Genomic DNA, 56,140 nt, shown 5'->3' on the forward strand with positions numbered 1-56,140 from the left:
GCAAACCCCCCACCCCCCCGCGCACGCGGTTCCCGCCGGGGGGGGCGGCCCCCCGTGGGCCCCCGCCCCCTCCGTCGCCTGTACAACGCCGTCGGCGACTAGACCTCGGTGAGCTTGAAGGTGAACTCGTTGCGGCCGTCTCGCGAGTAGTCCAGATTTTCGGGGACGTTCGAGGCGTCGGCGACGTCGATCGACTTGGTGTCCGAGTTCCAGACGAAGTAGATGGCGCCCACGGCGACGTAGACGCCGGAGTGCTCGTCGCGGACGTAGATGGCGGTGGTGACCGGCGGGCCGTCCTCGGGCATGACGCCGACGAGCCCGTACTCCGGGTCGCCGGAGCGGACGATGGTGTCCCCGACGTCGTAGGAAGCGAGCTTCAGGCTGTACCGCCCGGCTGGGGGGGCCTTTCCGGCGCACCGCCTTCGCACCTCCACCCTCGCCCACGACGCCTGCGGTCAGTGGAACCGGCGACGGGGAAAATGGACACGCCGAGACGTGTACGTAGATGCCGGGACGCGGACAGTAGTGAGATCGCTCGGGTGGGGCGAGTCACCACGCCGACGCTTCCCGGCCACCCGCGGGTACCGGATAGCGCGCCAGCGGTACGCCGGATTTATCTCTAGCGCTGCTAAATTCGCGACCGAGGGAAAATCCCGTATTCCCTGACGGGCGCACGTCGCCAGGGAACTACGGGACATCCCTTACTGTCTGGCAAGGCATCAATGCTCTACCGGTTCTGTAATCGGACCGGCGGCCGGATCAGGAACCCCGGGCATCACCGACCGGTATCGAAGCGACGACGCAAGTGCGCGACGAAGGGACATGCTGTGACGACTGTCCGTGAAGCCACCATCGATCTGCTCAGAAAGCACGGGCTGAACACGTGGTTCGGCAATCCCGGCTCCTCCGAACTGACCCTGATGGAGGAATTTCCCAGGGACTTCCGCTACCTCCTGGGTCTGCAGGAAATGGTGCCGGTTGGCATGGCCGACGGTTTCTCGCAGGTCACCGGACGTCCCGCGCTGGTCATGCTGCACACCGCGCCCGGTCTCGGCAACGGCATGGGTGCCCTGTACAACGCCTACCTGAACAAGACGCCGCTCATCGTCATCGCGGGCAACCAGCGTCGGATCATGCAGAATCAGAAGACGCTCCTGACCAACGAGGACGCCACCATGGTCCCGCGTCCGTTCGTGAAATGGGCGGCCGAGCCGGCCATCGCGAGCGAGGTACCCGCGGTCCTCGCCCGTGCCATCCACGTCGCGATGTCCCCGCCCACCGGACCGGTCTTCGTCTCGGTGCCGATGGACGACGCGGCCTACGAGCTCAGCGACGCCCAGGTCGCGGAGATCGAGATGATCCGGGACCGCGAGGTCACCTACGCCGGAGGGTTCCGAAAGGACCTGGCGAAGAAGATCGCCGGCCGGCTGTCCGATGCGAAGTCGCCTGCCTTCGTGGTCCACGGCGACCTGGAACACGCCGGAGCCTGGGACCCGGTCGTGAAGCTGGCCGAGCGTACCAAGGCCGCCGTTTGGACGGCACCGCTGCCGGGCCTGTCCGGGTTCCCAGAGAACCACCCCCTCTACCAGGGCCTGCTCCCGCCCGGCGCCGGCTGGATCTCCGAAGAGCTGAAGGGCCACGACCTCGTCGTGGCACTGGGCGGCCCGGTCTTCCGCTACTACCCCTATATCCCCGGCCCGTATCTGCCCGAGGGCACATCCCTCATCCACATCACGAGCGACCCGGACGAGGCCGCCCGCGCACCCGTCGGCGACGCCTACGTGGCGGACATCCGAGCCGCGGTGGAGGCAGTGCTGGACGAGATCTCCGAATCGTCGCGCCCGGCCCCCCACGCCCGGCCCGAGGTACCGCGTCCGGAACGGGCCGAAGCCCCGATGCAGGCCGCGGACCTGTGGACGGCCGTCGGCCACGCCGCCCCGGCGGATGCCCTGTTCGTGACCGAAGCCGGTTCCAACGAAGTCCCGATCACGTCATACGTACGGCCCGGCGCCTCCCTCTCCCACATGTCCGCTGTCGGCGGGGGCCTCGGATTCGGGCTGCCCGCCGCTGTCGGCGCTCAACTCGGCGCCCCGGACCGCCCGGTGATCGCCCTCATGGGCGACGGGTCGATGCACTACGCGATCACGTCCCTGTGGACCGCTGCCCGCCACAAGATCCCGCTGACGATCGTCGTCTCCTCCAACGAGGAATACGCCGTCCTCAAGCAGTTCGCCGAGATCGAGAGCACCGCCGGAGTTCCCGGACTGGACCTGCCCGAGCTGAATATTGTGGCCACAGCCGCGAGTTACGGCATCGACGCTCACGAAGCCACGGACACCGATGAGGTCGCCAAGCTGCTCCGCGCCGGAGTCGAAGACCGGGAACGCCCGACCCTCATCAACGTCCGGACGAACAGGGTCAAGAAGCTCGCCCCACGCCTGACCTGAGCCCACCGGGCCTGGTGGGGATGCCGGTGAACGCGCCCTTCCTCGCCATCGACGATCGAGGCGGCTCAGCGGATCTCGGATTGCGTGACCGCGTCTACCTGGTGACCGGAGGGAACCGCGGACCGGTGCGGTCCGCCACACAGGTGCTGACCGGTGAAGGAACGAAAAGCCGTCATCACCCGGTGCAGCTCATGGCTCATCGCGTCTAGGGTCTGTTGGGGGAGTGCTGGTCAAAGCCATTCGTTGAGGACTGCGACCAGCACGGTCGCCTCGTAGCGCACGGCAAGCTTGTCGTATCTCGTGGCCACGGCCCGGTGGCGTTTGAGGCGATTCATTCGCGGTAGTCGGTCTTGTCGAACCTCGGCGGCCGCCCGCCTCGCGAGCCGAGCTTCTGACGGTTGCGGACCGGGTCCGCCAGGACCGGGATGGTCTCCTTGATCCCGCGTCTGCGCAGCTCGAACTGCGGGGAATCGCCTCGCTGCCTGGCAGTGATCACGACAGACAGCGGCTTCTGGCCTTGCTCACCGGCGAGCGTCGTCGAGCGCGCGGTCGCGTCCGCGCGTACCGGCCGCCGTCCACTGCGCGTCGACGTGATCGCCTCGCACACCGCGCCGTCAGGCCCGATGCGCGGCTTCCACCGCGCGCACCCCGAAATCGACCTGGACGGGCTGATGCTGTTCGAGATCGAGACGGCCGTCGCCGCTATCCGGTCCGGTGCGATCGACGCGTCCTTCCGCGCCGTCGCCATGCCCGGCCGGCTCCTTCCCGAGGACATCGAGTCCGTCCGCGTGCTCGACGAGCCGCTCCAGCTCTTCACCGGCCGTGCCCACGCGCCGGCGGGCGCCCGGTCGGTGACCGTCGCTCAGCTCGCCGGACACCGGATCTGTATGCCCGGCTTCGCCCCCCGGCACCGAGTGGGCCGCCTTCTGGTTCATCATTGGCCCACCCCGGCCACCACGGCGTGGACCGCTCCTGCCGTAACTACCCGCACGCCGGCATTGGGGGTGTGCCCCACCCGCGCCGTGCGCATGGCCACCCACCGGGGCGTCGAACGCGCCCCCCGGCCAGCCACATCGCGTCCATCACGTGCGCTCCCCTCACTGCATAGGCGTCTGGTCGCTGCTGCGACGCGTTGTGGCAGCCGTTCTCGTTGCGCACGACCCCCAGGGGTACGTCGTCAGCGGCACGAAGTACCGCCTCCTCGTGAACGCCATCGAGAAGCCCGGCACCGAGCCGACGTGGCCGCTCTCTGGCGGCCTGGGGACGCTTCGGCTCCCACAGCTTCTGATGACATGAGGAGAGGCCAGGCCTCCGGGACCGCGGCGGGCTCTACTATGCCGATGGAGCGGACGGTGGCGGGTCGATCGGCGAGGCCAGGCCAGGCCAGGCCCTTCGCCGCGATGAGGCGATCCCGGCGTGGGTGGGCGTCGTCGAGTTACTCGCGGACATGAGCGTTCACTGTGGGATGCGCGTCACCGCTGTCCGCGCCCATGCCCGCGAGCAACCGCAGCCCGTCCTCGGCGGGGCTGCCGGGGGCCGCGGACAGCACCAGCAGCTCCATGCTTGATTCGTCCGGTAGCGCGAAGTTCTCCTGGTGCAGTTCCAGCAGTCCGACCAGCGGGTGCCGGTACGCCTTGCGTCCATGTGTCCGGGCACGCACGTCCGCGCGGGCCCAGAGGCGGCGGAAGCGCTCGCTGCCCATCGCCAACTCGCCGATGAGCGAGGTCAGTCGGGGGTCCTCGGGGTATTTGCCGGCGGCCAGGCGCAGGTGCCCGACCACGTCGAGGGTGCATTTCTCCCAGTCCGCGTAAAGACCGCGCTCGGCCTCCTCGAGGAAGATGTGCCGGGCGGTGTTCAGGCCCGGCATCGCCCGGCCGTAGAGGAGCCCGGCGAGGCGGTTCCCGGCGAGCACGTCCAGGCGGTGGTCCATGATCAGCGCGGGTGCGTCGGCGACCAGGTCGAGGACGCGCAGCAGCTCCGGCCGGACCCGCCCGCCCGGCGCCTTCGCGCGGCGGCGGCGCTGCCGGGCGAGCCGGTAGAGGTGGCCGCGTTCGGTCTCGTCGAGGCCGAGGACCCGGGCGAGCGCGTCGAGAACCTGCTCGGAGGGCTGGGTCGCGCGGCCCTGCTCCAGGCGTACGTAGTAGTCGACGCTGACTCCGGACAGGTGCGCGACCTCTTCGCGGCGCAGTCCTTCGACCCGGCGGCGGCTGTCGGTGGGGATGCCGGCGACGGCCGGGTCGACCCGGGAACGCCGGGTCCGCAGAAAGCCCGCGAGATCGTCCATGTCCCCAGTATGGCCTCAACGGTGCCCGTGAAGGTGGTCCTGCCATTACCAGGAAGTCCCGTCCGATGGAAGAGGAGCCCCTGAACGCCGCGCGCCGCGGGGCCCAGGATCGAAGGCACCCGATCCGAAGGAGTTCCCGTGAAGACGCTGATCGTCTACGCCCACCCGGAGCCGAAGTCGCTCAACAGCTCGCTGAAGGACCTCGCGGTGTCCACATTGGAGACCGCCGGGCACGAGGTACGGGTGAGCGATCTGTACGCGATGAACTGGAAGGCGGTCGTGGACGCCGCGGACTACGGCACCAACGCCTCACGTCCGCTGAAGGTCGCCCTGGACTCGGGCCGGGCCTTCGACGCCGGGACGCTCACCCCGGACGTCGTCGCCGAGCAGGAGAAGCTGCTGTGGGCCGACACGGTCATCTTCCAGTTCCCGCTGTGGTGGTACACGATGCCCGCGATCCTCAAAGGCTGGGTGGACCGGGTGTTCACCTACCACTTCGCATACGGCGTCGGCGAGCACAGCGACACCAGGTACGGCGAGCGCTTCGGCGAAGGAACCCTCGCGGGCAGGAAGGCTCTGCTGTCGGTCACCGCCGGCGGCCCGGAATCGCATTACGCCGCTCGCGGGATCAACGGCCCCATCGACGATCTGCTGTTCCCGATCCACCACGGCATCCTCTACTACCCGGGCATCGAGGTGCTGCCGCCGTTCGTGCTGTACGGCGCCGACCGGATGACCGGTGAGGACTACCCGGACGTCGCCAAGGCGTGGGAGCAGCGCCTGCTCACCCTGGAGTCGACCGAGCCGATCGCGTTCCGGCGGCAGAACTTCGGCGACTACGAGATCCCCTCGCTGCACCTGAAGGAGGGACTGGAGCCTGCGGGCCGCACGGGTTTCGGGCTGCACGTGCGCGGCTGACCGCCGACGATGGACAGGACGAGTTGGGGCGCGGACCCGAGGACCAGCCCGAGGGCCGTGGCGGCGGTGCGGGTGAGCACCACCGGGCAGGGTGTAAGGGCGGTCTCTCGGGCGCGGGGCCTGCCGTCACGGAAGAGGACGCAACTCCGCGCCAAGGTGGGGACCATTCCCGCGTATGACTACTGGGGTGTGCCGCCTTCCGGCCTCTGGTGCCCGTCCCGTCACCTGGCCCTCGACCGTGTCCTGCGCGCGGCCATCTCGACGACCGCCTGCCCTACCTGAACCTGGATGCCCCCGCCGTGTCCACCAGCAAGGCGCGGAGCTGCTGCGGCCAGGTAGCGCCCTCGTCAACGGCGACCACCTCCCGCAGGACGACGCCATGCTCGCCGAGGACCTCGAACTGGCCGACCTCCTCGCCGAACGCAATTCAGCAGTCGGCGACCGGGGCTGACAGCCCCGACCGCCTCTCCTGGCTGCCCATCTGCGGCTGCTGCGGGCAGGCAGGACGCTGGCAGGCCGGCGCCGTCTTGCGGTGCGGCCACCGCTGTTGTGCTGTCGTCGCGATGCGCTGGCCCTCCCAGTGGCTCAGCAGTCGCGGAACTCCGGCGACTGGTTGAGGATCTGCGCGCGCAGGGACGTGAAGCGCGTGTGGGTCTCGCCGCCGCGTGCCTCGGGGTGGAAGGCGGCGACACGGTGGCAGTTCTGGAAGGCGAGGGCGATGCCGAAGTGGTGTTCCAGGCTGGAGCGGATCGCGTCGCTGGACAGGGCGCGCAGCAGCTGGCCGCGCTCCTTCTCGGAGGGCGGCGGGGTCTGGTTGTCGGCGAACTCTGCCATGCCGGAGCGCAGTTCGGTGGCCAGGCGGGCGATGAGGTCGTAGGCGTACGGCAGGGACGTACGCACCGTTTCCACGAAGTCCTGCTCCCGCACCTCACCCTTCTCGGCTTCGGCGAGCAGCTGCGGGGAGACATCGAGTGACATGATGGTCTGTCCTTTTCTGTTTCAGTGGTTCTGCGCACCGCAGAGCCGCCTGGAGAGCCCGCCGAACAGAGCGGGTAGAAAGGGGCGTTGTAGCCGTGGCAGCCCCTCACCGCCTCCTTCCTCCAGGAGGGTGCGGACACTGCCCGCCGCGTCTCCGGCGAGCAACTGGACCTGGACGAGCTGCCCGATGGCCACGCTGCTCCGCCAGCCTCGTCCGCGCGGCCGTGAGCCGCACGCCGTCGCGGGCGAGGGCGAGGGTGACCAGTTCGGCCGACGCCCGACGCGGCCGGATCCACACCAGCGCGGCAGCCCGCGTGGCCAGGGCCAGCCCCACGCCGTCGTCGACGTCGAGAGCCCGGGCCGGCAACTCGGCCTCGCGCGCCGTGCAGGACTGACGAACCCTGGACCGCCGGCTTCGAGAGCACAATGCCTGCTTGCCGACACCGTCGAACAACGTCGTGGCCCGCAGCAGCTGGCTCACCCGGCCGACGCGGATCGTCACACGTACCTGGCCGGACTGACCGCTGGCGCCGGCATCGACCACCGCGGCATCCCTGTTCACCGAAAGCCTGTTGGACAGGCTCCTCAGCGCCCTCCACGTCACCACCACCGGAAAACCCCGGACGATGTGGTTTTTTGGGCCCCCAGCGCCGCAACGAGGTCCAGGGGCCGGGTGAGGGGGCCATGTCCTCATCCGCACCGCCCGTCCCGCTCCAGCGGATCCGCGCCGACAGGGCCGTGCGTCGGCAGGGCCTCGCGGACGGCGTCGATGGTGGAGGCGATCAGGCGGGACTGATCCGGGGGCACCAGGTACGGGTGCCCCCGGCCCTCGACGGCCGCGTCCATCGCCTCGACCATCAGCCGGTACGGATCGACAGCCGAGTAGAAGCGGTCCCGCCCGTCGCCGTCAGCGAGAAGACGAACGGGGGTGGCACCGGCGCAGAAGGCCGGGGTCGACAGGCTCAGGGTGCCCGACGTGCCGCTGACGGCGAACTCCTCCGCCATTCTGCCGACGAGGGAACAGTGGATCTCCGCCGTGCCCTGGCCGGGGAATTCCAACAGGAACTCGGAGACGGAGTCCGCGGAGCCGCGCTGCCACAGCTCCTGCTTCGCCCACACCACCCGGGGCGCACGCCATCCGAAGGCCGCGAGGGCGGCGGAGATGGCGTAGTAGCCGACGTCGTACAGAGCACCGCCGCCGAGGCCGGTGTCCCGGCGGTAGTTGCCCACCGCGGGCTCGAGCCCGTCAAAGCGGGCGGTGACGGCCTCGACGGCACCGATGGCACCGCCGGCGAGCATCGTCTCCAGGTCGCGCGTGCGCGGGTGCCAGCGGTTCCAGGCGGCTTCGACGAGGAGCCGGCCAACGTCCCGGGCTGTACTGGTCATGGCGTCGACCTCGGCCGCGGACAGCCCGAGCGGCTTCTCGCACAGGACGTGCTTCCCGGCGCGCAGGGCACGCCGGGTCCACTCGAGGTGGACGCTGTTGTGCAGGGCGATGTAGACGATGTCGACGTTGGGGTCGCGCAGCAGGTCGTCGTACGAAGGGTACGCCCGCTCGGGGCGGAGAGCCTGGGCGCGGGTGTGACCGCTGGAGGCCACCGCGTACAGGACCGCCCCCTCGGCGGCGCGAACGGCAGGGGCAAGGGAGGACCGGGCGATCGAACCGGCGCCGAGGAAACCCCAGTTGGCCATGGTCAGCTCTCCCTGTCCGCTGCCGTCGGCACGCGTTCCGCCATGGATACCGTCCGCGCGGTCGACGGATCCCGTTCCGCCGGGGCTTCTCCCTGCGCCGCCCGATCCCCGTCCGCTGCTGGATCCGGCTCGGCGGCCGCCGCTGGGTCGCTCCCTGCCGCCGCGAGGTCGAGCACGAGCGTGCTCCAGCCGAAGGAGCGCGCACCGTGCCCGGCCGCGTCCTCGGGGCCGTAGCACTCCCGGGTGCCGGACGCGGCGACCAGGGCGCGGGTGCGCCGGGCGAGGTCTGCGGCTTCGCGGCGATAGCCGCGCTTTTGGAGTCCCCAGTACAGGTACCAGTTGAGGTTGACCCAACTCGATCCCCGGAAGATGGCTCTCGTAGTGAAGTCTGGGTCGTACGAGGGCTCGCTGGCGGCGACGCTGGGCACCGGGTAGGGCCGCCAGAACTCCTTCTCGTTCAGGAGGTGTTGCTCGATCACCCGTTCGGCGAGGTGCCGGGGGACAGAGTCGAGGAGGATCGGGAAGAGTGAACTGGCGGTGAGCACCTCGGAGCGGGTGCCGGACACGAGGTCCAGGTCGTGGAAGACGCCGACGTTGTCGTCCCAGCAGTGCTGCACGAGCGCGGCGCCGACGGCCGCGGACTCCCCTGCGAGCCGCGCGGCTGTCTGTTCGGACATCCGGGCGGCCCGGGCCAGCCGGGCCAGGCAGGCCAGACCATCGGCGTAGACGGCGTTGAACAGGACGTCGTTCCAGACGAACCGGCGGCGTCCCCGCAGTGGTGTCTCCGGGGCGCGGCCCGCCGAGGAGTAAGAGGTGATGAGGCTGCGCATGGCGGTGTGCCAGGCGTCGTGGACAGCGTTGTCGGGGAGGCCGTCGATGCCAAGTGCGGTGTCGTACTTGGGGCTGCAGTCGAGGCCCGACTCGTCCGGCTGGTAGATCTCCAGCAAACCGGTGGACTGGCTGGTGCGGTGCCTCCTCAGCCAGGTGAAGAACCGCAGCACAGGGGGCAGTACCCGGCTCAGCCACAGCTCGTCGCCGGTTGTCTGGTACACGCGTTCGACGGCTCGGGCGACGACGGGCGGGGCGACGGTGACGGAGCGCCAGCCCTGCCAGAGGTCGATCCGAAAGTCGGCGGTGGCCGTGGCGCGCAGGTCGTCCTGCCACAGGACCATGTGCGGCAGGAATCCCGTGGGCGTGCCGGCGCTCAGCAGGCAGCGGATCTCGTCGCGGGCACGGTGGGTGTCCACATGGGTGAGTGCAATGGCGTGGTAGCTGCTGTCCCAGGCCCACTGGAACGGGTAGGTGTCCGGGGAGGGGCAGGTGTAGTCGTAGGGACGCTGGGCGGCTCTTGAGTAACCGGTGCGGTGGTTCCTGCGTAAAGTTGCGCGGGCGATGTCCGTGCTGATGCCGGTGAACATCGTTACCTGGTTCCTTGGGGTTCGGGCGACACCGTGCGGTGTCCGAGGGCGAGGAGCAACGCGGCAAGCGGGATGAGCAGCCCTGCCGCGCCGAAGGCGGTCCGCACGCCGAGCAAGTCGGACAGCGAGCCGAGCAGCAGGGGTGCGAGCATGATGGCCGCACCGACGAGGAGTTGCACACGGGCGGTGGCCCGGTCGGTTTGTCCCGGTGCGCCACTGACCGCGAGGGAGAGGGTGAGCGGGAAGAGGTTGGCCATGCCGAGGCCGCTGAGGAACAGTCCCGCGAGGGCCAGCCAGGTGACACTGCTTTTCCACAGCACGAGGAATCCCACAGCGGTGACGGTCAGGGCGGCGGCCACCAGCCGTGGTGTCGCACGCTGCGGGGTGCCGGTGCCGGTGACGCTGCTTCCGGCCAGGCGGCCGAGCAGCTCGCCGGCGTAGAACGCGCTCATGGCCGTGGCGGCCTGACCGGTGGTCAGGCCGACGACGGTGGTGAGCTGTGGTGATCCATAGAAGACGAGGCAGAACTCCGCGCCGACGACGACGCCGCACAGCGCGGCGAGGATCCAGAACGTGGCGGAGAACCGGGGAGCCGCGTTCGGGTCCCCGGAGCCGGGTGCCGGACCGTCGGTGCCGGGCCGTAGCGGTTCGCGGCGGAAGACGGCATACATCACGCCTGCCGCGGCGAGTGGCAGGACCAAGCTCCAGTTCCAGGCGCCGCCCGCGGCCTTGAGGCTGCCGACGACGAGGGGCGCGGCGAGCGCGGTCGCGCTCGCGCCCGCGTTGGCCTCGACCAGGGCACGGTCCCGGAGGGGACCGTGGTGCTCGGAGAGCACCACGAGCACGGTGGTCTGGAGCAGGGAGCCGCCGATGCCTCCCATGGCAACGGCCGGGAGCGTGACGGCGACGGAGGCTCCGGTGGCCAGCAGCAGCCCGCCGGCGACGAGGCCGGCGGCCGACGCCCAGAAGAGCGTGCGGTAGCCGAGGCGCCGGCGGACCCGCTCGAAGAGGAGGTTGGTGAGCACCGCGCCCGCCGCGAAGGCCGTGGAGTGGAGGCTCATCATCGCGTAGCCGAAGTGCAGATCCTGCCGCAGAAGCGGCAGCAGCGGACCGAGGGCGTACAGCACATAGGCGTAAGTGGCGAGTCCTCCGTAGGCCATGCCGGTCAGCCGGTCCCGGACGAAGGCGGACTGCCGTACGGTGTCTCGGCTCAGGCCTGCCGCAGTCACCGGACGGTACCCGCCGGCTCCGCGAGGTCGGCGGTGTCCGTGGCGCGGGCCTCACGCTCCATGTACTCCAGCAGCACCTCGGGGGCGAGCATGGAAGTCTTCATCGAGGCGCCGTCGCCGTAGCTGGTGAACGCCTGGCGGACCCCGTTCTCGTCATCGAGGGCGACACGGGAGGTGACGAGGGGACGAGGGTCCACCAGTCCGGTCTCGACGAGGCGCAGGGCGATGCCCGTGATGTTCGCCGACCGGGCCATCGGGAAGGCTCTGACGTCGAAGGGCGTCGACAGCAGCCTCAGGCCCTTGGCCAGGATCACCCAGGTGTTGATGCGCTGGGGGACTGCGGTGGCGCCGTAGATGACGTACGCGCCTCCCGGCCGCAGCAGGCCCATGGCCTGTTCGCGGATGTCCTTGCCGGTTCCCGGGGCGGGAGCGCCGATGTGGGGCAGGGCGTCGAAGACGTAGTCGGCGAACTGGTCGTGGTGGTCGCGGACCAGGGCGTCCAGTTCGGAGCCCTGGGTCTCGGTGTTGAAGGCGAGCGAAGCGCCGTGGCGCAGGGCGGTGGCCAGCCGGGCATCGTTGCGGTCCAAGGCGATGATGGTGCCGGCGCCGAGGTAGCGGTCGAGGACCTGAACGGCCAGCAGCGCGCTGGGGCCGCAGCCCAGGACGACGCAGGTGTCGCCGGGCCGTGGCGGATTGAGCAGCAGGGAGCGCAGGACCGAGGTAAGGGGCTCGATCACCGAGGCGAGGTCCGAGGGGACGGCCTGCGGTAGCACGACCGCGGCGGCCTGGTCGGCGTCGTAGAAGTTCCTCTCGGTGTACCAGGAGGTCTCCAGGCCTAACCCCCCGGGAAAGAGCGGTCGTAACGCCCGGTATTCCGCCATGCCGCCGAAGTCGGTCTGTCCCCAGTAGGTGACCCGGTCGCCGATGCTCACGGAGTCACGGAGATTGCGGCCCACCTCGGCGACCCGGCCGACGTATTCGTGTCCCGGGATGATGGGCCAGGTCTCGGGGAAGAGGTGACCCCGGAAATAGGAAACGTCGGTGGAGCATATGGAGACCGCTTCGGTGCGAAGCAGGATCTCATCGGGGCCGCATTCCGGGTCGGGGACGATGGCGCGCTCCAGCTCTCCGGGGGCGTTCATGAGGTAGGCGTACACAGCACTCCTTCAGGTATTCACATGACACTGGCAGCGAGCAGGCCCCATTGCCGTCGCTGTGCTTCTCTGCCTATTCCGTGCTCCCATAGGGCGGATACCTGCCGAAATACCGCGCGAACCTGCCGCGTCCACCACGCCCACCGTGTGGACGCCCCTCAGGAACCGCGAGAATTCCGGGGCGGTGAATCCGGTGAGTCGACCTCGAAGGCGACGTCGAGCGCGTACCGGTCGCCGACGTATCGAGACTCGGCCCATTCCAGCGGCCGGCCGTCCTGGTCGAGGATCAACCGCGTCTCGACGAGCAGGGCGGCGCCCGGCGCGATGTCCAGGTGTCCGGCCTCGGTCTCGTCGGCGACGTCCGCCCTGACGGAGGAGTGGCCGCGGGTGGGGACCCGGCCCAGGGAGACGAGCGCCTCATGCATGGAGGCAACGGTGAAATCAACGCGCACCAGGTCGGACAGTTCACCCGGAAAGACGGCGCGCTCCAGTGCGGTGGGGACGTCGTCGGCCGACCGCACACGGTTGATTTCCACTACATGCGCCGGCTTCTTCAGAAGAAGCCGGTTGATTTCCTCGTCCGCGGCCACGCGAATGGTAGCGGAAATCAACCGGGACGACGCTTTCCGGCCCTTTCGGCGCATTTCCTCACTGAAGCGCACCAGACTCTCCGCGTTGCGGTGAGTCGGCGGTTCGGCCACGAATGTCCCGCGCCCGGAAACCCGGTACACCAGACCTTCGCCGACCAGTTTCTGCATGGCTGCTCGCGCAGTCATGCGACTTACCCCGAATTCGGCACACAGTTCTGTCTCCGACGGAAGCGGATCGTGAGGTTGTTGTTCGGCGATTCGCCTTCGAAGCGCCTGCTCGATTTGGTAGTACCTGGGCGCGAAATCCGCTCCCACTGGGGCCTCCAGGAAGAGAATATGCCAGCTAGCCGTATAGTCAACTGGCCTTGAGGGGGGAAAATCGGCTATATGCGGCGGAAGGGGGGCAAAGCTGCGACGCTACCCGCGTGACCCGCGTCACGGATCGTGACCCGGCCCTCGCTCACCGACATCCGAGGCGCGCGAACAGGCCGCAAAGACGAACGAAGGGCGGCGGGCAACCGGGATAGCCTTATAGACGTATAGACAGCTCCTTGCTACGGTGGATCACGCACGGTCCCCGCCAGGGGTTCGCGCACCCGGACTGCCATGGCCCTACCTCCACCGGCCGGTCGGGATGGTTTCACGCCAAGAGGACGATCAAATTTGCCACACTCACCATAGGGACGGGCTCATGGATCCCACCAGCATGGATGTGCAGGACGTCGCCAAGATGATCGACCACTCGTTGCTGCGCCCGGAGCTGACCGTCAATGACGTGCTCACAGGCTGTGCGCTCGCCGCTCAGTACGGCGTGGCTTCGGTGTGCGTGAAGCCGTCCGACGTGTCCCGAGCGGTGAAGGAACTTGCAGGCACCGGCGTCCTGGTGGGCACCGTCGTCGGCTTCCCACATGGTGCCTCCACCACCTCGACCAAGGTCGCCGAGGCGGCCGAGGCCCTGGCGAACGGCGCGGCCGAGCTCGACATGGTCCTCAACATCGGCCGCCTGCGCGGTCGAGACGACACCGCCGTGGCCGACGACATCCACGGCGTCGTGCGGACTGCCGACAGCAACGCCGTGGTCAAGGTGATCTTCGAGAACGCCTGCCTGACGGACGACGAGAAGATCCGAGCCTGCCGCCTGAGCACACAGGCGGGCGCCGACTACGTGAAGACCTCCACCGGATTCGCGCCCGGCGGAGCCACCCTCGAGGACGTGCGCCTGATGCGGGCTCATGTAGCGGCCCACGTGAAGGTGAAAGCGGCGGGCGGTGTGCGCACGCTCGACCGACTGCTGGAAATGGTCGAGGCGGGAGCCGAGCGGTTCGGGGCCACCGCCACGGCCACCATCCTCGATGACCTTGCGGCACGCCGTTCCGCGACCTGACCGGTCCGAGGTGGAGTGGCTTGACGGCCCGCCGTTCCTCGCTCGAACTCCCGTGGCCGCCGGGCTGAATACCTGACGCTTCGGTCCGGCGGTCACGGGCTCCGCCGCCTCCCCCGGATTCGCTGTTCCTCCCCGCGGCCGGCACCCGGGAGGAGGCGGTGTCTCCCGACATCGGGGCCGTTCCTGGCGAAAGGCGCTGGCAACCGGCGTCTGCGTACGAGGAGTTGGATGATCTGTACAGCGCCATCAGAGCTGCTCGTACTGGAGCAGTGAGGGGGCGCGTGGCCGTCGGCCAGGTGTCCGGGGGGAACGCCGTGGTCGCGGCCCGGGCCGTCATCTTCACTGGCGGCGCAGGACCTTCGACCCGTGCCAGCGGCAGATCGTGAGAGCGAAGTGGAGGTCGAAGGCGTTGGCGTCGAGGTCGAGGTGGTAGTGGTCGACGGCGCGCTGCACGCGGTAGTGGACGGTGTTGCGGTGCACCATCAGCTGGTCCGCGGTGGCGGCGTAGCTGCGATTGGCGGCGAGGAAGACACGGAGGGTCTCGCGGAGGAGTTCGCGGCGGCGGTCGTCCACGGCGAGCTCGCCGAGGGTGTCGAAGACGAAGTCGGCCAGTTCGCGGGGCTCGTCGGCCAGGAGAGCGACGGGGGCGACGCGAGTGAAGGCCACCACTTTGGGGGTGCCGGACCCCGCGGAGAGGGCGAGGGCTTTGGCGCGGGCCGCGGCGCGGGTGCTGCGGCGGAAGCCGTCGAGGCCCGGGCGGACTATGCCGAGGGCGACCCGTACCGGTAGCGCGGCGTCGGCGAGTTCGGCGGCGACGGTGTCGGGGTCCACCGGGCAACCAGGCCTGACGGCGAGCCAGATCCGGGCGGCTGCCTCGTCGGTGTGGACCAGCAGGGGGCGGCCCTGTGCATGCAGGACGGTGTGCAGCAGCGAGGCCAGCCGGTCGAAGACGGCGGTGGGGTCGGTGGTCTCCGTGGAGTCGTGGAGCCATCCCTCGACGGCCATGTGGTTGCCGGACAACCGGTGGTCGAGGGCGGCCTCGGCCTGCCGCAGATCGACGCGGGGGTTGTCGAGGAGCTGGTTGACCCAGTACTGGCGCAGCATGCCGCGGGTGCCGACCCAGCGTTCACGCTCCTCCTCGTAGACACGGCCGATCTGGTCGCAGACCCGGTCCACGTAGGCGGAGCTGAGGCTGACCAGGGTGATGACGGTGCCGGCCGGGTCCGGCAGCCCCAGTCGGGCCGCCTCGCCGAGGACCAGGTCCAGGCTCTGTGCATGGCCGAGCCGGTAGGCGCGCAGCAAGGCTGAGAGTGGAACGTCGCGCTGGGCGAGCCTGCGGGCGTAGGAGACGGCTGAGGCCGGCGCGTCCACGGTCTGCGGGTCGATGCGGTTGATGATGACGTGCAGGGCGGTGACGATGTTTTCGGTGATGCTGGCTTCCAGGAGCCCGTGCAGCGGTTCGTCGTGTTCCAGTTGGGCGATCTCCGTCTCGGTGGTGGCGACCAGCCTGGCGATGACGTCGTCCCGGTTGGCCTGTATCACCTGGGCCGCGAGAACGACCGGATCAGGTGCCCCCTCCGGCCGCTGCACGGGACCGCTCACCGGTTCAGGTACCGCAGTGCGGAGCGGGCGGCGTTCGCACCGCACATGCCGTGCACCCCCGCACCGGGTGGCGTGGCCGCCGAGCACAGGTACACGCCGGGGATGCCGGTGCTGTAGGGGTCGAGGGACATCCGGGGGCGCAGGGCGACCTGCCGTGCGGTGTTGGCACCGCCCACGATGTCGCCACCGACGAAGTTCGCGTTGTACCGGTCCAGTTCGCCGGCCGAGCGCGCCGAGAGTCCCACGATCCGCTCCCGGGCTCCCGGCGCGAACCGCTCGATCTGGCGCAGCACCGCCTCGGTGGCGTCACCGGGGTGGCCGTGCGGGACGTGGGCGTACGCCCAGATGGGGTGGATGTCGCCGCGGGAGCGGCCGGGGTCGGCGAGGTACTGCTGGCCGACCAGGACGAACGGGCGCTCGGGCATCCGCCCCGCGGCGGTCTGAGCCTCCGTACGGACGACCTCCTCCAGGGTGCCGCCCAGGTGCACGGTGCCCGCGCGGCGGCATGCCTCATGGGTCCACGGGATGCCGTCCTGGACGGCGAGGTCGACCTTGAATGCCGCCGGTCCGTGCCGCCAGCCGCGGTAGGCCCGGCGGACCCGGCCGGGCAGCCGGTCGCCGCAGATGCGTGCCGCGGCTCCGGGCATGGTGTCGAGCATGACGATCCGCGCGGGGCCCAGTTCGGCCAGGGAGTCCACCCGCACCCCCGTCTCGATGGTCCCGCCGAGCCGGCCCAGCAGTGCGGCCAGAGCGTCGGTGATGGTCCGCGACCCGCCGCGGGCGACCGGCCAGCCGAAGCGGTGGGCGGCGCCGACGAGCATCAGCCCGACCGCGGAACCGGTCGGCCCGGTCAGCGCATACATCAGATGGGCCGCCGCCCCCGCGAACAGCGCCCTGGCCTCCTCGGTGCGCCAGCGCCGGGCCACCGTTGTGGCGGGCTGGAGCGCCCTGAACCCGAACCTGGCCAGCGCCACCGGGTGAGCGGGCAGATGCGGCACCGGGCGCAGCACATCCTCGGTGAGCGCATCGAAGTCGTCGGCCAGCGGGGCGAACAGCCGCTGCCAGGCCGGGCCGTCCGCGCCGAGCCCGCGCACGGTCGCCTCCATGGAGCGGAGCAGCACCCCGGCCCGCCCGCCGTCCAGCGGGTGGGCCAGATCGACCTCGGGCCACGCCCAGTCGACGCCGTAGCGCTCCAGGCCGAGGGTACGCAGGAACGGCGAGCCGACGCCCAGCGGGTGGACCGCGGAACAGTGATCGTGCAGCAGTCCGGGGAGGGTCAATTCGCCGCTCCGGGTGCCGCCGCCGATCTCGTCGGCGGCCTCCAGGACGGTCACCTTCAGCCCCCGCTGGGCCAGGGCGACGGCGGCGGCCAGCCCGTTCGGGCCGGCCCCCACCACGATCGCGTCACTCATGTGCGGCCGCCACCTCGGTCGCCGGTCGCGGGCGCGCGACGGGTTCGACGGGAATCGCGGGCATCTCGTCGTCGAGCCAGGGCTGCCGGGTCACCATCTCCCGTACGTTCACATATCCCTCCTCGATCAAGCCGCTCGCCGCGTCCACGATGCGGTAGTGCTGGCGCTGCCGGTGGGTCGGCTGGGACTCCAGCACGACGACGCGCAGGTCGCCCGGTGCGAAACCGCACCGCTGCTGTACGGCGGCCACCAGCTGCTCGTTGTGCAGATGGCCGTCGCCGAAGTTCCAGCCGAGGACCGCTCCCGCCACGGTCTCGCCGTCCCGCACATCGTAGGACTCCACGTCGTCCACGGCCCGCGGCAGCAGCCCGGCCAGCGCGCGGCCGTGGCTGTGCATCGCCCGCCAGGCCAGCCCTTGGTGCAGCACCAGCTCGGCGGCCTCGGCTCCGTACAGGCGGGTGAGCTGGTCCACGGGCAGACCGGACGCCTTCACGACGTGCTCGCCCAGCCGCTGCTCGGTGCCCTTGCGGAAGCACCACAGGCTGGTGGCCCAGTTGCCGGCGTAGTAGCGCATCGAGGGGAGGAACGACACCAGGTCGGGGCGGACGTGCCCGAGCAGAGGGACCACGGCCAGGCTCAACACCAGCACCACGGCCAGCAGCGGGGAGTGCAGGGTGAAGGCGCCGACCGCCGCGTCGTGGCCGAAGAGGACGAGCGCCGAGTAGATGAAGAAGACGTTCCACTCCAGCGGTACGCCCATCGGGAAGGTCGACATGATGTGCAGATGGAAGACGACCATCACGGCCAGCGCGATCGTGGTGACGGTCCCGCCGTGCGAGAGCATCAGGACCAGCGGCACCACGTACTCGATGACCGTGCCGCCGTGCGCGGCCACGGCGGCGAGAGCGGACGGCCTGAGATCGTCGGGATGGTGGCGGTACAGCCGGCGCTTGAACCAGGCCGGGCGCAGCGGGCTGTTGCTGATCATCACCGCCACCACAAACGGGAAGTGGCGGTTGAGCTTGGAGGAGGCGGCGCCCCACCACAGGGCGAGCATGACCAGTTTCAGCGCGGCGGTCATGTCGCTCACCGGGAAGAGGAAGACCACAAGTGTCAGGCCGTAGTGCTCCGCGCGGGCGGCGAGGAAGACGGTCTTGTCACGCAGCCCGAGCAGCGCGAGCAACGCGGCGAGGACGGCGACGCGCCACGGAGCCAGCACGCCGGACGCGCCCGGCGCGCCGCCCTCGCCCGGTGAGCACAGCAGCCACACCGCCGCCCCCAGCAGCGCCGCGTACAGGGCCACATCGGCCACCGTGCGCCGGGTTCCCGCGGTGAACGGAATCCGGCCGGGCCAGGGGGGCAGCCGTACCGTGCCGGGGCGCAGCCAGTGCAGAAAGGCGCCCACCGGCGGCAGGAAGTGTGAGCTGAGCGGGCCCGAGCCGCAGCCGAGGCCCAACACCTCCCACAGCAGCGTCCAGACGACGAGTTTCTGATAGACGATCGGCTGCGCCCACCAGGAACCGAAGTGCGCGATGCCGCCCGCGCCGGGGGCCGCGGAGACGACCGCGATGCCGCCGAGCGCGTACGCGGTGATCTTCATCAGGTACAGCAGGTACACGATGCCGGGGGTGCCGAAGCCGTGCATGGTCCAGTGCTCGGCCAGCGGCCTGATGCGTTGCTGGTAGGGGCGGCTGCGCCACTGCTGTACGTCGACGTCCGCCGTGTTCGGTGCGAGAAATCCCATGACTGCTCTCCCGTCCCCTGCTCAGCCGGCCACGGTGACGGCGGTGGTCCTGGCCCGCAGCGCGGGCTTGTCCGTCTTGCCGACGGGATTCCTGGGCAGCCGGTCGACGAAGGTGATCTCGGTGGGCACCTTGAACCTGGCCAGCCGGGCCCGGCAGTGGTCGAGCAGTCCGCCCGCGTCGGCCACCGCGCCCGGACGCAGCGCCACGAACGCCACCGGTACTTCGCCGAGCCGCGGGTCGGCGGCGCCCACCACGGCGGCTTCGAGCACATCGGGGTGGTCGCCGAGGACGGTCTCGACCTCCTTGGGGTAGATGTTCTCGCCACCTCGGATGATCATGTCCTTGATGCGGTCGACCAGCACCAGATAGCCGTCCTCGTCGAAGCGGCCGACATCACCCGTGTGCAGCCAGCCGTCGACCACGGCGCGGGCGGTCTCCTCCGGGCGGCCCAGGTAGCCGCGCATCACATTGGGTCCGCGGACGACCACTTCACCGGTCTGGCCCGCCGGGACGATCCGGCCCTGCGGATCCATCACGGCGACCTGCTGGCCGGGCAGCGGCCGTCCGACCGTGCCGGGCCTGCGCGGGCCGTCCAGCGGGTTGGTGGTGGAGGCGCAGGTGCCCTCGGAGAGGCCGTAGCCCTCCAGGATCGGGATGCCGTAGCGGCGCTCGAACCGCTCGATGAGTGCGGGCGGCATCGGGGCCGCCCCGCAGGCGGCGAACCGCACCGACGAGGTGTCCGGCCGTACGTGGTCCGGCAGTTCGGCGAGCATCGAGTAGATCGCCGGGACCGCGGAGAAGCAGGTCGGGCGCGCGGCTTCGACCAGGTCGAAGAAGGTCTCGGCCCGGAACCGCCCGGCCACCGTGACCCGCCCGCCGGCCAGCAGCGGGGAAAGCACACCGACCACGATCCCGTTGACGTGGAAGAGCGGCAGGATCAGCAGGCTGTGGTCGGCCTCGGAGAGCCGGGCGGCCTCGATCATCATGCCCGCCATGGCGGCGAGGTTGGCGTGGTCGAGCATGACGCCCTTGGGGCGCCCGGTGCTGCCGCTGGTGTAGATCAGCAGGGCGAGCGCGTCCGCATCCGTCTGCGGTGCGGCCGTGTCCTCGGCCGCGGCGCCCAGTTCGGCCACCGTGAGCGTCCCGGCGAGTGGCGACGGCTCGGCGGTGACGACCACCGCGGCACCCGCATCGCCGAGCTGGTACCGCACCTCCTCCTCGGTGAGGGCCGGGTTGACCGGTGTCACCGCCGCGCCGAGTCGCCAGGCGGCGAAGAGCGTGACGACGAAGTCCACCGTGTTGGGCAGCAGCAGTGCCACCACGTCCCCGCGCCCGATCCCCCGTGCCCGCAGGGCCGCCGCGGCCCGGCGGACCCGGCGGGCGAACTCCGCGTTGTCCATGCCTGACGATTCGTCGGCTGTGCAGGGGCCGTGCGCGTCCCGTCGGGCCCGCAGATCTGGCAGTTCCGCGATGTGCATGTCGGCTCCTCGTAGTACGTCGACGGACGTCGGGCGGACGGGGTGCCCGTCCAGGCGCGGGACGGATGTCCGGTACATGAGGAGAGACGGTACGAATCGGTGGTGCTCGCGGCCCATGGGCGCGGACGACGACGCTCGCGTCCGGACTTGTGCGCGGCGCACAACCCGGTGCGGCACGTCCGCACTGGTCCGCGCCGGCCCCGAGGCACGCTTCACTCGGGGCCGGCGCGGGGTCGTGGGGAGCCCGGGTCAGACGAAGGCGCTCTCGCCGGTGACCGCCTTGCCGACGATGAGAGTGTTCATCTCGCGGGTGCCTTCGAACGAGTAGATCGCCTCGGCGTCGGCGAAGAAGCGGGCGATGTCGTAGTCGAGCACGATGCCGTTGCCCCCGAAGATCTCCCGGCACCACGCCACCACCTCGCGCATCCGCGAGGTGACGTACGCCTTCGCCAGCGAGGAGTGCTCGTCGCGGAAGACGCCGGCGTCCTGCAACCGTGCGAGCCGGACCAGCATGCCCCAGCAGGCGGTGATGTTGCCGAGGCTCTTGACCAGCAGGTCCTGCACCATCTGGAACCGTGCGATCGGGCGGCCGAACTGCCTGCGTTCCTTGGCGTAGTCCAGCGCCAGCTCGTAGGCGCCGATCATCACGCCGAGGGCCTGCCAGGCGACCCCGCTGCGGGTGGCCCGGAGGATCTCCGCCACGTCACGGAAGGAGTTGATCCGCCGCAGCCGGTTGGCCTCGGGCACCTTGACGTCGGTCAGAGTGATCTCAGCGTTCTCCACGATCCTGAACGCGATCTTGTTCTCGATCTTCACCGGGGAGAAGCCCGGGGTGCCCTTCTCCACCACGAAGCCCTTGACCTTGTCGTCCGCCTCGTCGCGGGCCCAGACCACCACCAGGTCGGCGAAGGTGGCGTTGCCGATCCACCGCTTGGCGCCGTTGAGCACCCAGTTCTCGCCGTCCCAGCGGGCCGTGGTGCGCATGCCCCCGGCCACGTCGGAGCCGCCGAGCGGCTCGGTCATCGCGAAGGCGCCGATGGTGTCCAGTGCGGCCATCGAGGGCAGCCAGCGGTCGCGCTGTTCCTGGTCGCCGCCGCGGTAGATGCTGTACATCGCCAGGCCGCTGTGCACGCCGAAGAAGGTGGCGCTGGAGGCGTCGGTGCGGGTGTACTCCATCGAGAGCATGCCGACCAGCAGGTTGCTTCCGGCCGGCAGGGGGTCGCCGTACCCCTCGTAGGGGACGCCGGCGAGTCCCAGCTCGCGGAATTTGCCGATGAGCTCGCGGGGAAACTCCCCCTTCGCCCAGTACTCGTTGACCAGCGGCTTGACCTCGGTGCGCATGAACGACCGGGCGCGCAGCAGCAGTTCGCGCTCGTGCGGCGGGAGCAGCGACTCGAAGTCGTAGAAGTCCGCGGCCGGCCGCTCGTCGGCGGAAGCCTTCTCGGATGCCTTCTCGGATGCCTTCTCGGATGCCGTCTCGGGCAGCAGGGCGGTCATGACCGGGTCTCCTTCTCCAGGCTGGTGGCGCTGTCCCGGGCGGACAGCACGGCGATCTGCTTGGCGTCGCGTTCCTGGCTGAGGTCGGCGTAGGAACGGGAGCCGTAGGCGTCCTCGACGGCCGCGACGAGCCGTTCGGTCTGTTCGGCGCTCTGCTCCGGGCGGCCGAGCGAGTCCCACATCTTCTGCATCGACACGCCGATGTGCCGGGCCATGTGCCGGTATCCGCCGGGGCCGCCGCCGAGGTGAGCGCCGAGGAACGGTCCGACCGTCGCCCAGCGCAGGCCGAGCGAGTTCACCATCACGGTGTCCAGCTCCGCCGGGCTGACGACGCCCTGCTCGACGAGGTAGATGGCCTCCCGGCTGAGGGCGTTCTGCAGGCGGTTGCCGACGAAGCCGGGGATCTCCTTGCGTTCCACGACCGGGACCCGGCCGACGAAGCGGTAGAAGTCCACGGCCCGCGCCACGCTCTCCTCGGAGGTGCGCTCCCCCGGCACCACCTCCACCAGCGGCACCAGGTGCGGCGGGTTGAAGGGGTGGCCGATCAGGATCCGGTCGGCGTCCTCGATGGTGTCGGTGAACGCCGTGGCGGGGATCGCCGAGGAGGAGCTGAGCAGCAGCGCGTGTGCGGGGGCCGCGCCGACCAGGGTGGTGAACAACTCCCGCTTGAAATCGGCGTTCTCCGGCCCGTTCTCCTGGACGATGTCGGCTTCGCGCACCGCGTCGGCGAGGTCGTCGACGATGTGTACCCGTTCGGCGAGGCCGTGCGTGTCCAGGCCCTGCGCGGCCAGCTGCCCGGTCGCCTGGTCAAGCGCCTCGGCGACCGCCTCGGCCAGGTCCGGCCGCGGGTCGGTGACGCGTACCCGCATGCCGTGGCCCGCGAAGAGCGCGGCCCAGGACAGGCCGATCGTCCCGGCGCCGACCACCGCGGCGGTGGTGAATGGCTCGGTCATCACATGTCTTCCTTCTGCTCTTCCATCTGCTCTTCCTTTTGGCTGCGTGGCCGTGTTCACCGCACGAGGTGGGCGGGGTGGGCCAGGTAGTCGTGGACGGGCTTGACCGGCGCCAGGGTCAGGTCGGTCAGGATGTGACTGGCGGAGACGATCTCGCGCACCGGCAGATCGGCCAGGGGCGCCAGCACGTGCTCGAAGAGCTGTAGCCGGGCGGGGCCGGTCCAGGCGCCCTTCACCGTGATGTCGGTGATCTCGGTGCGCACCAACTGCGCCACCTGCGGCGCCCCGTCGAACCCGGGGACCAGCTTCAGCATGTAGGTCGGCACACCGACCTGGGCCACGGCCTCCTCGACCGACAGCTCGTAGTGCTTGTAGCCCATCGTGGCGGTCGCCACCCGCAGCGTGCCCACGTCGAGCACACCGACCAGCGCTCCGTGGTCGACGTAGAGGGCGGGCGATCCGGCGGTCTTGGGATAGGCACTGGCCTCGCGGCCGGACGTGATGGCCGGAAGGTTGTCCAGGTACATCGCGTGCAGGTACTCGCCCCGCTCGCCTTCGTAGCGGACCGGGATCGCCTGGCCGGACTCGGTGTACGGTCCGTATCCGCTGACGTCGCCCATCCGCATGACCTCGAAGCGCACCAGCGGCTCGTCGATCTCCAGCGGTTCGGGCACGACGGCGCGCAGTGCCTCGTGGTCGGTGCGGTAGACGATGTTGAGGTACTCGCGGTTGGTGAAGCGCGGCACGACCGGCGGATAGGCCGGGTTGGTGAGCGGCGTCGCGATGTGCCGGGGTACGTCGTGCTGATGCATCGTGTGTTCTCCCTCGGGGCCTACCGGCCCTGCCAGACCGGGGAGCGGCGTTCGGTGAAGGCGGTCATGCCCTCGCGTACGTCGGCGGAGGCGGCGAGCCGGGCCATCTGCCGCGCCTGCACGGCGAACGCCTCCTCCTCCGGCGCGCCGTCGGCGGCGCGGACGAGTTCCTTGACGGCGGCCAGTGCCAGCGGGGCGTTCTGCGCGATCCGCTCGGCCATCCGCAGGGCGGCGGCGACGGTCTCCCCGGCCCGCACGACACGATTGGCGATGCCCAGCCGCCCGGCCCGTTCGCCGGTGACCGGTTCACCGGTCAGCAGCAGTTCCATGGCCAGGTGGTACGGGATGCGCTTGGGCAGCCGGATCGCTCCGCCGCCCGCCGCGATCAGCCCGCGACTGACCTCGGGGAGGCCGAACCGGGCGTCGTCCGCGGCGACGATCAGATCGCAGGCCAGGGCAAGTTCGAAGCCGCCTCCCATGGCCCAGCCCTCGACGGCGGCGATCAGCGGCTTGGTCGTGCGGGCCTGGGTCAGGCCGCCGAAGCCGCGCCCCGGGATCTCGGGCGATTCACCGGCCAGCGCGGCCTTGAGGTCCATTCCGGCGCTGAACGTGCCGCCGGCGCCGGTGAGCACGCCGACCCGCAGGCCGGGGTCCGCCTCCAACTGATCGAGGGCCGCGGACAGTCCGGCGGCGACGGCCGCGTTGACGGCGTTGCGCGCCTTGGGCCGGTCGATGGTGATGAGCAGTGAGGAGCCGATGGTCTCGGTCCGCACCTCGGTGGTGCTGTGCATGGTGTGCGTCCTTGCTTGACGGCCGGTCAGCGGCCGGCTGCGAGTTCCTGGAAGACCTCTTCGGTGTGCTGGCCGGGCAGCGGGGCGAGCCGGCGGACCGAACCCGGAGTGGCGGAGAACCGCACCGGGATGCCGACCGAGCGGATCGCGCCCTCGCTGGGGTGGTCCACCACGTCGAGCAGCCGGCCGCCGCGCACGTACGGGTCCTCGGCGGCCCGGTCGAGTTCGAGCACGGGCGCCATCGGGATGCTGTGCTTGGCGCAGACCCGCTCCCACTCCTCGGTGGTCAGGCTCGGCGAGCACTCCCCCACCAGCTCCATCAGAGCATCGACGTCGTCATCGGCGATGGACTCGCCGTTGACCCGCGGGTCCGCGGCGAGATCGGCACGGTCTGCGGCGAGGAAGAAGTCCCGGAAGTTCTGCGGGTTGTACGGCATGACACAGGCGAGGCCGTCCTGGGTGGGCACGGCGCGGTGCCCCCTCTTCATCGACAGCGGGAACCCGGTCGGCCCTTCCGGCGGTTCGAAGACATGGCCCGCCAGATGCTCGACGAGGTTGAAGGCGATGAGCGTGTCGGTCATCGGGATCTCGACATACTGGCCGGCGCCGGTGCGGCCACGGTGGATCAGCGCGGCGAGCACCGAGTAGACGATGGTCAGCGCGCATACCTTGTCGCCGATGATCGTCGGCAGGTACGCCGGGGTGCCCAGCGCCCGGTTGGTCACGTCCACCAGTCCGGAGGCGGCCTGCACGGTCTCGTCGTAGGCCGCGTTGCCGGCCCGGTCGGAGTCGCTGCGGAACCCCTGGGCGTGGGCGTAGACCAGGCCCGGGTTGCGGGCGGCGACGTCGGCGTGGCCGAGGCCTAGGCGGGCGAGCGCGCCCGGGCGCATGTTGGTGACCAGCGCGTCGGCGCTGTCGATCAGTTCCAGGGCCCGTGCGCGGTCGGCGTCGTCCTTGAGGTTCAACGTCACGCTGCGCTTGTTGCGGTTGACGTTGAGGTTGAGCGGGGTCATGCCCGGCGTGGTGCGGTATGGGCCCACCCGAACCGTGTCGGACGGGGACTCGATCTTGATGACGTCGGCACCGAGGTCGCCCAGGATCTGCGCCGCGTAGGGCCCCATCACCACCGTTGACAGATCGATCACCCGCACACCGTCCAGCGGACCCGTGGTGCCGACGGCCGTGATGTCCATCATCACTCCTGTTCACGCAGTAATTTCATGGCGAATGTTTCCACCGACGACGTTATGCATGAACAGACCGGAAGGGAATGATCAACTGGCGAACAAGGGTATGACCACAGCGGTCACACCCATTCCGCATTCCACACAAAAGGGCGTACGGAAACCGGTCAGACGGTGATGACCTCATCGAAGATCCGGCGGGCCAGGGCAGCGACCTCGCTCAGGTCCCCGCCGGTTTTCGCCCGATCGGCGCGGAACAACAGGCCGGTGATCAGGGTGGGTTGGAAGTCTTCGACGGGCAGCACGGCCACATTGTCCAACCGGTACAGGTGCATGGGGCTCTCCGGCGAGAGCATGGTCATCGAAAACGCGATACCGGAGGAGATCAGTTCCGAGCTTCCGGAATAGTCGGCCATTTTTATGCGGATTCTTTTCTTCACGCCGACCGAATTAAGACGGGCGTCGATTTCCTCGAAATAGGCCGGGGTGGCGTCGTTCGGCGTGGCCACATACGACAGGTCGGCCAGCTCCTCCAGGGTGACGGACGCCCGCCCCGCGAACCGGTCGGCCGGCACCGCGGCACCCAGCACCTCGCGCATCACCTCGATGATCTCCAACGCCGGGTCGGAGACCGGCAGCCGGGCCAGCGCCATGGCCAGCCTGCCGTCGCGCACCGCGTCCGCCAGGTCCGCCGACGTGCCGGGCCAGCGCTTGAGTTCGCACACCTCACGGCACGCGCCCTCGAGCAGCCGGACCCGCTCCCGCAGCAGCGGGTGCACCCCGGCGGGCATCCCTATGAACAGCCTGTCGAGCCGCGGACGCACCGCCTCACTGAGCCGCCACGGGATCGAATTGACGCGCTCCAGGACATCCCGCGCCATCGGCAGCAGCGCGGCACCCGCCGAGGTCAGATCGACGCGGTGGGTGGTGCGCTCGAAGAGTTCATGGCCGAGTTCGCGTTCGAGGTCCTTGATCCGCTGGCTGAGCGGAGAAGCCGCCATGTGCAGTCTGCGCGCCGCCTGCGAGAAGTTGAGTTCCTCGGCCACGGCGACGAAGTAGCGCAGGTGCAGCATGTCCACGCCGGTCACCCTACCCACGGCAGGAATCCCCGGCCGCAGGACGCCCGAAGACGGCGGTCCCTGCCACTCAAGTACCGTCAGCCGAGATCCCAGCCATCCACGGGCCGCAATGCCGTCGGCTGCTTCCCCGCCTCATCCGTGCAGCTCAGATGCCGTGGTGCGCGTGTACCACCAGCAGACGAAGAACCTGCTGGTGTCGTACTCGCCGAAGAAGCTGGGCTTCTTCTAGACGCATGCGAAAAGGCGCCTGACCTGGGTTTTCACCCGTCAGGCGCCTTTCGCTCAGCTCGCTCTCGACCGAGCCCGGCTTGCACGCTAACTCCCATTTCCTCTCACGGTTGTACCCCTCCTGGCCAGTGCTTCCGGACCAGTCACGGACCAAACCCCCGGTTCAGCCCTCGGGTAAGCCGCGAAGTACATGCAACCGAAGAACGCTTCAAGATGAGGACCCCGCCCCCGCTGGCGAGCAACGGCAGCAATGGACACACCTCCGTCCCCGTGCGCCTGCGCCCGATGTCGAGCCACTGACCGATACCGACGAGGAAGACCGGAAAGGGTGTACTCGACGCCGAACCTGTGACGTACGACCTCGGTGGTCCTGGCCGAGCTCCGGCACTGGTCGCTCCAAGCGACGGCGGGCCGGCCTCTGACACCGCCTGCGGAAAGCGCGGTCGAGCGGGCAACGCCGGGGCCCTTGGAGACCAGGGCCTGCCGACCGCCCGAAGCCGATGCCCGACGCCGGCGGTTCGCCGACCTACGCGTCACCCTGAACCGCCGGGCCGCACAGCGCGGCCCACGACAGCCGGCACGCCCCCACGTAACCCGCCCCCTCAAAGATCTCCAGAGGTGCGGGAACGCGGTGTGGCTTGGTGGCCAAGACGTCACGACCGACCCCGTCCGTTCATGTCCGGCGGGGCCGTGCGTCCGTTCCGGCACGGCCCGGCGGTTTCGCCTGCACTCGGCCGTCGGTGAGACATCTGGTGAACGCTTGGAGTGGAGCGCCAGGAAGCGGCGCGTGTCCACGGGCGCGGAGTGCGCCCGGCGGCGCCCGCCCATGGCCGTCGTCAGGCGCGTCCGGGAGGAGCGGCAGCTAGCTGCAAGGACACAGCCCATATCGTTTCTTCCACCAAGCACACCACGAGCCGCACGACAATGCAGTGCCAACGACAACCACCAGGCGAGGTGCACGCATTCCGGGGGTTTCGAATTTCGCATATTATGCGACTTTTATGAACGTCCTTGCCACCGGCTCACGTTCTGCAGCTAGCTGGGTGATGCGCCCACTTCCGGCCCAGGTTCCCGATGAACCCTGGGCAGACCGACGGCACACCGGTCAGTGCCGGGTCGTCGGTCAGGGAAGCGGTCGGGAAACCGCACGTGAGGAGTAGTCATGAAGAAGGCATACGAGGCACCGACGCTCGTCCGGCTCGGCACCTTCCGGAAGGAAACGGGGCTCCTCCAGCGCTCCGGCAACGACCGGCTGATCCTGAGCAAGAACTGACGACCGACGGTCCTTGACCCGACGTCATGACTGAACTGCACGAAAGTGCGGGGACGGGCCCCGGCGACGCGCACTTCGCGGTCTTCACCGACCGTGCGGACGCGGCCGCCGTGGCCCGCTCCTTCGCCCGCCCCGAAAGCCGGATCCTCGCGCATGCGTCGGGCCGGCCCTGGCTGGTCGGCCGCTGGCACGACGACGAAATGGTCACGGCGACCGCCGGCGGTGCCGCCGTCGCCGTCGTCGGCTGCTGCCCCATCGACGCCGGTGAACTGCGGCGGCGGGCCGCACGGTTGCGCGATCTCGCGGGGCTCGACGCCCTGGCCCGTTCCCTCCCCGGCAGTTTCCACCTCGTCGGCTCCCTCGACGGACAGATCAGGGTTCAGGGCACCGCCTCCGGCCTGCGACTGGTCTTCCACGCGGAGACGGACGGCGTACGGGTGGCCGCCACCCGTGCCGACACGCTCGCCGCCGTCCTGGGCCTCGACCCCGACGTGGAAGAGTTGGCCGTAAGGCTGCTGTGGCCCGCCCCGTATCCGCTGTTCGAGACGTCTCTGTGGCGCGCGGTCACCGCCGTTCCTCCACAGGACGCCGTGATTGTCGCCGCGGACGGGCGCACCGTACGGCATACCCGGTGGTGGACACCGCCGGAGCCGGTCCGGCCGCTCGCTGAAGCGGCGCCGCTGATCCGGACCGCGCTGGAGGAGGCCGTCGGCGCGCGTACCCGGCAGGGCGGCGTCGTGAGCTGCGACCTGTCCGGCGGCCTGGACTCCACCTCCGTCTGCTTCCTGGCCGACCGCTCCCCCGCCCGCGTGGTGGCCAGTACATGGCCGGGACGCGATCCGGCGGACACCGACCTGTACTGGGCGGAGCGGGCGATGGGCCACCTCCCGGACGTCGAGCACGTGGTCTGGGACGCCGACGCGTCGCCGCTGGTCTACGAGGACCTGCTCGCCATCGACGACCTCCTCGACGAGCCCACCATCGGCGTCATGGACCGCTCCCGGGTCCTGCATCATCTGCCCGGCCTCGCCTCACGCGGCAGCCGGTTGCACCTGACCGGCATCGGCGGCGACCACGTGGCATGGTGCTCAGAGGCGTACTACCACCGGCTGCTGCGCGGCCGTCCGCTCTTCGCCCTGCGCCAGTTGCGCGGATTCCGGGCACTGTGGCAGTGGCCGCTCGCCGGCACGGTCCGCGCTCTCGCCGACTCCCGGCCGTACGGGCAATGGCTCGCCGACGCCGCCGGCCGACTGCGTGGCCCGTTGGCCCCGTCGGTCGCGACGGGTCTCGGCTGGGGCATGGCCCCGCGCCTGTTCGACTGGGTGACTCCCGACGCCGAACGGATGGCCCGTGAGGCACTGCTTACGGCCTCGGAGACCATCTCGCCACTGCATCCGGACCGTGGCCTGCACACCGACCTGGAACAGATCCGCTCGTGCACCCGCGTCATCCGGCAGTGGGACCGGATGGCAGCCCGCGCCGGCCTGCCGATGGCTTCTCCCTTCCTCGACGACCGCGTCATCGAGGCCTGTCTCGCCGTACGCCCGAGCGAGCGCGTCACGCCCTGGGCGTACAAGCCCGTCCTGAGCGCCGCGATGCGCGGGATCGTGCCCGAGGCCTGCCTGCGGCGGGCCAACAAGGCCACGGCCTCCATGGACGCCTCCAACGGACTGCGGGAACACCGCGCCGACCTGCTGGCCCTGTGGAAGGACTCGCGGCTGGAGGCGCTGGGCCTGGTGGACGGCGCCGAACTCCGCCGCCTCGCCCGGAGGCCCGCCTCTCCGGGGCTGTCCGACGCCATCCTCTACTCCACGATCGCCGCGGAGGTGTGGCTGCGGGGACTCGCCCGCACCCGCACCCATGTCCCGCACCCCTGACCACGTCCCCACGTCAGAAAGGCCCCCACATGCCCCTGCGGTTCGGTGACAACGTCTCCACGGCCGAGACCGACTACGGCACGGTACTGCTGGACGAACGGGCCGGTGCCTATTGGGAGTTGAATCCGACCGCCACTCTGGTCGTGCGGACGCTGCTCGACGGCGGCGAGGAGGCGGACGCGGCCGCCGCCCTGGTCCGGGAGTTCGACATCGACCAGGCGCAGGCCGTGCGGGACGTCGGGACGCTCGTACGGGAGTTGCGGAGCTCGGGGCTCGCCTCATGACGACGCCCAGCGCGCTGGAACGACCCGCCGGTGTTCCTGTGGCCCGGCGCCTGGCCGCCCGCCTCGTCCTGCTCCCCGCCGTCGTCCTCGCTCTTCTGCCGCCCCGCCGCATCCGCACCGTACTCGGCATCCTGCGGCGCGGTGCCGCGCCCGCCACCGCCGCGCAGGCCCAGAACGCGCGCGACGCCATGTGCGCCGCCAGCCTGCGCTGCGCCGGACCGAAGGGGTGCCTGCCACGCTCTCTGGGGGCGGCACTGGTGTGCCGGCTCGGCGGAACATGGCCGACCTGGTGCACCGGCGTACGCGTCGTCCCGCCCTTCACCGCGCACGCCTGGATCGAGGCGGAGGGCCGTCCCGTCGGCGAGGGTGTGCCGGACGGCTACTTCGCCCGGCTCGTGGCCGTCGACCCGCTGCCACGGCCGACCGCCCGATGACCGGCACGAGGGTTCTGAACGGCGGCCGGGGCGCGGTCGCCGAGGGTGACAAGTCCACCCGGGCGGCGGTGGCCACGATGTATCGGCTCACCGCCGGGCACCGGAGCGCCGTCGCGGTCGCCACGGTACTGACCCTCGTGGGCTCCGCCCTGGGACTGGCCCAGCCGCTCGTCGCCAAGCACGTCGTGGACGCGAGCGGCCGCGGGCAGGTCATCTGGCCGCTGCTGGCACTCCTCTGCGCACTGTTCCTCACCGAAGCGGTGACGGGAGCCGCGGGACGCTTCCTTCTGGAACGGATGGGAGAAGGTGTCGTACGGCAGCTCAGACACGGGCTGGTGGGGCGGCTGCTCCGGCTGGAGATGAGGGAGTACGAACGCCACCGGGGCGGCGACCTCATCTCCCGGGTGACGGCCGACACCACCCTGCTCCGGGAGGTCGTGTCGCAGGCCCTCGTCGATCTGGTGACGGGAAGCCTTGTCGCCGTCGGGGCGATCGTCCTCATGGCGTGGCTCGACCCTCTGCTGCTGCTCCTGGTCGCCGTCACTGTGGCCGCGGCGGCACTGGTCGTGGCCTCGCTACTCACCGGCATCAGAGGCGCGTCCGAACAGATGCAGGACTCGGTTGGTGCCATCGCCGCCGACCTGGAACGCGCCCTCGGTGCCCTGCCGATGGTCCGGGTGCACCGCGCCGAGGAGCGCGAGGCGGCTTGTATCGGCGCACGCGTCGAAGCGGCCTACGGCGCGGGGGTGCGCACCGCGAAGCTCGCTTCTGTCATGAGCCCCGCTGTCGAACTCGCCGTTCAGGGCTCCTTCCTCATCGTCCTGGTCGTCGGCGGCCTGCGCGTCAACGGCCGGGCCGGCTCCCTCGGCGACCTCGTCGCCTTCCTGCTGTACGCCTCGTACCTCGTCCTGCCGCTGTCCTCCGTCTTCCGTGCCGTGGGCCTCATCCAACGCGGGATGGGCGCCTACCAGCGCATCGACGAGGCGCTCCGTCTGCCTGTCGAGCCCACCGCACCGCGGATCACGGGAGTCCGCACGCACACCCCCCGGCCGGCCGTGCCGTCCGCAACCCCCGCGCAGCCCGCCCTCGCCCTGCGCGACGTCCGCTTCGGCTACGCCCCGGGCAGGCCGGTCCTCCGCGACGTCTCGTTCGCCGTCGAGCACCGGCAGCACGTCGCCCTGGTGGGGCGGTCCGGAGCCGGCAAGAGCACGGTGTTCGCGCTGGTGGCGAGGTTCTACGAGCCGGACGCGGGCCACGTGCTCTTCGACGGACGGCCTGCGACCGAACTCACCGTCGACGCATGCCGCCGGCGCATCGCCGTCGTCGACCAGAACACTCACGTCGTCCACGGCACCCTGCGCGACAACATCGCCTACGCCGTGCCCGACGCCACGGAAGCGGAGATTCGGCGCGTCACGGAACTTGCCCGACTCGAAGAAGTCGTCGACCGGCTGCCCGGCGGCCTGAACGCCGTCATCGGTGAACGCGGCAGCACCCTCTCCGGCGGCGAACGCCAACGCATCGCCCTCGCCCGCGCGTTGCTGGCCCGCCCCGCGTTGCTCCTGCTGGACGAGCCCACCTCCCACCTCGACGCGATCAATGAATCGGCGCTCACCACCGTCATGAAAGACGTCGCCCAGGAGTGCGCCCTCCTGGTTGTCGCCCACCGCCTGTCCACCGTGCAGCACGCGGACCACATCATCGTCCTGCACGACGGCCACACCGCCGCCGGCGGACGCCACGAGGAGTTGCTGGCCGACAACGCCCTCTACCGTGAACTGGCCGCCAGCCAGATGCTCCGGCCGGGCGGGGAGCCCGGCGGCGCCGGAGCGGGGACGGCCGGTTGACACCGTGCCGTTCCCGGATCTCAGCCGACCAGGATCAGGGCCATGCACGGGCCGACGGCCCAACGGTCGCCGCCATGAGTTGCGTTCCTGCCGGTCAACACTGGTGCGGTAGCCGTACCGCCATGAAACGAAGAACCTGCTGAGGTCGTATGCGCCTAGGAAGCCGGGCTTCTTCCAGACAGCGTAAAGGGCGCCTCACCGGGCCGATACCCGGCAGGCGCCCCTATCAGGCTCACCCGGGACCAGGAAAGGAACATGTGGGGTCATCTGGTCAAGACCACATACTGCGGCTGACACCAACAGGCGCGACATTGAGACTCCGCGGACCTCGGTTACTGTCTGGGGGCCCGAGAGCCGGGCGCAGTGAAGGGGGCCGCCGCCATGTCGATACGAGAGAACTTCGCCAAGCTCTTCAAGAGCACGGCCAAGACTCCTGAAGGCGACCCGTTCGCAGTGGAGCCGCCGTGCCAATGCTCGCCCGAGTGGCCCGGCTTGGAGACGACCGCGAACGGGCACATGCTCCCGGCTCAGCCCTCCAGCCACTACAGCGTTCTCACGAACCCCGAGGTCGGTCCGTTCGTCGCCCGCTGCACCGGTTGCCACGCTCGCTATCCCGACCCTTGGGTAATCCCGCAGACCGCGCCGATGCCTTTCGACTGGGCTCGTGAGGCTCCGCCGACCGCGTGAGCACCGAGCAAACCCAGTATGGGAAGACCCGCAGCCGCAGCCGGGGAGGCCGGGAGCCAGCCCGATTCGCGGCAAGCGTACGGGCCCCGATCGCTCGCCCCACGGCAGCTCCAGCCCAAAGCCTCAGCCCACCGCCCGCGTCGTCTCGCGAAGACCGCATGCTGCCCGGGTTCGCCAGAGGCCTCCGATCAGGCCACCAGTACGAAGGGGACGGGCGATGAACAGCCGAGCATGGAAGTGGGCGCTGATGTCAGCCCCGATGGCCCTGTCGGTCTCCGCGTGCATGGGGTGGGGCGGCTATCCGCCTGCGAAGAACGTCCACGCCTCTCAGCTCATAGGCATCTGGCGTGCCCGGGGGTGCGACACCACGTTGGCCTTGAATCCGGACGGATCGGCGTCCGCCACCGGCATCCCTACCGAGATGGATCTCGACGGCAAGGTCGCGCAGAGGGTCAGCGGGGATGGCACCTGGGAGATCGACGAGTCCGGCGTCGAGCGGCAACTCGAATTGGTCATGGAAGACCAACGTACCCCGTTCGACCTTTACCGGGACAAGGGGCGCTTGCTGGTGGCTCTGACCGTAGGGGACCCCGACGATATGAACTCGTGCCTCCTTACCAGACACTCGAATACGGCAGTCAATGCCCCAACCGCTGTACAGCAATGAAGTACAGCAACCAGCGCAACCGTGGCTGACCGTCATCGGCCCCAGCCCCCGACCGGCGATGCTGCCATTGATCAGGGTGGCAGAACCGACTGCCCATTCAATTCCCCTGCGGAAAGAGTCGAGGTGACAGGGCACGGACCGCCGCCCCAGGCAGGCCCGGCTCGTCCAGCACGGAGGGAATCGGAAGATGAATGTCCACAAGCGGCTCACGCTCGCGGCAGCGGGCATGGCATTGGGAGTTGGGCTCCTCAGCATCGCACCGGCGCAACCGCAGCAACGGTCCGTCGCCGCTCAGGTCACCACACACCGCCAGGGTCTCGGCACGGTCCAGAGCCACGAAGGCGACAAGGTCAGCATGCCGGCCCCGGGCATCCGATGCTGCTGAAGCTCGGCGCCATGCGCCTGTAGGCCGACCACCAACCCACCAACGGCTCGTCCCACTAGCCGACCGTAAGCGGCACTCACGGAAGGACGGAGAATTCCATGCGTACCGGACGTCTTACAACAGCGATGGCGGCGGTCTCGATCGCAGCCGGAAGCTTGATCGCCGGAGCGGGCGAGGCCCAAGCCGCCCGGGTGAAGATCCACAGCTCCGATACCTCGACGGATTCGACCCGCACACCTGGACCGGGATGATCAACGACGCCGGGCACACCTCCCACGCCTACATCTGCAGCGCCTCCGGCAACGACTGTGCGCTTACCTCCTCGTACTGATTCACCAGCGTGGTCCGCAGCCGCTGGATGAAGTGCTGGTGGCGTACGGATCGCAGCAGGGGGACGTCTGGTTGAGACCAGGGCCCGTCGCCAGGGGGGAAGGCGACGGGTCCGGCACCGTCTCGACAGTGCCATACGCGTCGAAATCGCGCAGTGTCTTCGGGAATCCGTCCCAAAGCGCGGCGAGTGCGCTGCTCGCAGGCTCGGGTGCCGGGGTCAGCTGAGGTGGAGGCTACGGCGGGCGGTGGTCCAGTCGTTGACGATGGCGTGCTGCGCGCCTGGGTGAGGGTGACCTGGCCGGCGCACACCGCGATGTGCAGCTTGCTCTCCACCGGGTCCTTCCTGTTGTGCGACTTCGCAGCCAGTGAAGCTGGCACCGATCACCAGCACTCGAGACGGGCCGCGGGCCAGCTTTCGGTTCAGGCGTGCGGAGTCGTCACGGGACCGCAGCAGGAACACCCCGTCCAGCGCCGCCTGTCGCCGCTCATGGTCAGCAATCCGGTGAAACCCTCGCGCAGAGTTTCCGCCGCGCGTAGGCCGGCCAGCGAGGCACCCACGACGACGATCCGGCCCTCCTTGCGCAGGACCTCGACGTCGCTGTCAGCCGACATGGGCCTCCACCCCCTTCGTCGGCTCGTCTGAGTAGTCGACGAGGATGGCCCGGACCGGGCAGGCGGCCGCGGCCTGTTCCACCTGGTCACGCAGCCCCTCGTCGAAACGAGGGCAGAACAGCAGCGCCTCATCGCCGTGCTGGGCGAAGACGTCCGGGGCGAGAAAGACGCACTGCGCGTATCCCTGACACCGGTTGAGATCGACGACAAGCCTCATCTAACCGAATCATCGCCGAGGAGTTCCTCCACACCCGTAGCTGGCTATCTGAAGACCAACGCCGCGAAGCCCTCGGCGCCTGGAACATCCATGCCCGGCGAGTACGCGCAGGTGTAATCAACGTCCTGGCCTCATACAACTAGTCCTGTGTCTCCGCTTCGTGCTCCTCCTCGGCGAGCAGGCCCCCCGGACGGCGGCCCGGCGGCTGCTGCGGCTCCGGGCGCACGGGCGCGGGGGGCATCGGCCGGTCCACCGGTGCGTCGGTGGTCACGGTCAACGGTTCCCCGTGATGCACCACGACCAGCGGTTCGCCTTCCACCAGCTGGTAACGGGCATGGGACGGGCCGATGTCCACCTTCAGCCTGCGTCCGCGTACCAGCACCGTGAACGCCACCCTGGACAGCGCTTCCGGCAAGCGCGGTGCGAACGCCAGCAGGTCAGGCATTCCGTCCTCGCCGATGTACCGGCGCATGCCGCCGAAACCCGCCACCAGGGCGATCCACGTCCCGGCGAGGGAGGCGATGTGCAGCCCGTCGCGGGTGTTGTGCTCCAGATCGTCCAGGTCCATCAGCGCGGCCTCGCCGAGGTAGGCGTAAGCCAGCCGGAGGTGCCCGGTCTCGGCGGCGAGCACCGCCTGGCAGCAGGCCGACAGGGATGAGTCGCGGACGGTGAGCGCGTCGTAGTAGGCGAAATTGCGCGCCTTCTGCTCGTCGGAGAAGAGGTGCGGGCACTCCATCATCGCCAGCACCAGATCGGCCTGCTTCACCACTTGCTTGCGATACAGGTCGAAGTAGGGGTAGTGCAGTAGCAGCGGGTAGTTCTCCGGTGGGGTCGCTTCGAAGTCCCAGCGCTGGAAACTCGTGAAACCGGCTGACTGTTCGTGCACACCGAGAGACTCGTTGTACGGCACCGCCATGCGAGCCGCGGCGTCCCGCCACACGGCGGTCTCCTCGTCGTCGACACCGAGTTCTGCGGCCCGTTCCGGATGACGCGCCGCCGCCTCCGCAGCGGCCAGCAGGTTCTGGCCGGCCATCAGGTTGGTGTACAGGTTGTCGCGGGCGATGGCGCTGTACTCGTCGGGTCCGGTGACCCCGTCGATGTGGAAGACGCCTTCCCCGTCGTGGTGTCCGAGGGAGCGCCACAGCCGCGCGGTGTCGACGAGGAGGTCGAGCCCCTCACGGCGCTCGAAGTCCTTGTCGTCCGTCGCCATGACGTACCGGACGGCGGCCATGGCGATGTCGGCGTTGATGTGGAAGGCGGCAGTGCCGGCCGGCCAGTAGGCGGAACTCTCGGCACCTTCGATCGTCCGCCAGGGGAACGCCGCTCCCGACAGACCCAGCTGGCCCGCGCGTTCCCGGGCCGCCGGCAGCATCCGGTGCCGCCACCTCAGTACCGACGCGACGGCCTCCGGCGCGGTGAACGTCAGGACCGGAAGCACGTAGGACTCGGTGTCCCAGAAGGAGTGGCCGTCGTACCCGGTTCCGGTCAGGCCTTTCGCGGGAATGGCCCGGTTCTCACCGCGGGCCGCCGCCTGGAGCACATGGAAGAGAGCGAACCGCACCGCCTGCTGGATCTGCGCGTCGCCCTCGACCACGACGTCCGCGCCGGCCCAGAAGCGGTCCAAGTACGCCCGTTGCGCGGCGAGCAGCCCGTCCCAGCCCGTGCTGACCGCGGCCGCCACCGCTCCGTCCACCTGGTCATGCACGGCCGGGAGCGAACGCTGCCCCGACCAGCCGTAGGCCACGAACTTGGCCAGCCGCAGCGGCTGCCCGGGCACCAGATCTGCGGTCACCATCAGACGGCTGACATCGGGCTCGCTCTGTGCCGTCCAGCGAGTGCTCTCCGGCCCCTCGATGAGATGATCGGCCGCTGCTGCCACCCGCAGGGCGCTGCGGGAGGTGCAATGCACGAGCCGCAGGCGGGTGTCCTGCGCGAAGTACTCCTCGGCCCTCAAAGGGGACTCGATCGCCGCAGCCACGCGGGGGTCGTCCTGGAGGCGGGGCAGTTGTTCGTTGGCGACCAGCTCGGACTGCACGGCCACCGTGGTCGGTCCGTCGATCGGCTCGACCTCGTACACAACCGCGGCCACCGCGCGTTGAGTGAAGGACACCAGCCGCTGTGAGGTGATCCGGACCGTGCGGCCGCCGGGCGAGGTCCAGCGCGCCGTGCGGCTGAGCACACCGGACTGGAAGTCCAGAACCCGCTCGTGCGCCCGCAGCTGACCGTAACGCAGATCGCACGGGTGGTCGTCGACCAGCAACCGGATGATCTTTCCGTCGGTGACGTTGATCATCGTCTGGCCGGACTCGGGATATCCGTAGCCCGCTTCCGCATAGGGCAGCGGATGCCGCTCGTAGACGCCGTTGAGGTAGGCGCCGGGCAGCCCGTGGGGCTCTCCCTCGTCGAGATTGCCGCGCCACCCGATGTGCCCGTTGGACAGGGCGAACACCGATTCGCTCTGGGCGAGCACGTCCAGGTTCAGCTCGGTCTCGCGCAGGCACCACGGCTCGACCGTGAAGCTGGGATGGGTGATCACCGCGGCTCCAGGAGTTCGGCCAGGTCACGGACCACGATGTCCGCCCCGTGCGCCCGCAGCTGATCCGCCTGGCCCACCCTGTCGACGCCCACGACCGCGCCGAACCGTCCCGCTCGCCCGGCCTCGACGCCGGCCAGGGCGTCTTCGAACACCGCGGCCTCATCCGGATCCGCTCCGAGCCGCCGGGCCGCCTCCAGGAAGGTGTCCGGGGCGGGCTTGCCTCGCAGACCGCGCTCGTGCGCCACCACTCCGTCGATCCGTTCCTCGAGCAGGTCCTCGATACCGGCCGCTGCCAGGACGTCCCGGCAGTTCGCGCTGGACGACACCACCGCGCGGCGCAGGCCCGCCTCCCGCGCCGCGTGAACGAAGCGGACCGAGCCCTCGTACGGTTCCACCCCGTCCTCGCGGATCCGCCGCAGCACCAGGTCGTTCTTGCGGTTGCCCAGTCCGCTCACCGTCTCCGCCTCCGGCGGGTCGTCCGGCGTTCCCTCGGGCAGGTGCACACCACGTGCGGCAAGGAACGTGCGCACGCCGTCCTCACGGGGCCGCCCGTCCACATACTCGTCGTAGTCCTCCACCGCGCCGAAGGGTACGAACTCGCTCCCCTCACGTGTCGCGCGCTCGCGGAGATAGCCGTCGAACATCTCCTTCCAGGCGGCCGCGTGCACCTCCGCAGTCTGGGTGAGGACGCCGTCGAGGTCGAACAGGCAGGCACGGATACGCGTAGGAAGCCCCAGCATGTCACCAAGGCTAGGAGCGCCCGCGGCCGCTGGCGTCAAACCACCATCCGGCACGCCGGAAGGCACCCGCACGGTCGACGGCCGAGCGGCAGGGCTGTTGACCGTGGTGCCATGAGCGCGGTGAGCTCGCGCAGCTCTCGCCCCGAGGCAGATGCCGTCCGCTCTGTCGGCGCCCACGCACGCGGGCCTTCGTCCCGCACCTGCCGGCCGGCGCCGCCCTGGGGCTGCGAAGGGGCCTCTGGGTCACCCTCGTGAGGTTACTTGGAGCAGTGGGTCGGGCGGTCAGGTAAGGCTCCACTACTGGCTGGTCGCGCCGCTGCCGGTCTCCTGGTCCACCGCCGCGTTCTGGCTGGTCGATCCGCCCGCGACGCCGGTGTCCAGGTCGCTGCCGACACCGGCAAGCAGGTACGTACTGCCAGTGTGGCTGCCGACCAGATCGAGGAACCACTGCTGGTTGGTGCCTCCGTTGCATGTCCACTGCTGCCAGTTGCACGCCCGTGGCGGTCGACTGGCTCGGCACGTCCAGGCACAAGCCGCTCTTCACACCCACTGGATGATCTTCGCGCCGTTCGACGTCGAGTCGCTCGCCACGTCCATGAGCTGGGAGCTGTTGCCGGGTCAGGGTGTGGACCCCTGCGGAGGGCAGCCCGCTGCCCGCGGACCAGGCGCCCGCGCCGGGATCCAGGGACCAGGTCGGGGCTGATGCGCACCCGCCGCCTGGCACGCGACTACGAGCGGCGCACCACCAGCGCCGAGGCGATGGTCACTGTTAGCGCATCCAGCCCGCTGAGGTCTACTCGGTGGGCCGGAGGGCTGACAGGTGTGATGTGCGAGTGCGGGCGCGGTGGGCATCGGTCCACCAGGCGTTGAGGCGGTGGGGTTCATCGCGGTGGCGGTGAGTTCGAGAATCAGACCGCTCTCGTCACCGGCAGCACGTCCGGCATGGGTCGCGAGACGGCTCTCCTCCTGGCCCAGGACGGCGCGTCCGTCATCGTCTCCGGCCACAATGCCGCCAAGGGCGCGGAGACCGTCGCGGCCATCGAGGCCGCCGGCGGCAAGGCCAGGTTCATCGCTGGGAGCTCAGGCGCCGGAGGGGTAGCGGCTGATCGCGGAGGTGAAACTGGCGGCCGTCAGCGCCGGGCGGGCTTTTGCCCTGGCTCCGCCGGACTGGTTGCAGCCCATTCCCGAGGGCGTGGCATGGCGGCCGCTGGTCGGGCACCCTCTCATTCGCCGGACGTGGGCGGTGTGGTCGGCGGATTCGCGGCGGCAGGATCTGGGGCGCCTGATCGCCGCGTTCGAGCGGCCCTTCATCGACTGATCCCTGCGGCCAGGCGGCCGGGCGATGCGTTTTGAGGTCACACGGCGGTGCGCCCGCCGTCGACGGGCAGGACCGCGCCCTGCACAAAGCTGCTTGCCTCATCGTCGGCGAGGTACACGATCGCCGCCGCGATCTCCGCTGCGGACGCCGGCCGTCCGGCGGGCGCCTGAGCGGCCAGACTCTGCAAGTCCTCCTCGGCCCCGGCGGTGGTCTCGGTCCGCGTGGGACCGACCTGTACGGCGTTGACCCGCACTCCCTGCGGGCCGTACTCCGCCGCCCATGCCTTCGTCAGGAGGTTCACAGCGGCCTTGCTCGACCCGTAGAGTGCCATGCCCGAGAACCCGAGCGCGGCCGCGATGGTGCTCACGTTGACGATCGATCCGCCGCCCCGTTCGGCCATGGCCGGGGCGAGTTCGGCCACCAGGTAGAACGGTGCCTTGACGTTGAGCGCGTACACCGCGTCGAAGAGGCTTTCGTCCGTGTCCTTCGTCGGCCCGAAGGGGTAGACGCCCGCGTTGTTGACCAGGATGTCGACGCGGCCGCCGCCCAGCCCCAGGGCGTCGTGCGCAAGCCGTCGCACCGCCTGGGCGTCGCGCAGATCGGCGCTCACGAAGTCCGCCTTCCCGCCGCGCTCCCGGATCGCGCCTACGACGCTCTCGCCGCGGGCCGGGTCACGCCCGGCCACCAGCACGTGCGCGCCGCGCCCGGCCAGCGCCTGCGCCGCGGCAGCGCCGATGCCGCTGGTTGCCCCGGTCACGAGCACGGCCTTCCCCTCCAGGGATGCAGACGTCATGGCGGATTCCTTCCGTGGATGTCGAGATATGTGATGGGCGTACGGGCCAGGGCCATGGCCGCTGCGTCGGGGGCCACGCCCCATCCCGGGAAAGCGCCGCCCGCTCAGAAAGGGGCAGGTACGGCCGCCGCACATCCACAGCATCACCGGCAACGGGGCCCCGCAACCGCTCCGGGGCAGCGCGCCAGTCGGGAACGCCGGAGCTGTGTGGCTGGGCCAGCCGACCGGCCGGCACGTCGGCGAGGTAGCGGGCCTCACCGGGTGATCCGGGCGGGTTGTTCCCACGGAACAGCTCGGTTTCGGTCGGCCCGGGAGCAACCGAATTGACGGTGATCCCCTCGGCGGCGAACTCGCCCGCCCAGGCACGCGTGCAGAAGTCCAGCGCGGCCTTGGCGGCGCCGTACGAGGTGCGCTCGGGCAGGCCGACGGTGACCAGGCTGGTGACGTTGATGGCGGCCCCAGTGCTGGTCTGAGATGCGGCACCCAGGTGGTGCGGCAGAATGGACAGCAGAGTCTTCGTGCAGGCAAGAGGTGTGTGCCAGGGAGTCGGCCGGCGATCGCTCAGGACTCCGACGGCCTGTGCCTGGAGTGTCGTGCGGTGAAATATGGGCTGATTCACAGGCCGCACCAGTGCGTCGATGAGCCCGCGCCGTGTCGATGCCGGCATCTCCGTAGAAACGGCCGCCGTAGAGCGTGTGCCGCGACCAGTGAGGTGGTCTCGACGGCGATCACTTGCGGGTTCCGTCGGTCACGAGGGCGGCGCGGGCGGTGTCGCCGCTCCTGACGAGGCTGCGCGGCCGACCGAGGCAAGCATGCTGAAGGGTGGCTGTGCCATGAACCTCGCGTCGAACCTCGTACGAAGCGCCGGTACCTATCCGGACCACGCCGCGCTGCGCGTGGGGACTGACATCCTCTCGTATCGCGCGCTTGACCAGGTCAGCGCCCGCATGGCGGGATTGCTCCGTGACCGCGGCGTGGAACCAGGTGACCAAGTCGGGATCATGCTGCCCAATAGTCCGGAATTCGCCATCGCCTACTTCGGCGTACTCCGGGTCGGCGGCATCGTCGTTCCGATGAACCCCCTGCTCAAGTCCCGGGAGGTCGCCTATTACCTCGGCGACTCAGGTGCCCGACTGCTGTTCGCCCGGCCCGCTTTTGCCGACGAGGTGCGGACCGGCGCACAGCAGGTCGAGGCCGATGCGGTAGTCGTCGATCCCGGCGGATTCGACGAGCTGCTCGCATGCGCCCCACTGGCCGAGGATGTGGTCGAGCGGCACGAGGACGACACCGCGGTGATCCTCTACACATCGGGGACGACCGGTCAGCCGAAGGGCGCCGAACTGACCCACGCCAACCTCACCCGCAACTGCGAAACCGTGGCGGCCGAGTTGCTTCATCTCACCTCGGAGGACGTGATCTTCGGTGGGCTCCCCCTGTTCCACGCGTTCGGGCAGAGCTGCACGCTCAATGCCGCCGTAGCCTGCGGTGCATGTCTGACGCTCCTGCCGCGCTTCGACGCCGAGCAGGCGCTACAGATGCTGGCCGAGCACGGGGTAACGGTCTTCGCCGGGGTACCGACGATCTTCAGCAGACTGCTACGGCCTCCGGACCGGGAGACCTACGATGTCTCCGCGCTCCGGCTGGCCGTCTCCGGTGGCGCGGCAATTCCGGTCCAGGTGCTGCGCGACTTCGAGGCCGCGTTCGGTTGTGTGGTGCTCGAAGGCTACGGGCTGTCGGAGACCTCACCGGTCGCCTCGTTCAGCCGCCTGGACGCCGCACGCAAGCCCGGCTCGATCGGCACTCCGATCGACGGCGTCCAGATGCGGGTCGTCGACGACAGCGGCAACGAGGTGTCGAAGGGCGAAACCGGCGAGATCGCGATCCGCGGACACAACGTGATGAAGGGGTACTGGCAGCGTCCCGAGGCCACAGCCGCCGCGATCCGCAACGGCTGGTTGCACACCGGCGACCTCGGCCGGGTCGACCAGGACGGATACTTCTGGATCGTCGGCCGGGAGAAGGACATGATCAATCGAGGCGGGTACAAGGTCTTCCCGCGCGAGGTCGAGGAGGTGCTGTACGAGCATCCGGCGGTGGCCGATGCCGCGGTCATCGGCCTGCCCAATCCTGATCTCGGCGAGGAGATCGGTGCCGCCGTCGTACTCAGGCCAGGCACCGCTACCACGGCCGAGGAACTGCGTGACTACGTCAAGGGCCAGGTCGCCGCGTACAAATATCCGCGGAAGGTATGGATTGTGGACGCGCTGCCGAAAGGGGCCACCGGCAAGATCCTCAAGCGGGAGATCGTTCCGCCGGCCGAAACGGGCAAGCGATGAGCTGACTCCGCCGGCAGAGGTCGTGAGCGCCTCGTCGGCAGGTTCACCGTGGCCGCGAGACCGGCGGATCGCCGACGGGTGCGCTCAGGAGGGGCTCGTTCGCAGGAATGATGAGCCGAGGTACTGAACGGCGAGCAGCGCCAACTCCAGGTCGCGACGCCGTTCCTGCAGTGGCCGCCCCAGGTTTTCCTCGGCTCTTCGGATGCGGTACTGCACGGTGTTCTTGTGCAGAATCTGCTGGCTGGCGGTGGCGGTATAGCTGCAACCGGTGGCGAGGAAGGTCTGCAAGGTCTCCCGGAGTCGGGCGCAGCGCTCGTCGTCGACGGCCAGGGCACCCAGCACGCTCCACACCCAGGCGCGGGTGTCCTCAATGTTCGTGCACATCAATGCGATCGGGGCGACCTGGGCGTAGAAGGTGACCCGGGCGCCCGGACCCGCGGCCATGGCCAGTTCCTGTGCGCGCACAGCCTGGCGATGAGTGCGGCGGAAACCTTCAACGCCGGGTTCCACGTCACCCACGGCCGCCCTCGCGGTGGGGTCACCGTCCTCGACCGCGTTCGCCAACACGTCCCAGGAAAGGTCGCGGGGCGAGCCGAAGGGCAGCCAGGCCCAGGCCGAAGTTTCTTCCCGGGCGGCGAACAGTGGCTTGGTAGAGCAGTTGAGTTTTTCGGCGATCCGGCTTGTCAGCCGGTCGAGCCGGGCGAGGCCTTCACCGCCAAGGGGCCGCTCGGGCAACCAGAGGAGCATCCCTACGTGATGGTTTTGACGTATGCGATAGCCAAGGGCTGATTCCGCCGAGTCGGCGTCCACATGCTTTTCAGCGAGGATTTCACGCACGCGTACGGCGCGCACGGCAGTCTGGCCCAGCAGCCAACGGTCCCGTTCGAGCTGATAGACATCGATCACTCGTTCGCTGACGCGGTCGATGTATCCGAAGCTCACCTCCAGCATGAGGCGCGCGGTAGCCGTGCAGACATCCTCATCGGGTCCTTGACGGCGCAACTCGTCCAGGCACCACTCCAAGAAACGGCAGTGACCGAGCCGGTAGGACCTGACGAGCGAGCTGATGGGAACATTACGCTGAGCGAGCCGTCGTGCATAATCCAATGCAGCCGCAGGTCCCTCAACATTGTCCAGCGGCATGCCGTTTTCGAAACCGTGCAGCAATGTGGCGATATTCTCCTCGACGCTCGCTTTAAGAGTGTTGAGAATTATCCCGTCGCCTCTCAGTTGCGGGATTTCGGCAATCACGAGATCCCACACGTCCTGGCTGATTTCCGGCATGTGCACAGCAACGTTCGACGCCACGACGGACAGGCACTTTGCTGCGTCGACGCTGCCCACAGCCATACCGTCACGCTATCGCGATGGTCCCGACCGTGCCATCCAGCGCACCCGGACAGATCTTGAACAGCCTGTTCTTCCGGCGGCCAGGTAAATATTATGCGCCAGGTGACTTGCCGACCTTTCGCGCTCACGCCTTTCTGTGCCGGAGCGATCACCCCGAGTGTATCGGGTCGCGGGTCCAAATTCCTTCGGAAGGTTCGTGCTCTGCGTCCGATGGTTTCCCTCCGGCCAGTCCCTAGCGTCGTGTTATAGGGACGAATCGAGCCCAGGTCGAGTAAAGGGAGCGTCGGACGGATGAACGCGAAAAGCCAGGACACGATGATGCCCGTCGACGTCACCACCGTCGGCCCGGGGAACGGGCATCCGGTCGTCCAGCCCCCCGTGCTGGGTGGCCCCGAGCATACGGACTACTACCTGCTGAACGACCTGCTCACGGATGATCAGCAGGCACTGCGGCAACGCGTGCGTGAGTTCATGGACCAGGAAGTCATCCCGGTCATCAACCCCTACTGGGAGCGCGCAGAGTTCCCGCACGAGTTGGTTCCCAAGCTGGCGCAGCTGGGCATCGCGGGTTTCCAGGTTCCCGGCTACGGCTCGCCCGGGATGAGCAACGTGACGGCCGGCGTGGTGATCATGGAGCTGGCCCGCGGTGATCTGAGCATGTCCACGTTCATGGGAGTGCACTCGGCGCTGTCCATGATGTCGATCGCGCTGCTGGGCTCGGAGGAGCAGAAGCAGCGCTTCCTGCCGCAGATGGCGCGTCTGGAGAAGATCGGCGCCTTCGGTCTGACCGAACCGGCCCACGGCACGGACGTGGTCAAGCTGGAGACGACCGCGCACAGGGACGGCGACTCGTACGTGCTCAACGGCCACAAGCGCTGGATCGGCAACGCGACCTTCGCCGACTACGTGATCATCTGGGCCCGCGGTGATGACGACGGCCACGTGGGCGGTTACGTCGTCGAGAAGGGCACCCCAGGGTTCGAGGCCGAGGCCATCACCGGCAAGACGGCGCTGCGCTGCGTGCAGAACGCGCAGATCTCCCTCACCGACGTCCGCGTACCCGCCGAGAACCGCCTGGCGAACGTCAACACCTTCCGTGACACCGAGAAGGTCCTGCTGGCCTCGCGTTTCTGCGTGGCCTGGGAATCGATCGGCGCCGCCATCGCCGGCTACGAGACCGCACTGGCCTACGCCATGCAGCGCAAGCAGTTCGGTGTACCGCTGGCGGCCTTCCAGCTCGTCCAGTACCGGCTGGCGCGGATGCTGGCGGACATCACCGACATGGTGTGCATGCAGTACCGGCTCAGCCAGCTCATGGACGAAGGCAAGTATTCGATGCCGCGGGTCGCGCTGGCCAAGATGCACTACACGGAACGCGCAAGTGCCATCCTCTCCGACGCCCGCGACATGCTCGGCGGCAACGGCATCCTGCTCGACTACCACGTGGCCCGGCATCTGTGCGATATCGAGGCCATCGACACCTACGAGGGCACCGACACGGTGCAGGCACTGATCGTCGGCCGCGACATCACCGGATACAACGCCTTCGTGCCCATGGCCCCCGACGGCCACCACTAGCACCGGTGCGCGTCTCAACCCGCACCCCCCAGCGCCGAGCCCTGCGACTGCGGGACCGGCCGCCTCACTACCCGCTTCGCCGCGGCGCCGCCCACCGTGCGCATCCCATGGCTGCCCCCGTGTAGGCAGCGCCGACGACGAGGACACCTACATGTCCGCCGGACACCCCGCGGAAAAGGACCCTGTCATGGAGAACACGCCCTTGCTGGAGGGACTGCACGTCGTCGATATCGCCAGCTTCATCGCCGGGCCGGCCGCGGCCACGGTGCTTGGCGACTTCGGGGCCGATGTCGTCAAGGTGGAACCACCGCACACCGGAGACAGCTACCGTGCCCTCAGCCGAGTTCCCCCCAACCCCCGCGTCGACGGGGTCAATTATCCCTGGCAACTGGACAACCGCAACAAGCGCAGCATCGAGCTCGACCTGAAATCGTCCGGCGCCCGGTCCGTACTCGAACGACTGGTGCGGTGGGCCGACGTCCTGGTCACCAACTTCCCGCCCCACACCCGAGACAAGCTCGGCCTGGACTACGACGATCTTGCCTCCCTCAACCCCCGGCTGGTCTACGCCGACGTCACCGGCTTCGGCGAGCAAGGCCCGGACGCGCACCTGCCCGGCTTCGACGTCACGGCGTTCTGGGCACGCAGCGGTCTGATGGACTTCACTCGCCAGCGCGACGCGGCCCCGGCCATCAACGCGTTCGGCTCCGGCGACCACCCCACCGCGATCACCCTGTTCGCCGGGATCATGACCGCCCTGTACCGGCGCGAGAGGACCGGTCAGGGCGCACGCGTCAGCGCGTCCCTGATCGCGGAAGGCGCCTGGGCTGCGGGGATGTGGCTCCAGGCTGCCCTGCTCGGCGGGAAACCCCCTCGCCCCGTCGACCGCTCCGACCCGCCCAACGCCCTGGCCAACGTGTACCGCACCGCGGACGACCGCTGGATCCTGCTGGCCTTTGCCAACGAGGACAAGCAAGTCCCCCTGTTCCTCAAGGCCATCGGCCACCCCGAGGCCGCCGAGGACCCCCGGTTCCACGACACCGCCAGCCGCCATGCCCACGCCGCCGACATCGTCACTCTGCTGGACAAGCGGTTCGCCACGCGTCCCCTGGCCGAATGGCGCGAGGTACTCGACGCCGCCGGCCTCACCTACGGGGTCGTCCAGACACTCGAGGAATTCGCCCACGACCCCCAACTCCCGGCCAACCAGATCGTGGTGCCGATCGACGACGGGAGCAGCGAGCCACACCTGACCCTCAACAGCCCCGTGCACCTGGACCAGGAACAGAAGGTCCCCGCACGCCCGGCTCCCGATCTGGGTGAGCACACCGAAGAGGTGCTCACAGAACTCGGGTTCAGTGCCGACGACATCGAGTCCCTGCGTAGCGGCGGAGCGATCCCGCGCTAGCAGGGGTCCGACTCCCACAGCACCCGGCCCAGGCGACGAGCACCCGGAGGAGCGCTCCACCGTCAGTGGTCGAGGACCCACACCGGCGGGAAAGACAAGGAATCCCCACCATGACCACCGAACCCGACACTGGCGCCCCCACCGTGCACACCGAAGAACACGACGGCGTCCTCGTGATCACCATTGACCGGCCGAAGGCACGCAACGCCGTCGACGGCGCCACCGCGCGGGCGCTGGCGGATGCCTTCGACCAACTCGACAGCCGCGACGACCTGATGGTCGGCGTCCTCACCGGTGCCGGCGGCACCTTCAGCGCGGGGATGGACCTCAAGGCGTTCGCGAAGGGAGACACCCCAGTCATCCCTGGGCGAGGCTTCGCGGGCCTCACCCGAACCCAGCTCCACACCCCGCTCATCGCTGCCGTCGAGGGCTGGGCGCTTGGTGGTGGCACCGAGATGGCACTTGCCTGCGATCTGATCGTGGCTGCCGAGGACGCCACCTTCGGCCTCACCGAGGTGACGTTCGGCCTGGTTCCCCCCGAAGGAGGAATCGTGCGGCTTCCCGAACGCATCCCCCGCAACATCGCCGTGGAAATCCTCCTCACCGGCGACCCCCTGCCCGCGGAACGGGCTCATCAGCTCGGCCTCGTCAATCACCTCACCCCACCCGGCGAGACGCTCACCAAGGCCGTGGAACTGGCCCACCGCATCGCGCGCAACGCCCCGCTCTCCATCGCGGCCGTCAAACGCGCGGTCAACGAGCGGACGGCGTACGGCGACCAGGACGCATTCCGCCAGCAGGACCAACTCGTCGCACCGGTCCTCGCGTCCCACGACGCGCAGGAAGGAGCCCACGCCTTCGCCGAAAAGCGCACACCCCACTGGGAGGGCCGCTGACCGCGGCCCCACGAGGCCCACACTGCGCGCCAGCCCAGCGCCCAACCGGCCGGGCGGCAGGTCACACGATCGCGCAGCCTCACCGCCTGTCGTCGTCGCTTGGGGCCGGTTTCGCGGGCGACGTCGCGGCCGTGGTGGCGTCGGCCGCGCTGTCGCCGGGGTCGGCGGCCGGGGCCGGGGCGTGCGGCTCCAGGCGTCGGCGAGGAAGTCACCCGGCGGCAGAAGTGGGCGCGGGGTCGGCGGCGGGCGTGACGGCCGGGCGCGTGGTGCTCCAGGCGTTGGTCAGGAAGTCGGCGGGCGCGGGCGGCTTGTGCGTCTGCACCGGGCCCCTGCCCTTACTCGCGGACTCCGGGCCCCCGAGGGCGCGGGCGGTGGCGGACTGAGCGACCAGGAGCACGTGCATGCGGACCTCGGGCAGCTCGGTCACGATCGGGGACAGCAGCAGGGCGGTCACCGAGGCGGACAGGCCGAACATCGGACCGATGGCGTCCAGCTGCTTCACGAACAGCTGTGAGGCGAAGAAGATCACCGCCAGGGTGACCAGAGTCTGGGCGACTACCGCCCAGGTGGCGGGTGAGGTGGCCTTCGGCTGGAACTTCAGCGGCTCCAGCTCCTCCTCCTGGCTCTCCTCTTCGTGGCTGTTGCGGATCTCCCGCCAGAAGTAGACCGCGTGGGCGGCAAAGAACAGCAGGCCCAGGACCGGCTCGAAGACGAAGGCGACCAGGCCGAGCGCCACGGCCAGTACCCCGCCTCGCAGGTACCGAAGGGGGTGGGCGCTTGGATCAGAGACTGAGCGTGATCGCCGCGCCTACGCCGCCCAGGCCCAGGGCGAAGGCAGCCTCCCGCCAGCCGCCGGTCCCCCAGCGGAAGAAGCGGTCGACAGCCAGCCTGCCCGGACCGATGGCAGCGACGGCCAGGGCGACGACAGCGATACAGACGCTGTACTCCACGCCGCCGTCCGTATCCCACAGGCCGTGGGCGCCCGTGACGGTGGCCATCGCGTTGATCATGACGCCGATCAGGGCGGCGGCCGCGAGTGGCGTCAGCAGGCCGAGGGCCAGGCCGAGGCCGCCGAACAACTCCGACAGTCCCCCGATCACTGCGAAGAGCTTTCCCGGGTGGTAGCCGAGGGTGGCGAACCCCTTGCCGGTCGCTGTCAGGCCGTGGCCCCCGAAGAGGCCGAAGACTTTCTGGGCACCGTGCGCGGCCATCAGCAGGCCGAAGGTCAAGCGTATGAGCAGCAGGCCGCAGTCGGCGGCGGTCGCCGTACGGGTGTTGCTGGGCTGTGCTACCGGTACCGTGGAACGGCCAGGACGGTTCAGGATGTACTTGGTCAACATGGCAATGCTCCGGTTGGAACGCCAGGACGGGCGTTTTCCCCAGCTCGAACGAATGCCGAGCAACCGGTGATGGGTGAACCCGCGCAGCGTCGCAGGGCGGCCCCTCCCACCCAATCCTTTCGCTGCGGGCGGGGTCGTGCATCTGGGCGGGGGCCGGTGGCCAGCGGGTGGAAGGGGCAGTTGCGGAGCCGGAGTCCGGGCGGGGGTTTCCCTGACAGGCTCGTAGCCGTACTGGTCCAGTAGATGCTCGCAGGCGCTCAGCCCGCTCGGGGCCCAAGCGGCCCGGACTGGTCTCATCCCGCGCGTCCTGGCCCATCTGCCGGCCTCGCTTCGCGGCTGTCCGCAGGGCTGCCTGCGCGGCGTTTTCGTCGGCACCCTCGGTCAGGACGGCATCCACGAGAAGGTCCGCCAGGGGTTCGTGGCGCCGGTCGGGATGCTCACGGTGATCTGGGCGTCGGTGGACTCGTAGACCTTCGGCCGCCTGCCGCCCTCACCACTTCCCTGGACGCAACCGGTGTGTCCGGGGCAGGTACGCGGGCGGTCGGTCACCAGACGGGGTTGTCCGGATAGATGGTGCGGTGACGCGTATATGCCTGTCAGGACGCAACCGAACTGCACGCCGCTCTCACCCGCCACGCCTACCGAGGCCTGGAGTGCTGACCGGAGCGTTGCGGCCTACAGCGGCCGGCGTCCGGCGAGACTTCCGCCGGGGTCGTCCGGCAGGGCTATACGGGCGGTGATGCGCTTGCCCACCGGCTCCCGCACCACCTCGAACCCCTGGGCCACGGCCATCACGATCTCCAGGCCGTGTTGCCCCACCCGGCCTGGATCGGCCGCCCGGGCCACCGGCAGCGTCGGATCGCCGTCCCACACGGTCACCTCGACCATGTCGCCGACGATCCGCAGCTCCATCAGTACCGGGCCCGGCGCATACTTGCGGGCGTTGGTGACCAGCTCGCTCACCACCAGCTGCGTCAGATCCATCGCCCGAGTCGACACCGGCAGCCCGTACTCGCCCTGTACACGGGCCAGAAACCGGGCAGCCAGGGTGCGGGCTTCAGCGATACAGCCGCCGTCCCCCTCCAAAGCCACCGCGGTCTGGATCGGCTCAGCCTCTGGTGTGGTGCCGTCCTCACCCACAGGAACTGCTTCCATCAAGGCCCCCTCACCCTTCATCCCCGGCGCGTACCCTCCGGCTCAATCCCCACGCCCTGCCTGCCCTGCCCGGCCCCACCCCCAGAAGTACTCCCGTATTATTCAGACAGCCTGCCGGGAGAACCGGTCCGTAAGTATCTCCAACAGCGTCAAGGAAAAGCGTGGCGGACTCCGACAAAGCGCAGCCCGGCCGTCTGTCGGTCGTGTCCACCGCCACCGACGGCATCCACGTGCTGACCGTGGCCGGCGAAATCGACCACCACACCGCCCAGCCCCTCCAGCACGCCCTGGACCTCTCCCGCTTGGGCTCCCCGCCGCGTGTTGTGGTCGACATGCGGCAGGTGACCTTCATGGACTCTGCCGGCATCAACCTGCTCATCACCGCCCGCCGGGCCACCATGCAACAGCACGGCTGGCTGCGTCTGGCAGGCGTCCCCGACTCCGTCATGCGCACCCTGCGGATCGTCGAACTCGACACGATCATCGACTGCCACCCCACCCTCCGCGACGCCCTCCAGCCCTGATCACCCCGGCCGGACCGGCGCAGGGACCGAGCAGCGCGCCGAGAAGGCCTCAGCCCTGTCCGAGGCTGGGCTGGGCTGGGCTGGATGAAGCTTGCGGGACACAACGCGGTGAAGACCGCCGCGCGTGCGGCGGTCTTCACATGAGCTGGGTGGGGTAGCCGTCAGCGGGTGGTGAGCATGCCTTCGCGCAGGCGGGCGAGCGTGCGGGACAGGAGCCGGGAGACGTGCATCTGGGAGACGCCCAGGCGTTCGCCGATCTGGGCCTGGGTGAGTTCCTCCACGAACCGCATGTGAATGATCTGCCGGTCCCGCTCGCCGAGTTCGGCGATCATCGGGGCCAGAGCGTGGAAGTCCTCCACCAGTTCCAGTGCCGTGTCTTGGGTGCCGATGAAGTCCTGCAGGGCGCTTTCGCCGTCCTCGCTGGTGCTGATCGCGGCGTCCAGCGAGGTCGAGTTGTAGCCGTTGGCGGCCAGGCGGGCCTCCATCACTTCTTCCTCGGGCAGGCTCATCAGCTCCGACAGTTCCGCGACCGTCGGCGTGCGGCCCAGGCGGCTGCGGAGTTCCTCCGTGGCGCGCGCCAACTGGACCCGGGCTTCCTGGAGCCGTCGGGGCACGTGCACGGCCCAGGTGGTGTCGCGGAAGAACCGCTTGATCTCGCCGACGATGTAGGGGATGGCGAAGGAGGTGAACTCCGCCTCACGGGAGAGGTCGAACCGGTCGATCGCCTTGATCAGACCGATCATGCCGACCTGGACGATGTCCTCCATCTCCTCCGGCCCCCGGCTGCGGAACCGGCCGGCCGCGAAGCGGACCAGGGACATGTTCATCTCGATCAGCGTGCTGCAGGCGTAGCTGTACTCGGGCGTGCCCTCCTCCAGCACCGCCAACTGATCGAAGAACACCTTCGACAGCTCACGGGCATCCTTCGGTGCCACCTGGCAGGGATCGGCGATCTCCGGCAGCTCGGCGGTCCGTGTGCCCGTCGCTGTCGCGCTCATGAGCGTCATGCCGTTTCCCCTCCCAAAGGTCGAACCCACCGCTGCTGTCGGCCCCCAACGGCCGACGACGCAACGCCTACCCCCTCATCCTGCACCCACGCATGCCATCTGCACGAATGAGCCGATGCCAGCTTGCAGTGGGTGCTCATCCAGCGCACTGTCCGCGGACACCTTACGACCGCCACACCCACCCTGCCTCACAGCGTCGACGTCGCCCGCGGATCCGCCAGCCGGTGGCGTCGCTCCGCGCGCCTGCCCCTCTCCCATCGACGTCAGGCGCAGACGGTCTTCGACGCCCTCGCCCGCGCCCTCTACAGCGTGATCTTCACCGATCCCCGCGAAGCGCCGAACCTTGCCCGGTTCACGACTGGGACCAGGTCGCCGACGACCTCACCGCCACTTGCGCGCCGCCGCCGGTGCCACACCCTACGACCGCACCCTCACCGACCTCGTCGGCGAACTGTCCACCCACAGCGACACCTTCCGCCGACTGTGGGCCCGCCACGACATGCGCGCCTGGGGCCGCGGCGTCAAACAGTTCCAGCACCCTGTCGTGGGCCCGCTCGATCTGCGCTACGACCTCATCGAACTGGCCGCCGAACCCGGCCTGACCATGATCACCTACGCCGCCGAGCCGGAACGGCCTCGCACGACAACCTGACCCTGCAAGCCTCCTGGGCGGCCAGCCGGGACAGCGACACCGACCAGAGCCAGGCCGATTCGACGAGCCGGCCCAGTCGGCCGCCCTCCCGCCACGCGCCCGACCATCTCATAACCGATAACCGGTTCTTCCGGAGTACGAGCACTCGGAGATCGCCATCGCCGCATAGACCCAGCCGAGAAATCAGTCGTACTGGCACTTCCAGTTCCCGCCCGGCCACCTTCCGGATCAGCCGGTTGCCGTCAAGGCTGCGCGTGCGGTGGTGAGGATCTCCGCTGAGAGGGGGGAGTCCTTGGTGGCGCGAGCCAGGACGAGGGCTCCGAGCATGGTGCACAGCCGGGTGATGCCGTCCTGGTCCTCGGTGGCGAGCGCGTCGGCGAAGGTGCGCACCCCCTCCGCGTAGACGCGGTGGGCCTCGTGATTGCCGCTTGTCCGCGCCATGTCAGCGGCGAACCCGGCGACGGGACAGCCGTCCGCCGCGTTGTCGCGGTGCTCGACGGAGAGGTAGGTGTCGATCAACTCCCGCTGGGCGGCCTCACGTCGCCCGGCATGCCGCTCAGCCCCGGCCGCGTGAAGCTGGGCCAGTTCGTTGAAGGCGTGTGCGGTCGCCTCGTCGACGAGCGCCTCCTTCGAGGTGAACTGCTTGTAGAAGCCGCCATGGGTCAGCCCTGCGGTCTTCATGAGGTCGGCGACGCTCACTTGGGTGCCCTGCTCGCGGAACAGCCGGGACGCTGTCTCCACGACCCGTTCGCGGTTCTTCTGCGCCTGCGTCTGTGATGCGCGACCCATCGGTCACCTCCTGTTGGATGTCGGTCGTCATCTACTCTAGACTCACGTTAGATTTCATTCATAATCTATTCGCCGTGCCCTGGCGCCGGCTGCATAGGGAGCAGACATGGAACTCAAGAACGCGGTCGCCGTTGTCACCGGGGCCAACCGCGGGCTGGGACGGCAGCTGGCCACCCAGCTTCTGGAGCGCGGAGCCAAGGTCTACGCGGCGGCCCGCCGCCCCGAGAGCGTGGACCTGGCCGGTGCCACCCCGCTCGCCCTGGACATAACCGACGAGGAGTCGGTCCGGACCGCGGCGCGCATCGCTTCGGACGCGACGCTGCTGGTGAACAACGCGGGGATCTCCACCGGCACCCCGTTGCTCGCCGGCGACCCGGAGGCGGTGCGGCTGGAGATGGACACCAACTTCTACGGGCCGCTCGCCGTGACCCGGGCCTTCGCTCCGGTCATCGGGGACAACGGCGGCGGCGCCGTACTCAACGTCCTGTCCGTACTGTCCTGGCTGCACCCCGCGGGCCTCGGGGCCTACGCGGCAGCCAAGGCCGCGGCCTGGGCGCTGACCGACGCCGCCCGCGAGGAGCTGGCGCCCCGCGGCATCACCGTCTCGGCACTGCACGTCGGGTACATGGACACCGGCATGGCCAGTGCCATTCCGGCCGATCAGAAGGCCGACCCCGCCGACGTGGCCGCCCAGGCCCTGGACGGCATCCAGCAGGGCCTGCCCGAGATCCTCGCCGACGACGTCACCCGGCTCGTCAAGCAGGGCCTGGCCCTGGCGCCGAACGCGGCATGAGGAGGAGCCACGAGACGGAGACGCCGATGAAAGCCTTCATCGTCGAGCGCTACGGCGCCAAGGCCGGCCTGCGTGCCGCTGAGGTGCCGCAGCCGCACGTGGGCGCGGACGACGTCCTGATCCGGATCCACGCCGCGAGCGTCAACCCGCTCGACCTGAAGATCCGGGACGGGGACTTCAAGGCGATCCTGCCGTACCGGGTCCCGTTCGTCCTGGGCAACGACCTGGCCGGCACGGTGGTCGAGGTGGGTGCGGCCGTGAGGCGGTTCTCGACGGGCGACGAGGTGTACGCGCGTCCCGACAAGGACCGGATCGGCACGTTCGCCGAGCTCATCGCGGTGCGCCAGGACGACGTGGCACTCAAACCGACCACACTGACCATGGCGGAGGCCGCGTCCCTCCCCCTCGTCGCCCTGACCGCCTGGCAGGCCCTGGTCGAACGGGCACAGGTGCAGCCGGGCCAGAAGGTCCTCATCCACGCGGGCTCCGGCGGCGTGGGCACCATCGCCGTCCAGCTGGCGAAACGACTGGGTGCGGAGGTGGCCACGACCACCAGCACGGCCAATATCGACCTGGTGAAGAGCCTGGGCGCGGACACAGTCGTCGACTACAAAATGCAAGCGTTCGAGACGGTCCTCCACGACTACGACGTCGTCCTCGACCCACTCGGCGGCGAGAACCTCGAGAAGTCCCTGCGGATCCTCAAGCCCGGCGGCAAGGTCATCAGCATCGCCGGCCCTCCCGACGCCGCCTTCGCCAGGGAGTTGGGAGCGAATCCGATCCTCGGTGCGGCCATGGCCGCACTGAGCTTCCGAACCCGACGCCGCGCCCGACGCCGTCACGTGACGTACGAGTTCCTGTTCATGAGGGCGAGCGGGGACCAGCTGCGCGAGCTCACCGCGCTCATCGAGGCCGGCACGATCCGGCCCGTCGTCGACCGCGTCTTCCCGTTCGAATCAACCCGAGCAGCCCTGGAGTACGTCGAGAAGGGGCGCGCGAAGGCCGGAAAGGTCGTCGTCACGATGACGTGACAGAGCCGCTCGAAGACCCGCGAAGCCCCCGACCAGAAGGACCTGGGCATGAGTGCACCGACTTCCCCGTCCCGCTCACCGTCGTCGTACGGGCGCGGCCAGGTCCTGGTGCACTGGGTCGACGCGGTGTACGGGACCGGGACGGCTGATCCGGCGCGGGGCACTGCCGTAACTCTGGCTCAACGTCCGTCCGGACAGGTTGGTGTCTGCCCACTGGGAGCTGACGGCGGCCGGCGGCGACCGGGACTTCCCCGTCACGGTCGCCTTCCGCTGTACAGTCGTCGACCCCGTCGCGGTCGCACGCAGCCGGCCTACGGGCGCCCCGTGGGACGTGGAGTGAGTGTGGGGTCGGCCCGGTTCGTCTCCGTCGACGAGACGTGACGTAGCCACCGTCGCATTCCGTCAA

The 56,140-nt window shown here is 69.5% G+C and carries 49 protein-coding genes and 5 pseudogenes; 21 read left to right on the forward strand and 33 right to left on the reverse strand.

Going from position 1 to position 56,140, the window contains the following annotated elements; translation table 11 throughout:
• Positions 1-98 precede the first annotated feature (98 nt).
• The gene (locus ACWGJM_RS34375; RefSeq protein WP_453415679.1) at positions 99-434 is read right to left on the reverse strand and encodes a hypothetical protein; all 336 of its coding nucleotides are present in this window, start codon (positions 432-434) and stop codon (positions 99-101) included.
• Positions 435-827: 393 nt separating this feature from the next.
• On the opposite strand from ACWGJM_RS34375, the gene mdlC reads away from it, so the two are divergent.
• Positions 828-2,447, forward strand: coding sequence for a benzoylformate decarboxylase (gene mdlC / locus ACWGJM_RS34380; protein WP_453415680.1), 1,620 nt, complete (start codon positions 828-830; stop codon positions 2,445-2,447).
• A gap of 230 nt (positions 2,448-2,677) precedes the next feature.
• Here mdlC and ACWGJM_RS34385 read toward each other — a convergent pair.
• Positions 2,678-2,979: pseudogene (locus ACWGJM_RS34385) on the reverse strand (IS5 family transposase); the annotation flags it as partial.
• A 1-nt stretch (position 2,980) separates the two neighbouring features.
• On the opposite strand from ACWGJM_RS34385, the pseudogene ACWGJM_RS34390 reads away from it, so the two are divergent.
• A pseudogene (locus ACWGJM_RS34390) lies at positions 2,981-3,377 on the forward strand (LysR substrate-binding domain-containing protein); the annotation flags it as partial.
• 505 nt (positions 3,378-3,882) lie between these two features.
• On the opposite strand, the gene ACWGJM_RS34395 reads toward ACWGJM_RS34390, so the two are convergent.
• A complete protein-coding gene (locus ACWGJM_RS34395) occupies positions 3,883-4,731 on the reverse strand; it encodes a helix-turn-helix transcriptional regulator (RefSeq protein ID WP_453415681.1) in 849 nt (282 codons plus the stop codon).
• Positions 4,732-4,869: 138 nt separating this feature from the next.
• Between ACWGJM_RS34395 and ACWGJM_RS34400 the strand changes: the two genes are divergently transcribed.
• Positions 4,870-5,649, forward strand: coding sequence for an NAD(P)H-dependent oxidoreductase (locus ACWGJM_RS34400; protein ID WP_453415682.1), 780 nt, complete (start codon positions 4,870-4,872; stop codon positions 5,647-5,649).
• A 585-nt stretch (positions 5,650-6,234) separates the two neighbouring features.
• Here ACWGJM_RS34400 and ACWGJM_RS34405 read toward each other — a convergent pair.
• From ACWGJM_RS34405 to ACWGJM_RS34430, 6 genes are all read right to left on the reverse strand, one after another.
• A complete protein-coding gene (locus ACWGJM_RS34405) occupies positions 6,235-6,627 on the reverse strand; it encodes an SCO5389 family protein (protein WP_453415683.1) in 393 nt (130 codons plus the stop codon).
• Positions 6,628-7,317: 690 nt separating this feature from the next.
• Positions 7,318-8,319, reverse strand: coding sequence for a Gfo/Idh/MocA family protein (locus tag ACWGJM_RS34410; protein ID WP_453415684.1), 1,002 nt, complete (start codon positions 8,317-8,319; stop codon positions 7,318-7,320).
• A 2-nt stretch (positions 8,320-8,321) separates the two neighbouring features.
• Positions 8,322-9,737, reverse strand: a complete 1,416-nt coding sequence (locus ACWGJM_RS34415) for an MGH1-like glycoside hydrolase domain-containing protein (protein ID WP_453415685.1) — start codon at positions 9,735-9,737, stop codon at positions 8,322-8,324.
• Between the two features lie 2 nt (positions 9,738-9,739).
• Positions 9,740-10,966, reverse strand: a complete 1,227-nt coding sequence (locus ACWGJM_RS34420; RefSeq protein WP_453415686.1) for an MFS transporter — start codon at positions 10,964-10,966, stop codon at positions 9,740-9,742.
• Complete coding sequence (locus tag ACWGJM_RS34425) at positions 10,963-12,123, reverse strand: zinc-dependent alcohol dehydrogenase (RefSeq protein WP_453415687.1); 1,161 nt, start codon at positions 12,121-12,123, stop codon at positions 10,963-10,965. Before ACWGJM_RS34425 ends, ACWGJM_RS34420 begins: the two co-directional genes overlap by 4 nt.
• A 155-nt stretch (positions 12,124-12,278) precedes the next feature.
• A complete protein-coding gene (locus ACWGJM_RS34430; protein ID WP_453415688.1) occupies positions 12,279-13,025 on the reverse strand; it encodes a GntR family transcriptional regulator in 747 nt (248 codons plus the stop codon).
• 376 nt (positions 13,026-13,401) lie between these two features.
• On the opposite strand from ACWGJM_RS34430, the gene deoC reads away from it, so the two are divergent.
• Positions 13,402-14,094 carry a deoxyribose-phosphate aldolase gene (gene deoC, locus ACWGJM_RS34435; RefSeq protein WP_453415689.1) on the forward strand — a complete coding sequence of 231 codons (693 nt, stop codon included), beginning with the start codon at positions 13,402-13,404 and terminating at the stop codon, positions 14,092-14,094.
• Positions 14,095-14,433: 339 nt separating this feature from the next.
• On the opposite strand, the gene ACWGJM_RS34440 is transcribed toward deoC, so the two are convergent.
• From ACWGJM_RS34440 to ACWGJM_RS34490, 11 genes and pseudogenes are all read right to left on the reverse strand, one after another.
• Positions 14,434-15,696, reverse strand: a complete 1,263-nt coding sequence (locus ACWGJM_RS34440) for a PucR family transcriptional regulator (protein WP_453415690.1) — start codon at positions 15,694-15,696, stop codon at positions 14,434-14,436.
• Complete coding sequence (locus ACWGJM_RS34445) at positions 15,693-17,108, reverse strand: phytoene desaturase family protein (RefSeq protein ID WP_453415691.1); 1,416 nt, start codon at positions 17,106-17,108, stop codon at positions 15,693-15,695. Before ACWGJM_RS34445 ends, ACWGJM_RS34440 begins: the two co-directional genes overlap by 4 nt.
• Positions 17,101-18,852, reverse strand: coding sequence for a DUF3556 domain-containing protein (locus ACWGJM_RS34450; RefSeq protein WP_453415692.1), 1,752 nt, complete (start codon positions 18,850-18,852; stop codon positions 17,101-17,103). Before ACWGJM_RS34450 ends, ACWGJM_RS34445 begins: the two co-directional genes overlap by 8 nt.
• 21 nt (positions 18,853-18,873) lie before the next feature.
• Entirely contained in the window at positions 18,874-20,409 is a 1,536-nt protein-coding gene (locus ACWGJM_RS34455) for a class I adenylate-forming enzyme family protein (protein WP_453415693.1), read from the reverse strand.
• 171 nt (positions 20,410-20,580) lie between these two features.
• Positions 20,581-21,828, reverse strand: a complete 1,248-nt coding sequence (locus tag ACWGJM_RS34460; protein ID WP_453415694.1) for an acyl-CoA dehydrogenase family protein — start codon at positions 21,826-21,828, stop codon at positions 20,581-20,583.
• Positions 21,825-22,781, reverse strand: a complete 957-nt coding sequence (locus ACWGJM_RS34465) for a 3-hydroxyacyl-CoA dehydrogenase NAD-binding domain-containing protein (RefSeq protein ID WP_453415695.1) — start codon at positions 22,779-22,781, stop codon at positions 21,825-21,827. Before ACWGJM_RS34465 ends, ACWGJM_RS34460 begins: the two co-directional genes overlap by 4 nt.
• 56 nt (positions 22,782-22,837) lie before the next feature.
• Positions 22,838-23,593 (reverse strand): acetoacetate decarboxylase, encoded by a 756-nt coding sequence (locus ACWGJM_RS34470; RefSeq protein ID WP_453415696.1) that lies wholly within the window; start codon positions 23,591-23,593, stop codon positions 22,838-22,840.
• 20 nt (positions 23,594-23,613) lie between these two features.
• Positions 23,614-24,384 carry a crotonase/enoyl-CoA hydratase family protein gene (locus tag ACWGJM_RS34475; protein WP_453415697.1) on the reverse strand — a complete coding sequence of 257 codons (771 nt, stop codon included), beginning with the start codon at positions 24,382-24,384 and terminating at the stop codon, positions 23,614-23,616.
• A 26-nt stretch (positions 24,385-24,410) separates the two neighbouring features.
• On the reverse strand, positions 24,411-25,580 hold the full coding sequence (locus ACWGJM_RS34480; RefSeq protein ID WP_453415698.1) for a CaiB/BaiF CoA transferase family protein: 1,170 nt from the start codon (positions 25,578-25,580) through the stop codon (positions 24,411-24,413).
• Between the two features lie 155 nt (positions 25,581-25,735).
• Entirely contained in the window at positions 25,736-26,641 is a 906-nt protein-coding gene (locus ACWGJM_RS34485) for a LysR family transcriptional regulator (protein WP_453415753.1), read from the reverse strand.
• 549 nt (positions 26,642-27,190) lie between these two features.
• Positions 27,191-27,436, reverse strand: a pseudogene (locus tag ACWGJM_RS34490) (IS630 family transposase); the annotation flags it as partial.
• A 601-nt stretch (positions 27,437-28,037) separates the two neighbouring features.
• Between ACWGJM_RS34490 and ACWGJM_RS34495 the strand changes: the two are divergent.
• The 6 genes from ACWGJM_RS34495 (at position 28,038) to ACWGJM_RS34520 (ending at position 33,944) form a co-directional block, all read left to right on the forward strand.
• Complete coding sequence (locus tag ACWGJM_RS34495; protein ID WP_107047813.1) at positions 28,038-28,148, forward strand: keywimysin-related RiPP; 111 nt, start codon at positions 28,038-28,040, stop codon at positions 28,146-28,148.
• 26 nt (positions 28,149-28,174) lie between these two features.
• The gene (locus ACWGJM_RS34500; protein WP_453415699.1) at positions 28,175-30,025 is read left to right on the forward strand and encodes a lasso peptide isopeptide bond-forming cyclase; all 1,851 of its coding nucleotides are present in this window, start codon (positions 28,175-28,177) and stop codon (positions 30,023-30,025) included.
• A gap of 29 nt (positions 30,026-30,054) precedes the next feature.
• On the forward strand, positions 30,055-30,309 hold the full coding sequence (locus ACWGJM_RS34505) for a lasso peptide biosynthesis PqqD family chaperone (protein ID WP_453415700.1): 255 nt from the start codon (positions 30,055-30,057) through the stop codon (positions 30,307-30,309).
• Positions 30,306-30,743: a lasso peptide biosynthesis B2 protein gene (locus ACWGJM_RS34510; RefSeq protein WP_362686284.1), complete on the forward strand. Its 438-nt coding sequence runs from the start codon at positions 30,306-30,308 to the stop codon at positions 30,741-30,743. The genes ACWGJM_RS34505 and ACWGJM_RS34510 overlap by 4 nt, the downstream gene beginning before the upstream one ends.
• The gene (locus tag ACWGJM_RS34515) at positions 30,740-32,590 is read left to right on the forward strand and encodes an ABC transporter ATP-binding protein (RefSeq protein ID WP_453415701.1); all 1,851 of its coding nucleotides are present in this window, start codon (positions 30,740-30,742) and stop codon (positions 32,588-32,590) included. The genes ACWGJM_RS34510 and ACWGJM_RS34515 overlap by 4 nt, the downstream gene beginning before the upstream one ends.
• A gap of 904 nt (positions 32,591-33,494) precedes the next feature.
• Positions 33,495-33,944, forward strand: coding sequence for a hypothetical protein (locus ACWGJM_RS34520; RefSeq protein ID WP_453415702.1), 450 nt, complete (start codon positions 33,495-33,497; stop codon positions 33,942-33,944).
• Between the two features lie 1,064 nt (positions 33,945-35,008).
• Here the strand turns inward: ACWGJM_RS34520 and ACWGJM_RS34525 are convergent.
• The 4 genes and pseudogenes from ACWGJM_RS34525 to ACWGJM_RS34540 form a co-directional block, all read right to left on the reverse strand.
• Positions 35,009-35,271 (reverse strand): annotated as a pseudogene (locus tag ACWGJM_RS34525) (FAD-dependent oxidoreductase); the annotation flags it as partial.
• The gene (locus ACWGJM_RS34530; protein ID WP_453415703.1) at positions 35,261-35,488 is read right to left on the reverse strand and encodes a ferredoxin; all 228 of its coding nucleotides are present in this window, start codon (positions 35,486-35,488) and stop codon (positions 35,261-35,263) included. The gene ACWGJM_RS34530 and the pseudogene ACWGJM_RS34525, both read right to left, overlap by 11 nt.
• Positions 35,489-35,627: 139 nt before the next feature.
• The gene (locus ACWGJM_RS34535; RefSeq protein WP_453415704.1) at positions 35,628-38,024 is read right to left on the reverse strand and encodes a glycoside hydrolase family 65 protein; all 2,397 of its coding nucleotides are present in this window, start codon (positions 38,022-38,024) and stop codon (positions 35,628-35,630) included.
• Positions 38,021-38,764, reverse strand: a complete 744-nt coding sequence (locus ACWGJM_RS34540) for an HAD family hydrolase (protein WP_453415705.1) — start codon at positions 38,762-38,764, stop codon at positions 38,021-38,023. Before ACWGJM_RS34540 ends, ACWGJM_RS34535 begins: the two co-directional genes overlap by 4 nt.
• A 942-nt stretch (positions 38,765-39,706) precedes the next feature.
• Here ACWGJM_RS34540 and ACWGJM_RS34545 point away from each other — a divergent pair.
• A pseudogene (locus ACWGJM_RS34545) lies at positions 39,707-39,778 on the forward strand (hypothetical protein); the annotation flags it as partial.
• Positions 39,779-39,878: 100 nt separating this feature from the next.
• Entirely contained in the window at positions 39,879-40,082 is a 204-nt protein-coding gene (locus ACWGJM_RS34550) for a hypothetical protein (protein ID WP_453415758.1), read from the forward strand.
• A 37-nt stretch (positions 40,083-40,119) separates the two neighbouring features.
• On the opposite strand, the gene ACWGJM_RS34555 is transcribed toward ACWGJM_RS34550, so the two are convergent.
• Both ACWGJM_RS34555 and ACWGJM_RS34560 read right to left on the reverse strand, forming a co-directional pair.
• Positions 40,120-40,860: an SDR family NAD(P)-dependent oxidoreductase gene (locus ACWGJM_RS34555; RefSeq protein WP_453415754.1), complete on the reverse strand. Its 741-nt coding sequence runs from the start codon at positions 40,858-40,860 to the stop codon at positions 40,120-40,122.
• Positions 40,754-41,542: an SDR family oxidoreductase gene (locus ACWGJM_RS34560; RefSeq protein ID WP_453415706.1), complete on the reverse strand. Its 789-nt coding sequence runs from the start codon at positions 41,540-41,542 to the stop codon at positions 40,754-40,756. The genes ACWGJM_RS34555 and ACWGJM_RS34560 overlap by 107 nt, the downstream gene beginning before the upstream one ends.
• A gap of 166 nt (positions 41,543-41,708) precedes the next feature.
• Here ACWGJM_RS34560 and ACWGJM_RS34565 point away from each other — a divergent pair, with 166 nt between their 5' ends.
• Positions 41,709-43,211 (forward strand): long-chain-fatty-acid--CoA ligase, encoded by a 1,503-nt coding sequence (locus ACWGJM_RS34565; protein ID WP_453415755.1) that lies wholly within the window; start codon positions 41,709-41,711, stop codon positions 43,209-43,211.
• Between the two features lie 84 nt (positions 43,212-43,295).
• On the opposite strand, the gene ACWGJM_RS34570 is transcribed toward ACWGJM_RS34565, so the two are convergent.
• Positions 43,296-44,561: a PucR family transcriptional regulator gene (locus ACWGJM_RS34570; RefSeq protein WP_453415707.1), complete on the reverse strand. Its 1,266-nt coding sequence runs from the start codon at positions 44,559-44,561 to the stop codon at positions 43,296-43,298.
• Between the two features lie 291 nt (positions 44,562-44,852).
• Between ACWGJM_RS34570 and ACWGJM_RS34575 the strand changes: the two genes are divergently transcribed.
• From ACWGJM_RS34575 to ACWGJM_RS34585, 3 genes are all read left to right on the forward strand, one after another.
• Positions 44,853-46,139: an acyl-CoA dehydrogenase family protein gene (locus tag ACWGJM_RS34575; protein WP_453415708.1), complete on the forward strand. Its 1,287-nt coding sequence runs from the start codon at positions 44,853-44,855 to the stop codon at positions 46,137-46,139.
• A gap of 187 nt (positions 46,140-46,326) precedes the next feature.
• Entirely contained in the window at positions 46,327-47,547 is a 1,221-nt protein-coding gene (locus tag ACWGJM_RS34580; protein WP_453415709.1) for a CaiB/BaiF CoA transferase family protein, read from the forward strand.
• A gap of 110 nt (positions 47,548-47,657) precedes the next feature.
• On the forward strand, positions 47,658-48,443 hold the full coding sequence (locus tag ACWGJM_RS34585; RefSeq protein ID WP_453415710.1) for a crotonase/enoyl-CoA hydratase family protein: 786 nt from the start codon (positions 47,658-47,660) through the stop codon (positions 48,441-48,443).
• A gap of 208 nt (positions 48,444-48,651) precedes the next feature.
• On the opposite strand, the gene ACWGJM_RS34590 is transcribed toward ACWGJM_RS34585, so the two are convergent.
• The 4 genes from ACWGJM_RS34590 to ACWGJM_RS34605 form a co-directional block, all read right to left on the reverse strand.
• Entirely contained in the window at positions 48,652-49,179 is a 528-nt protein-coding gene (locus tag ACWGJM_RS34590) for a hypothetical protein (protein ID WP_453415711.1), read from the reverse strand.
• 46 nt (positions 49,180-49,225) lie between these two features.
• The gene (locus ACWGJM_RS34595) at positions 49,226-49,783 is read right to left on the reverse strand and encodes a DoxX family protein (protein WP_453415712.1); all 558 of its coding nucleotides are present in this window, start codon (positions 49,781-49,783) and stop codon (positions 49,226-49,228) included.
• 381 nt (positions 49,784-50,164) lie between these two features.
• Entirely contained in the window at positions 50,165-50,332 is a 168-nt protein-coding gene (locus tag ACWGJM_RS34600) for a hypothetical protein (RefSeq protein ID WP_453415713.1), read from the reverse strand.
• Positions 50,333-50,458: 126 nt separating this feature from the next.
• On the reverse strand, positions 50,459-50,938 hold the full coding sequence (locus ACWGJM_RS34605) for an ATP-binding protein (RefSeq protein WP_453415714.1): 480 nt from the start codon (positions 50,936-50,938) through the stop codon (positions 50,459-50,461).
• A 161-nt stretch (positions 50,939-51,099) separates the two neighbouring features.
• Here ACWGJM_RS34605 and ACWGJM_RS34610 point away from each other — a divergent pair, with 161 nt between their 5' ends.
• Positions 51,100-51,462 (forward strand): STAS domain-containing protein, encoded by a 363-nt coding sequence (locus ACWGJM_RS34610; protein WP_453415715.1) that lies wholly within the window; start codon positions 51,100-51,102, stop codon positions 51,460-51,462.
• Positions 51,463-51,623: 161 nt separating this feature from the next.
• Here the strand turns inward: ACWGJM_RS34610 and ACWGJM_RS34615 are convergent, their stop codons facing one another.
• Positions 51,624-52,469 (reverse strand): RNA polymerase sigma factor SigF, encoded by an 846-nt coding sequence (locus ACWGJM_RS34615; protein WP_453415716.1) that lies wholly within the window; start codon positions 52,467-52,469, stop codon positions 51,624-51,626.
• Between the two features lie 391 nt (positions 52,470-52,860).
• On the opposite strand from ACWGJM_RS34615, the gene ACWGJM_RS34620 reads away from it, so the two are divergent.
• Positions 52,861-53,121 carry an MmyB family transcriptional regulator gene (locus tag ACWGJM_RS34620; protein WP_453415717.1) on the forward strand — a complete coding sequence of 87 codons (261 nt, stop codon included), beginning with the start codon at positions 52,861-52,863 and terminating at the stop codon, positions 53,119-53,121.
• Positions 53,122-53,349: 228 nt separating this feature from the next.
• Here ACWGJM_RS34620 and ACWGJM_RS34625 read toward each other — a convergent pair whose 3' ends face one another.
• Entirely contained in the window at positions 53,350-53,910 is a 561-nt protein-coding gene (locus ACWGJM_RS34625) for a TetR/AcrR family transcriptional regulator (RefSeq protein ID WP_453415718.1), read from the reverse strand.
• A 106-nt stretch (positions 53,911-54,016) separates the two neighbouring features.
• On the opposite strand from ACWGJM_RS34625, the gene ACWGJM_RS34630 reads away from it, so the two are divergent.
• From ACWGJM_RS34630 to ACWGJM_RS34640, 3 genes are all read left to right on the forward strand, one after another.
• Positions 54,017-54,703 carry an SDR family oxidoreductase gene (locus tag ACWGJM_RS34630; RefSeq protein ID WP_453415719.1) on the forward strand — a complete coding sequence of 229 codons (687 nt, stop codon included), beginning with the start codon at positions 54,017-54,019 and terminating at the stop codon, positions 54,701-54,703.
• 26 nt (positions 54,704-54,729) lie between these two features.
• Positions 54,730-55,734, forward strand: a complete 1,005-nt coding sequence (locus tag ACWGJM_RS34635; protein ID WP_453415720.1) for an NADP-dependent oxidoreductase — start codon at positions 54,730-54,732, stop codon at positions 55,732-55,734.
• A 202-nt stretch (positions 55,735-55,936) separates the two neighbouring features.
• Positions 55,937-56,074 (forward strand): hypothetical protein, encoded by a 138-nt coding sequence (locus tag ACWGJM_RS34640; RefSeq protein WP_453415721.1) that lies wholly within the window; start codon positions 55,937-55,939, stop codon positions 56,072-56,074.
• The last annotated feature ends 66 nt before the right edge of the window (positions 56,075-56,140 follow it).

This window comes from Streptomyces sp. NPDC054834, assembly GCF_053611185.1.

What these genes read in the sequence shown, in the direction of transcription:
- ACWGJM_RS34395 (WP_453415681.1), bottom strand. Translation starts at nt 4,731, where the DNA reads ATGGACGATCTCGCGGGCTTTCTGCGGACCCGGCGTTCCCGGGTCGAC.
- ACWGJM_RS34405 (WP_453415683.1), bottom strand. Translation starts at nt 6,627, where the DNA reads ATGTCACTCGATGTCTCCCCGCAGCTGCTCGCCGAAGCCGAGAAGGGT.
- ACWGJM_RS34410 (WP_453415684.1), bottom strand. Translation starts at nt 8,319, where the DNA reads ATGGCCAACTGGGGTTTCCTCGGCGCCGGTTCGATCGCCCGGTCCTCC.
- ACWGJM_RS34415 (WP_453415685.1), bottom strand. Translation starts at nt 9,737, where the DNA reads ATGTTCACCGGCATCAGCACGGACATCGCCCGCGCAACTTTACGCAGG.
- deoC (WP_453415689.1), top strand. Translation starts at nt 13,402, where the DNA reads ATGGATCCCACCAGCATGGATGTGCAGGACGTCGCCAAGATGATCGAC.
- ACWGJM_RS34445 (WP_453415691.1), bottom strand. Translation starts at nt 17,108, where the DNA reads ATGAGTGACGCGATCGTGGTGGGGGCCGGCCCGAACGGGCTGGCCGCC.
- ACWGJM_RS34450 (WP_453415692.1), bottom strand. Translation starts at nt 18,852, where the DNA reads ATGGGATTTCTCGCACCGAACACGGCGGACGTCGACGTACAGCAGTGG.
- ACWGJM_RS34455 (WP_453415693.1), bottom strand. Translation starts at nt 20,409, where the DNA reads ATGTACCGGACATCCGTCCCGCGCCTGGACGGGCACCCCGTCCGCCCG.
- ACWGJM_RS34460 (WP_453415694.1), bottom strand. Translation starts at nt 21,828, where the DNA reads ATGACCGCCCTGCTGCCCGAGACGGCATCCGAGAAGGCATCCGAGAAG.
- ACWGJM_RS34465 (WP_453415695.1), bottom strand. Translation starts at nt 22,781, where the DNA reads ATGACCGAGCCATTCACCACCGCCGCGGTGGTCGGCGCCGGGACGATC.
- ACWGJM_RS34470 (WP_453415696.1), bottom strand. Translation starts at nt 23,593, where the DNA reads ATGCATCAGCACGACGTACCCCGGCACATCGCGACGCCGCTCACCAAC.
- ACWGJM_RS34475 (WP_453415697.1), bottom strand. Translation starts at nt 24,384, where the DNA reads ATGCACAGCACCACCGAGGTGCGGACCGAGACCATCGGCTCCTCACTG.
- ACWGJM_RS34480 (WP_453415698.1), bottom strand. Translation starts at nt 25,580, where the DNA reads ATGATGGACATCACGGCCGTCGGCACCACGGGTCCGCTGGACGGTGTG.
- ACWGJM_RS34485 (WP_453415753.1), bottom strand. Translation starts at nt 26,641, where the DNA reads ATGCTGCACCTGCGCTACTTCGTCGCCGTGGCCGAGGAACTCAACTTC.
- ACWGJM_RS34495 (WP_107047813.1), top strand. Translation starts at nt 28,038, where the DNA reads ATGAAGAAGGCATACGAGGCACCGACGCTCGTCCGGCTCGGCACCTTC.
- ACWGJM_RS34500 (WP_453415699.1), top strand. Translation starts at nt 28,175, where the DNA reads ATGACTGAACTGCACGAAAGTGCGGGGACGGGCCCCGGCGACGCGCAC.
- ACWGJM_RS34505 (WP_453415700.1), top strand. Translation starts at nt 30,055, where the DNA reads ATGCCCCTGCGGTTCGGTGACAACGTCTCCACGGCCGAGACCGACTAC.
- ACWGJM_RS34510 (WP_362686284.1), top strand. Translation starts at nt 30,306, where the DNA reads ATGACGACGCCCAGCGCGCTGGAACGACCCGCCGGTGTTCCTGTGGCC.
- ACWGJM_RS34515 (WP_453415701.1), top strand. Translation starts at nt 30,740, where the DNA reads ATGACCGGCACGAGGGTTCTGAACGGCGGCCGGGGCGCGGTCGCCGAG.
- ACWGJM_RS34520 (WP_453415702.1), top strand. Translation starts at nt 33,495, where the DNA reads ATGAACAGCCGAGCATGGAAGTGGGCGCTGATGTCAGCCCCGATGGCC.
- ACWGJM_RS34530 (WP_453415703.1), bottom strand. Translation starts at nt 35,488, where the DNA reads ATGAGGCTTGTCGTCGATCTCAACCGGTGTCAGGGATACGCGCAGTGC.
- ACWGJM_RS34540 (WP_453415705.1), bottom strand. Translation starts at nt 38,764, where the DNA reads ATGCTGGGGCTTCCTACGCGTATCCGTGCCTGCCTGTTCGACCTCGAC.
- ACWGJM_RS34560 (WP_453415706.1), bottom strand. Translation starts at nt 41,542, where the DNA reads ATGCCGGCATCGACACGGCGCGGGCTCATCGACGCACTGGTGCGGCCT.
- ACWGJM_RS34565 (WP_453415755.1), top strand. Translation starts at nt 41,709, where the DNA reads ATGAACCTCGCGTCGAACCTCGTACGAAGCGCCGGTACCTATCCGGAC.
- ACWGJM_RS34570 (WP_453415707.1), bottom strand. Translation starts at nt 44,561, where the DNA reads ATGGCTGTGGGCAGCGTCGACGCAGCAAAGTGCCTGTCCGTCGTGGCG.
- ACWGJM_RS34575 (WP_453415708.1), top strand. Translation starts at nt 44,853, where the DNA reads ATGAACGCGAAAAGCCAGGACACGATGATGCCCGTCGACGTCACCACC.
- ACWGJM_RS34580 (WP_453415709.1), top strand. Translation starts at nt 46,327, where the DNA reads ATGGAGAACACGCCCTTGCTGGAGGGACTGCACGTCGTCGATATCGCC.
- ACWGJM_RS34585 (WP_453415710.1), top strand. Translation starts at nt 47,658, where the DNA reads ATGACCACCGAACCCGACACTGGCGCCCCCACCGTGCACACCGAAGAA.
- ACWGJM_RS34595 (WP_453415712.1), bottom strand. Translation starts at nt 49,783, where the DNA reads ATGTTGACCAAGTACATCCTGAACCGTCCTGGCCGTTCCACGGTACCG.
- ACWGJM_RS34605 (WP_453415714.1), bottom strand. Translation starts at nt 50,938, where the DNA reads ATGGAAGCAGTTCCTGTGGGTGAGGACGGCACCACACCAGAGGCTGAG.
- ACWGJM_RS34615 (WP_453415716.1), bottom strand. Translation starts at nt 52,469, where the DNA reads ATGACGCTCATGAGCGCGACAGCGACGGGCACACGGACCGCCGAGCTG.
- ACWGJM_RS34625 (WP_453415718.1), bottom strand. Translation starts at nt 53,910, where the DNA reads ATGGGTCGCGCATCACAGACGCAGGCGCAGAAGAACCGCGAACGGGTC.
- ACWGJM_RS34630 (WP_453415719.1), top strand. Translation starts at nt 54,017, where the DNA reads ATGGAACTCAAGAACGCGGTCGCCGTTGTCACCGGGGCCAACCGCGGG.
- ACWGJM_RS34635 (WP_453415720.1), top strand. Translation starts at nt 54,730, where the DNA reads ATGAAAGCCTTCATCGTCGAGCGCTACGGCGCCAAGGCCGGCCTGCGT.